The sequence below is a fragment of the Endozoicomonas montiporae CL-33 genome (assembly GCF_001583435.1).
Taxonomy (GTDB): Bacteria; Pseudomonadota; Gammaproteobacteria; order Pseudomonadales; family Endozoicomonadaceae; genus Endozoicomonas_A; species Endozoicomonas_A montiporae.
Map to the genome: position 1 here is coordinate 5,221,380 of NZ_CP013251.1, position 57,671 is coordinate 5,279,050.

A 57,671-nucleotide genomic window follows, 5' to 3' on the forward strand; every position below is an offset into this window, starting at 1 on the left:
ACTCTGTTGTGCAGATTTTCTGTAGCTCCTGCTGGGTCTCCAGAGTCATCTCGGACAACTTCTTATTCTGCACGCTCTGGTCGTGCCACTTCCCCTGTTCCATATCATCGGGATAACTGTTCAACAGCTTCTGGTGCAGACCATCCTGCTTATTACAAAGAACATTCAACATCACTATCAGCACAGGAGGCACGTCCCCTGACAGGGTTCTCAGGTTAATATAAGTCCAGTACAGCCGGGCAATTCTTCGGGTGCTGTCACGCAGACAAAGTAGACACAGGTAAGCTTCTTCTTGATGGCTCATGCGGTTGTCCTTTTGTTTGGGAAGCTTGTTAAGTATTGAAATGACTAATACTCAAGTCGCTTCTATTCCATGGCCCGGAGAATGACCTGACCCGAAAAATCAGGCTGGTTATTCCACTCTAACACGGCCTTTCAAAAGATGAACAACATCGATCAGAAAAACTTATCCACTTATTCACAAAATAACCGGTTAACCCTCTGAATGACCTGTGGATAATGTTTCTGACAGTGCTTTCCAGAGCGCTCGCGTAACAACTGTTTAAAATTCATACAGAATTCAACACAGCCATTGGAGACTGCCGTACAACGCGCCGAACCCCCAGCCAACCAGCCAGGCCAATCAGCCCACCACCTGCCAGAGGCAAAACAATCCACAGCCACACAGCTGGCTGCCAGCTCATTCTGAACACATACCTCTGCAGCCACCAGTTACATAACTCCGTTCCTGCGACCGCAATCAGACCCGAAAGAAATCCCAATACAACAAACTCACCCACCTGCAGTCGCAATAGTTGCTGCCGGGTTCCGCCAAGAGAACGAATCAGGGCGCCTTCGTGCAGGCGTGCATCCAGACTGGACTCAATAGCCGATGCCGTCACTAGCAACCCTGCCAGCAACAAAGCAAACAGCATACCTTCAACAGCCAGTATTGATTGCCGAACCATTCCCTGCACCTGACTGATAATGGCGTCCAGATCCAGCAACGTTACTGTTGGAAAGCCACGCACAAACTCATTCAACAACAGTCGTTTTTGTGGTGGCAAATAAAAACTGCTCAACCAGCTGGCTGGTAATCCTGCCAACGTACTTTCCGGAAACATCATATAAAAATTCGGCTGAAAGGATTCCCAGTCAGCCCTGCGCAGGCTGGTGATGGTAGCGTTCACCTCCCGGCCAGAAATAGCGAAAGTCAGCCTGTCACCCAGCTTAACCCCAAGGTGCTCAACAATACTCATTTCCACTGACAGTTCAGACTCACCGTTTTTCTGCCACCACTGACCGTCAACCAACTGATTGCTTTCTGGAAATTCATTGGCCCAGGTCAGACTCAACTCACGGTTCAGCGAGTTGTGGCTACGCTGCTCTTCTGACACGGCTTCTTTTGCAGGTATTCCATTGATGTGTGTTAAGCGCCCACGAACAATAGGGTAAAGTCTGCTGCGCTCGACCTGATGCTCTTCCAAAAAGCGACGGAAACCATCAATCTCCGAAGGTTGAACATTCAGCGCAAAATAATTCGGCGTACCTTCCGGCAACTGCTGCTGCCAACGTTCCAGCAAATCAGTACGCAGCAGAAGCACAATGGCCATCGACATAAAAATCAGGGAAAACGCCAGCAGTTGTGCAGTGGTCTGCCCCTGCTCCTGTGACAAACGCTTCAGCCCCAAACGCCATTGCAACGGCAAAGAATGACTACGCAGCCGTTGGTGCACAAAGCTCAGGACAATCCTTACAGAAAAAGTAATCAGAGCCAGAACCATTGTTCCTGCCAATGTGATGCCGATTGTCATCATCAGCTGCCCCGTGTGATACCAGAGCAACGCAATCATAGCTGCCAGAGACAGTCCGTAAACCAGCCAGGCTCTCACTGGTGCTGGCATCAAGTCACGGCGAAGCACGCGCAAAGGAGTTACCTCCTGCAAACGAAGCAGAGGCGCAAATCCAAAGCCAATAAGCGTGATTACCCCCGTAGCACCACCCACCAGCATGGGCATGAAACTCGCTTCAGGTAACCAGGCTGGCAGAACGCCTTTCAACAACAATAAAACACCAGCCTGCATCAGCCAGCCCAGAGCAACACCGGGAATCGCCACCAGCAACGCCACCAGCACCAGCTCTCCAGTGAGAATCTGCATCGACAGCTTTTGTGTTGCTCCCAGACAACGCATGACAGCAATGGCATCAAAGCGTCGTTCAGCAAAACGTCTGCTGGACATGGCCACCGCAACCCCTGCCAACAAAAGAGCTGCCAGACTGCCCAATCCTAAAAACTGCCTTAGTCGTACGACAGAATTTCTTAAATCCTGCCGGTTGTCTTCTGCCAGCGTTAACCGCTCGCTGTTGTTTAGTAAAGGCTTAACCTGCTTTTGAAAGGCTTTCAGATCACGGCTTTTACCGGCAATCAGGGTTTTCCAGCTGACACGGCTACCGGGTTGAATCACATTAGTGGCTGGCACATCCGCAAGGTTAAACATCAATCGGGGAGCAAGGCTGTAAAAATTCCCTCCGCGATCCATTTCCAGCGTAATCGTCCGGGTAATCTTCAGGGTGGTTTCACCGACATCCACCGAATCGCCAATCTCAACACCTAACAGAGAAAACAGCCTTGGCTCCAGCCAGGCTTCGCCGGGCGCAGGAATTCCCGACGCTCTTCGATCTTCAGCAAATGGCTGATCAGCAATGCGCATATGCCCACGCAGCGGATAACCATCCGGGACAGCCTTGGCTGCCACCATTTGCATTTGTTCTCCAGCCAGCACAACCGTTGGAAACTCCAGTATCCGAAGCTGTTGCACAGGCTGGACATCCAACACTGCCTGCGCTTTTTCAGACAACGGGCTGGAGCTGCGAATCATCATATCCGCGCCCATGACTTCCGCCACTTGTCGTCCAAGAGCCAACTGCAGTCGTTCACTGAAAATGGCGATGGCTGTGCTGACACTGACCGCCATTAATAGCGATAAGACCAGCAACCACAATTCACCCGAACGCCAGTCACGCAATAAAAACCGGAGAGACAGCCAAGTCGCTTTCATGCCGTCACCCCAACTTTACGCTGCTCCTCAACAATCACCCCTTGGGTTAAACGAAGCACCCGATCGCAACGGGAAGCCAGCCCCATATCATGAGTCACCAGCACCAGAGTCGCCCCCCGTTCCCGGTTCACTTCAAATAACAGCTGAATAATGCTCTCACCGGTTTTTTCATCGAGATTCCCCGTGGGTTCATCGGCAAACAAAATATCCGGATAACCTGCAAAAGCTCTGGCAATGGCGACTCGTTGCTGTTCGCCTCCTGACAGCTGTCTTGGGTAATGGTCCAGCCGCTCACTCAAACCAACCCGCTGCAAAATTGCACGACTGCTCTCAACCACCTTTTCGCTCCCCGACAACTCCAGTGGCAGCATGACATTTTCCAAGGCTGTCAGGTTGGGTAATAGCTGAAATGATTGAAAAACAAAGCCCGTATGTCTGGCCCGTACTTTTGCCCGCTGATCTTCATCCAGCGTATCAAGACGATTTCCGGCCAGATGAACCTCTCCGCCTGTTGGCAAATCCAGACCGGCCAGAATACCCAACAAGGTTGATTTTCCTGAACCGGAAGCACCGACAATAGCAACGGACTCACCAGACTTGATCTGAAGGTCAAGTCCGGACAGTATGGTGAGAGAACCACTCTGGGCAACAACCTGTTTTTCCAGAGCCTTGGCCATAACAGCTGTCGTATGAGGATTCGTCAGGGAGGATGCGTTTTTGTTTTTAGTCATTCGTCGTTTAGCAACCAGTGTTATCGTTTTGTTCGCCCTTGTCGCACAAGCGGCTTTTGCTTCTCCCGTCAGCCAGAAAACCATTCTGGTGTACGGAGACAGCCTGAGTGCCGCTTATGGTCTTGAAATACAACAGGGCTGGGTATCTTTATTACAGGAAAAGCTTGATCAAACCAAGTCTGACTGGAAGGTGGTCAATCTCAGCATTAGTGGCGAAACCACTGCCGGAGGACTCAGCCGCTTACCCGCCGCTCTAAAAGAACATCGACCGGAATTAATGTTGCTGCAGCTGGGTGCAAACGACGGCATGCGGGGAACACCACTGACATCCGTGTCCAACAATCTGGAGCAGATGATTCAGCAAGCTCAGACAGAAGATGTCGATGTTTTATTGTTTGAAATGATGATTCCTCCTAATTATGGCCCCGTCTACACTCGAAAATTTACCCGAATTTTTCATGACCTCGGCAAAGAATATACAGTTTCTGTAGTCCCTTTCTTTCTCGACGGTGTTGCAGGACACCCGAAGCTGAATCAGCCGGATGGAATACACCCGGTGGCGAAGGCCCAGCCCATGATTTTTAACAATGTCTGGCCTCATATAAAAACAGCTATGGAATAACAGTCTTTTTTAAACGCGCGTGAACAGGCTCGATTCGCACGCGTTAATCAATAGCACAAATAGTCGCTATCAAATAACCACCCATTCGTTACCCTTTTTTCATTTTAACGTTTTATTGCTTGATCATAATCAATTAGCCCACCGTTCAAATCGATCACAATTATTAAACACCTAAAGCGACAATCTCCTCCTGAATCTCTTTAAAAGATATTTGAATGCGTTATTTGAAAACAATTTTAAGTCTTGCCGTCAGTGTTTCTGTCAGCAGCGCAGTAATAGCAGAAGACGTTATACGCCCTGATATTCCGTTTTATGATCATACGCTTCCCATAGAGGAACGGCTTGATGACATTACTGCCCGTCTGACTCCCGAAGAAAAAGGCCACATGATTACCCTGTGGAACCCCGGTGTACCACGCTATGGCATGAAGGCTTATATGCCAGGTGAAGCTCTGCACGGACTGGCGTCACCAAGAAACAATGCTGCCACTGTTTTTCCACAATCCATCGGTCTTGCTGCCACCTGGGATCCGGAAGCGATGAAACGTATGGGTGATGCGGTATCCGACGAAGCCCGCGCCCAGTACCACAATGGCCCGGTAATCAGCCGGGGGCAGCGTGGCCCTCTGACCTTCTGGTCACCTGTTATTAACATTGCCCGTGATCCGCGCTGGGGGCGTACGCAGGAAGCTTATGGTGAAGACCCTTTGATCAACGGCATGATGGCAACCGCCTATGTTCAGGGCTTGCAGGGTGATCACCCGACTTACCTGAAAACCGCAGCCGGCGCCAAACACTTTGTTGCCAATAACGAAGAACACAATCGTTTTCACGGCAACGCCGATATTTCTGAAAAACAGCTGCGCGAGTACTACTTCCCTGCTTATAAACAAGTGGTTGAAGAAGGCAATGCCCAGATCATTATGACCGCTTACAATGCACTTAATGGCAAACCTGCGGTCACAAATACCTGGCTGGTACGCGATGTTCTGCGTGGTGAATGGGGCTTTGACGGTTTTGTACTCGGCGATTACGGCTCTATTTTGATGGTCACCAAAGGCTGGGGAGAACGGGGCTTCAAAGGCCATGAAATCTACGACAATTACGTTGAATCCAGTGCCGCAGTGATGAATGCCGAAACTCTGGACTTTGACAATACACGAGTATTTCGCAAAGAGCTGATCACTGCCATTGAACGGGGGATGGTGGATATTGCACAGCTGGATCGTGCTTTCCGCAACACGATTCGTGTTGGTCTGAAGCTGGGCTTCTTTGATCCCGAAGAACTGTCTCCCTGGAAAGATCTGCCGTTTGAAACTCTGACATCATTTAAAGACCTTGCCCGGGAGCTGGCTGAAAAGTCCATGGTTCTGCTACAAAACGAACCTGTTGACGGACAACCTCTACTGCCTCTCGACAAGAGCAAACTGAAAAGCGTCGCTGTGGTTGGCCCCAACGCGGATGTTCTGAACTACGGCACTTACAGTGGCACTGCGACTGACCCGGTGACGCCTTTACAGGGTATCCGGGATTATCTGGGCGATGATGTCGAAGTGCTCTACGTGCCGTGGACATCGGATAATGATGCGTTCAGCGATATCCCCATGGATAATATAACCACTCTGGACAGTCAGGGTCTGGGGGTATGGAATGTGGTGTACCACAACAACCCTCATGCCAGCGGCAAACCTGTCGCCAGAGAAAATGTTGCCAGCATTGACTTCGCATGGTCAGGGAAAGACAAGCCAAGCAGAAAGCTCTCCAATACCCGGTACTCGGCTACCTATACGACAACGGTTGTACCTCCACAAAGCGGCCTCTATACCTTTGCTGTTGATACCAAGGGAGCCGATGTTATGGTGCAGGTCAATGGCGCTCCATTGATGAGAGACCACGGCAACAATCATAAAGTTAGCCGTACAACAACAAACCTTGAACTGGATGCCACCAAAACCTATGAAATCAGCATCATTTCGATGCGCTCGAATAATGCCGACGAACATGTTGTCAGCTTTGGCTGGAAGCTGCCCCAGGAAGACAGTGAATTTGAAGGCGGAGAGCTGGAAGTTGCTAAGCAGGCCGATGCTGTCATTGCCGTGATGGGACTGTCTGTTGAGTATGAGCGCGAAAGTATTGACCGAGCTTTTGAAGGTCTGCCACCGGAGCAAACGGATATGTTGCGAGGCGTGGTTGCAGCCAATCCAAACACTGTCGTGGTACTGCAAAGCGGTTCATCCATTGAAAGCCCCGAGCTAAAAGCGATGGCACCCGCCATTTTGCAAAGCTGGTATCCGGGCGAGCAAGGCGGTAATGCCATTGCCAACACTCTGTTTGGTGACAATAATCCGGGTGGCAAACTGCCACTGACGTTTGTAAAAAGCTGGGACGATCTGCCTCCGTTCAATGATTATGACATCACCAAAGGGCGTACCTACCTGTATTTTGACAAAGAGCCGCTGTGGGCGTTTGGTCATGGCCTGAGCTACACAACCTTCGAAATGACCGACCTCAGCCTTAAAGAAAAGTCTGTGGCTAAAGACGACACCATCAAACTGGATGTCACCGTTAAAAATACTGGCAAACGTGCAGGTGACGAGGTGATTCAGGTGTACATCAAAGACCTCTTTGACCGTTCAGAAAAGCCCCTGCAGCGGCTGAAAGCCTTCGAGCGGGTTTCTGTAGAAGCCGGTAAATCTGAAGTGGTCAGTCTGGATATTGATGTAAATGATCTGGCTTACTGGAATGAACAAACCAGTGACTGGGCTCTGGGTGACCGCTATGAAATTCGTGTCGGTAATGCTTCTGACAACATTCTGCTGACAGAAACAGTGACCGTTCAGTGATCCATATAAATACTTAAATTAATTTACAGTGGTCGAACTGTTTCCCGGATTCGACCACTGTTCACCTGCTCCAAAAACTCGTCCCCCAGACGCTGGCTTTCCTGAATCACAACCTTCCAGTATCGAACCCGTTCCTCGTAAGACAAATTCACAAAATCATTGCGATCCGGAATTTTGCCGTAAGGAAGCTTTGCCACAAATTCATCAGACGGTGACACCATAACAAGGTTTTCGCTATTCACTGCTGAAGGTTTACGCCATTTGATGCCTTTATCGAACCAGCCGGGTATTCGGTGACCATAGAAGTGCGGATAGAGCACCAGTTTGTCATTACCAGCAAAGCGGGTATCAAAGTGGTAATCCGTTACACCACCATCCCGATAAACACCACTGGGTGCCCCAGAAATACCCTCAACACCTTCCATCACCATGGGAATGGAGCCTGAAGCCAGAATCGCCTCTGCCAGATTCGCTTCCGATAACTCGACCCGATCCGTTGGCAGGTCACTCATGGTATGAAAAGGTGATGTTACGCCCGGGGTATAAAACAGTGTTCGGGTAAAAAATAATCCCAACGTTTTGCGACTGGCGGCATTTGCCAGTGCTGCCATGGCCAGACCAGTCATCAATGACCCTTTTCGGCTGCTTTTGCCTAACCCGCGACTGCGTACAGCAATCAGGTTATAACGCATGACACTGTTATCGAGAATGCCTTTTGCATGACTGCCAATAATTTCTTTTATCAACAGACGACATTTAGAGGTGATTTCTTCCGGCGTCGGGTTATCCGAATACTGTGTCAGCAGATAACCCTGCTCAAACCGTTCATGAGCACTCAGTGCATCTGGGTGGGCATAGCAGGCAAAGCGCCAACTCCCTGCCGACGTACCCAGCAGGTGCAACGGTTCTTTACGATCTTTGAAGTACTCTCCGATTAACGCCTTATCCAGCCCTGTGAGCACAAACCATTTTGGCCCGCCTGAAGCCCCCGGCATCACTTCTATACTGCTCTGGGGCAGACCTTCATCCCTGACACGGGCAAGCGCTGCAGGCCCCGCTTTGATATCCAGTATCGACGACATTTACTCTTCCAGATGTTCCAGCAGTTTTACACGAACTTCGTCAGGTATAGGGGCTGCTTTTTCAGCGGCATAATCATAGTGAATCAGAATCGCCTTACCCCTTGCGCATAACGCTTCGGACTGCCATGCCTCATGGTGAATATACATTGAAGAATTACCCACCTTTTCCAGCCAGGTTCTCAGTTCTACGTCCTTGCCAAACCGCAGCTGTTTCAGAAACTCTACTTCAATGCGGGCAATGATAAGCTGCCATTTTTGCAAATCCATTTCAGGGTTAAACAAATAGAAGATCGGCTCTCTGGCTTTTTCAAACCAGACCGGTAAGACCGTGTTGTTGATATGACCAAGGGCATCGGTCTCGCAAAAGCGGGGAGTGAGAGTCTGGGCAAACATCGTTGTACTTATTCTGTGTTGAAAACCAGAGACATTATTGTCGCATTAACTGAAGTTCTCAATGCAGCATCCCAATTTCATCTTCTAAGAAGCTGTTCATGATCTTTTGAGGAAAGCGAAAATGGTGAGAAATTGTTGCTGTTTTTTGATCTCATGAGGCGCGTAGTGGTGCTACGCAACGAATGAGATCAAAAAGCAGGGGCAATTTATCAACATTTGCAGCCCTCAATAAGATCGTGAACAGCTTCTAAATAACTCATGTTACGCACCCCTTCATCGACTGAAGTTTCTGGAACGATGATTTCAATGCAGTAAGATAGAGCTTTGCCCGCAACTCAAAATGGTTTAAATCAAGCTTATTAGCCAGAACCTCGAGACGAAATGCCGAATATATCGACATAAACAGATGATTACTCTGCGTCAAAACTGTATAAGTCGGTGACTTGGCCATTGATGCATTAGATTTGAGTGTTTTATGGAAGACTTCAACTTTCCACCGTTTTTTGTAGATCGCCTTCAAAGCCTCTGCGTCACACTCAAGATCACTGCATATCAGATAGAGAATGCCCTTACTGCCATCTTTGTTTGTAAAGACCTGCCGGAACAGCAGAACGGGGAAGTCCACGCCTGCAATCCAGCCTTTGATGGGCTTTTCTTCTGAGAAATCAATGGAATCTATGCGCTGTGAGCGCCCCTGACTTTTATCTTCCTCACTCAGCGAAACCTTCCGGTTTGACTTGCTGGCCATGACAAAATGCTTATCGCATTTGTGTCGTATATACAGCATGTTGTCGTTAGAACAGAACCAGCTATCTGCCAGCACGTAACGAAATTTGAGCTGATTATCACAACAAACTTTCAGCATCTCCCGAAAGTCTTCGTTCTTGGTGGGTTCAGCCTTGCGTTTAACTTTTTTAGTTTTTACGTCGGAGTATTGAATAGGCTTCTCGATAAGCTTGTAGGCGACGGGAATAGAGATATCACCGACATGGTAAACAAAGTTGAGAAGGTTGATACCTTTTACCGAACGACCAAAGGTGTGATCGAAGTGCCATGCAATCAGGTCGTTCTCATCAGTGTAGAGTTTCTCCTGAATAGTGTCGTCGGCAATAAGTACTCCATCATCGCGCTCTTCCTGACGCACAACGGCTTTAACATGGTGCCAAAGAGTCTTACTGTCGAAGTGATTACGGGACAGAAGGCGTGTTACCTGATCATGGCTGTATGCGCCGTCCAGCAAAGATGACAGCTGTGTAGCTGTCGTTTTGCCGAATGAGGACAGCAGGTAATCGCTATACAGCTCAAACAGCTCTGTGTTCATGCTCTAAAGCATGGCAGATTTTTCTGGGTGCGTAACATGAGTAAATAAGAATTTGCATCATTCGTCACCCAGTGAAATAGCAGGTGCCCAATTTAACCACTGAGAGTCTGCTTCTTTTGCCATCTTAAATTGATGGTTTGCCGACACAGGCTCTCCGACTTCCGGAGTGGCAAACGCTATACCGCCAGCCAGCAGTGCTTCCAGTGATTCTGTACGTATTTTGGCACCACTGAACAGGCCAAATTTCACATCCACACCACTGGCATTCCAGAAACGACTTTTTTCAGTGACCAGCGACGTATAACGGTCTTCAATATTAATAAAAATCAGGACGTGGCTCGCAGGGTCTGCCAGACGATAGCCTGTTACTTTGCCCACCGGGATTTCCCGGTAATACACCGGATTACCGCGGCGAATGGAGCCCAGCTGATCACTCACCAGTTGCAGCCGCAGACCGGTGTTAAGAGGCTTGTCATCCGGTACGGTCATTTCAACGGTAAAAACCATTTTCGCCACAGCGTCTTTTCTGTTTGCAGGCTGTACCTCGATGTATTGTCCGGTTACCAGTGTTTCCAGATTAGCTGAATTAGCCAGCCCCAGTCTCGGCCTGACCAGCCAGAAACGGCTGCCTTTCTGAGCCACCCATTCGGCGCTGTCCTTCAAAAGGGTGGTTGCCTCAATATGTCCTTTCTCTTTATTGAGCTTTAGCCCGGTCAGTTGCCCTACAACCAACCCCTTATATTTCACTTTGGTGCCCACCTGTAACCCTTCAGCGGTTTCAAAGATCAACGTAATTTTCTGACCGGTCTGGTGCGCCTGATCAACACTGTTGAACAAAACAAAACCGGTACCGTTTTTCACTGTGTTTGATGTTTTGTCCGGCGTATCAAAAGCGATGCCTCCTGCCAGCATGGAATTAAGTGTTCCGACTTTGATGCTGAACCCCTGTAACCCACCCTGCAATGTAATGCCACTGACATTCCAGAACCGGCTACTGCTGTTAATAAGGTGCTGATAAGCAGGGTCGATGAGTACTTTTACAAGAACACCGTCGTCAGACAGTTCATGGCTCTGAACAGAGCCCACCTGCATTTTCCGGAAAAGCACCGGACTGCCATGACTGATACCAGCCAGTGAGTCAGCACGGAGATTCAGGTGCAAGCCGGGGGCAGAAGGCGATGCCGGGGGCTCATTGGCTAATCCTTTAAAATGACGTTCCGGAGCCGCAGCCTTTATATCTTTGCTACTGACATCCATGTTGATATAGCGCCCGCTCAGCAATGTTTCCAGCCCGGAAACCCCATGCAGACCAATACTCGGTTTTACCAGCCAGAACCGCGCTCCCTTGACCATCAGGTTGACGGCATCGGGTCTTACAACAGCATTGGCAACAATACCTGAGTAGTCATCTTTTAATTCAGTGTCCTTAATTAACCCGACTTCCATACCATGAAACAGAATGCGCGTTTTTCCCTGCCCCAGGGCAACATCCAGCGGGAAATCAATTTCTACAGCAATGCCCGCTTCTGCTTCATCGTAATCCCGATACAATGGAAACACATCACCCTGATACGCTTCGGGAAACTCCTGCTCCCACTCGGGGGTGTAGAGCGATACACCGCCCTGAATCATGGACGCGATGGACTGTGCCCGGACTTTCAGATTGGTCAAGCTGCCAGACAGTTCAATCCCTCCTGCATTCCAGAACCGGGTATTGCGCCGAACAAGGTGGGCAAACTGCGGCTTGATGAAGATCTCTACATCAACATACTGATCATCTGCAGACAGGTCATAAGACGACACTTCACCAATTTTCAGACGACGATAATACACCGGGCTACCATTCTGAATGGAAGATAACTCCTTTGCCCTGAGTGTCAGGCTTAAACCGTTTTCCTGCTCTCCCAATGGAGGAGGCGATGACAGGGCAATAAACTTCTTGCGTTTAATGCCTGTATCCGCAGGCTGAAACGCAATGTAATTACCAGACACCAGCGTATCCAGCCCCGATATACCCGCTACACTCACCTGCGGCTGAACCAGCCAGAAGCGACTGTTTTCAGTGAGGCTGTTTGACATACGACGATCCATTTCCAGAGTCACATTAACGGATTTCAGATCCTCAGACATCGCCATGGCGGTAACCTTTCCCACCGCTATACCGTTTAACCGGACTTCTGTTTTGCCCTGTTTAATGCCCCTGCCATTCTGAAATTGCACATCAACCGTGACACCCGCCTCGCTGATAGCCTTCCACACCAGCCAGACCACAATGAACAAGGCCACCACCGGCAATAACCAAACAGACGAAATATTTCCGCGCTTTTTAACCCTGGCCTCGGCAGGTTCCGGTGCAGAAGTGTTCTGATTCATCGTTTCCCGCTCATTGTTTTTTTCATGACCCACTCGTTGTTTTTTTCATGACTCTCTCATTATTTTTTCATGGATAGTCTTCCAGCGGTTTGCCGGTGTCTGATTCCGCTCTCAATGCATCCCACAACAAGCGAGGATCAAACTGGATGGCTGCCAGCATGGTGGTCACCACCACACTGGCGAAAGCATAGGCCCCGGCACCGGCGGTCACCGTGCCCAGTTGTCCGAATTTCACCAGCCCCACCAGCAGGGAAATAATAAAGATATCCAGCATTGACCAACGCCCTATCCAGACGATCATCCGGTATAGCATTAATTGTCTGTGCAGAGCAGCACGGGGAAAGTGAACCGACAATAACAGCCACACCATGACCAGTAACTTCAGTATGGGCACCATTACACTGGCGATAAACACCAGCAGCGCTATGGGAATCATGCCCTGTTGAACCAGCTCAATAACCCCGGAAATAATGGTTTGCGGCTGCCCTTCTTCAAACTTGCTGACGGTCATCATGGGCAGTAGGTTGGCAGGAATGTACAACAGGGCGGCTGTCAGGGTAAGAGCCCAGCACCGTACAAGACTGTTCGGCTGTCGTTGATGCACAACGGCACTGCAACGTGGACAGTTCGAGACCTGAACAGGGCACACTTTGTGACAGCTCAGACAAAGCTTTAGTCCGGCATCAGAGCCGCTACACCAATGTCTGCCATTATCTGGTTCAGCGTTCATAACCACCTTCCAGCTGTTCCCATACTTCCTGCTCATCCATACAAATACTGATGCCCAGTTCCGCTGCCATGAGCCCGACAAAACATAGCAGCCCGGCACCGGGATGAACGATGGCCATATCAGCCAGCTTTATCACCGCCACCAGAACCCCCAGCAGATAGATTTCAACCATTCCCCACTCGCCCAGCTGCAGGTAACGACGAAACAGGAGCCCGGCCAGCGGTCGCTGTTTTTTCAGAAGCTGTTTTTTCAAAAAGAGGGCACCCATAACAAAAAGCAAAATCAGTAAGCGAATACCCGGCACCAGAATGGCCAGCGAAAACACCAGCAATGCCACCCCCTGCAGGTCTTCCTGATAAAGGGTAACCACTCCATCCCAGATGGTGCTGGCTTCCTGATGGTCCAGAATTTCCATCTGCAAAACCGGAAAAATATTGGCGGGAAGGAAAAGGAGTAAGCCAGTTATGACCCATGACAATGTTTTTATCAGTCCATCTGGGTGATACTCACGTAAATTTCGGTTACATCTTGGACAACAGATGATCAGTTTGCGTGTAGGGTTCGGGTAAGCCACCTCCCTGATCACAAGGTCACAATCGGGACAAAGCGTTATGTTGCTATCCACCGGATGAGCATGATGATGGTCCTGACTGGCTGTGTCAGCGGGTTGGTGTAAAGAATCTGCCTTCATTGTTTCATCATTTGTGCCGTATAATCGCAATTCGCTGAAGTTCTGCTTCTGTCACCCTAATGTATCGGCAGAAACAGCAAGCGCCCGATCTATAGCTGCAGCTACACTTCCTGTGAAATTTCTCTCGCAGACAATGAGCAAAGCCTCATGTTCTGCATTGCTATGGCTCTGGCGCTGAAGTACTCCGCCCCAGGCTATGATAGTCGCTTTTTTACCAGTGACTGCCATCATGGCCAGGAGCTTGACTGACACTGACAATCGGTCACTTTCCGCGGTACGGAGCGATTTATCCAAAGAAAGAGGTTTTTATATGCTTCCCGTCGAGCGTCGCGAACACATCCTGGCTTATGTTGAAGAAAAGGGCTGCGCCAACATAGAAGAAATGGCCTCGAAGTTTGACGTCTCACAAATGACCATCCGCCGAGACATCCGAACTCTTGAGCAGGAAGACAAACTGCGTGTGACCTACGGTGGTGCGGTGTCCAAAAGCTTTTTGATGGAAGATATTCCATACGAAAAGAAAAATGCCGTGAACATCGAAGAGAAGAAGTCCATTGCATCTGAAGCCTTCAAACACATCCGTGAAGGTCAGATCGTGCTGCTGGACGCAGGCACTTCCACCATGGCTCTGGCAAAAATGCTGATGCGCATGCGTGTGACTGTGATCACTCCGGATCTGAAGATTGCCCTGCAACTGTCCGACTCCACCACTGCCAAGGTATACACCACCGGTGGTCTGGTCAGCTCTATCACCAAGGCACACACCGATGTGGCAGCCCTGAGCTTCCTGGACAGCATCAACGCCGACGTTGTATTCCTGGCCACCAACAGCTGGAGTCTGGAACACGGTGTGACCACCGCTTCTACCGACCACTACTACATCCGTCGCAAGATGCTGGAACGTGCTAACCGCAAGATTCTGCTGGCTGACTCCAGCAAGTACGGTGCTTCCAGCATGAAGACTATTTGCCAGCTGGATGAACTGGACACGATTATCACCGATGCTCGTTTCCACGATGAAAACATTGCAGCCATCGAAGAAGCTGGCGGCCAGCTGATTCGTGCCTGATTGTTGAAGAGAAAACCACTCGTCTGTATTGGTCGGGTGGTTTTCTGCCTTTTCGGCGCTATCTGTTTAGGCGCTATCTGTTTAGGCGCTATCTGATTCAGCGCTATCTGAGCTGGCTGTCCTTACTGCCACGACGATTAAACAAGTCGTTTAACTGCTGTTCCTGATCCCGTTCTTCCTGACACCGAACACATAACCGCACGCCCGGAAAAATACGGCGACGCTCCTCAGATATCGGCTCTCCACATTCATCACACTCTGTTGCGCTTTCACTGTTTGAGTCCGGCAAACGGGAACGAATCTGATCAACCGCATCGCTCACCGTATCGTCAATCTGATCCTGAACGGCTCCGTCTTTTGCAAATCCTCCGGCCATGACCACTACCTTTAAAAATGACTTTATTTGTAATTGGTAGCATAGGTCAGAGCAGCCAAGACTAAACTGTAGACCGACTCCTCTGCCCTGATGACTCAAAATGATGAAACCTGTGGTTTGCGTGCCAATGGGAGACCCTGCCGGCATTGGTCCTGAAATTACTGTTCAGTCAGTGACTGAATCCGATGTGCTCGATGGTTGCCGTATTATTGTTACCGGAACCGAAGCCTGCCTGAAGCGAGCGGCTGAGATCTGTCAGACCCAACTGTCTTTCAACCTTTGCAGACAGGTAACGGATATGACCGATGAGGCGCTCACGTTAAATCTGCTGCCAGTACACTGCCCGTCACTGCATGACACCACCTTTGGAACCGTTAGCCGTTCTGCAGGAGAAACGGCTTATCAATGCATAAAAGTAGCCACCGAACTGGCACTGCAAGGCCATGTTGATGCTCTGGCCACCACGCCCATCAATAAAGAGTCGCTGAAAGCGGCTGGCATTTCACACATAGGCCACACCGAAATACTGGCCGATCTGACCGACTGCCCCAACCCTCTGACCCTGTTTCAGGTAAATACGTTAAAGGTCTTTTTTCTTTCACGCCATATGTCGTTAAAAGCAGCATGCGACTACATTACCGACCGTCGTCTTATTGATTGTTCGCAACAAGCCATTAAGGCGCTTCAGCAACTCGGCGTACAGAACCCACGATTAGCCATTGCCGCATTAAACCCTCACGGTGGAGAACAGGGATTATTTGGCAGTGAGGAAATAATGGCGATCAAGCCCGCCGTTCAGCAACTTCAGAAGGACGGCTTTAATGTATTTGGCCCATTGCCTGCCGATTCGGTTTTTCATCAAGCCTTGCAGGGGCGTTACGACGCCGTTCTGTCCCTTTATCACGATCAGGGTCATATCGCGACCAAAATGGTGGATTTTGAGAAAACCATTTCAATCACCTGCGGACTGCCTTTTTTACGCACCTCGGTCGATCACGGAACCGCGTTTGATATTGCAGGACAAGGCATAGCAAGCCCTGTCAGCATGATTGAAGCCATCAAACTGGCGGCAAAATATGCCCGGGAAATGAAAACATTATGTTGACGGTTATCAATAATCAGGTATTGATTGTGTGAGAGTATGAAAACAAATGAAGACATTAGTTCCGACAGATAAAAAGCCGGACAAAGAATGACGAAAGGATACAGGACGAGACTTATGGCCATGAATAACAATGACACCACGCTGCTGGAGAAAACAATGAGCGAAGGTATGAAAGCCAGTGTTGCCCGTCAGATTGAAGCCTTGCAACAACTTCAGGGACGCATTAACGGCGAATTTACTGAAGCCATACAACTCCTGACTGGCTGCCGTGGTCGTGTCATTATGCTGGGCATGAGCCAGTCTGGTCATATTGGTCGTAAAATTGCGGCCACTCTCTATAACACGGGTCTGTCCTGTCACCTCATTAACCCTGCCGATGCCTGGCACGACAACCTGAGCATGGTCGGCAGTGGCGATATTATTATTATGCTGTCGTACAGTGGCATGACCGAAGAACTGGTCAGACTGTATCCGGCGATTAAACATCTGGGCAACAAAGTCATTGCCATCACCGGTGACCCGAAAGGCCCTGTTGCAGAACAGGCCGATATTGTTCTGGATGCCAGTGTGACGGAAGATCTGGCGGATCAGGAACATGCGCCTACCACCTATACCACCGTTCTGCTGGCCATTGGCGACCTGCTGGCCGAAGCGTTGCACCGTTTTCAGGCAAGTGATCTGGAAGGCTTGAGAAAAGACCAGAAAATCACCTGGGTACGCAACATCATGAGTGCCGACAACTATGGTCGCATTAAGCCTGACAGCAAGATCAGTGATGTCATGCAGGCCATGACGGCAACCGGCTCCAAAATCTGTCTGGTGATGGACGGTGAAGATCTGGCGGGTGTTATTACTGACGGAGATTTACGACGCGGGTTGTCTGGAGTAGACAGTTTAAGCGGCATGAGAGCCCGCAATATTATGAACGGCGCGCCTATCAGCATTAAGGAAGAAGCCAGCGCCAACGATGCCAAGGCATTGATGGACAAGAACAAGATCCGCGCACTGGTGGTACAGGACGCTCACAACCATGTGATTGGTGTAGTGACTATAGATGCCTGCCGGAAAGCTCTGGAGTCCTGATCAGGATAATCAAAAGGAGGAGAGAGAACGGGGCAGAAGCAGGAAGCTACCCCGTTTTTTCTGAATCAGAAATCGTACTTCATTTTGAAACTGTAGTTATTGCTTCTGTAACCGGATTTCTGGTGACGATCATAGCCCAACACCAGAGACAGGTTGTCAAACCTGCGGTAAGTCAGGCTAAACGATGCAGAATAGCTGTCTCTGACTGGCTTGGCTCCTTCAAAGTTTAACGCCCCGCCACCGTCGATCAGAACCGAATCGGTTTTAACCTTGTCGCCCTTGATGTCATACCAACCCATGAGACGAACCGAAGGCTCCAGAGTCCCCTTTTCCAGTTCATAAAGGCGCCCCATTTCCAGACCCGCTCCCAGCTCTATTTTCTGGTATGTCTGGCTACTGACAGCCTGCGCCAAAGCGCTGGTACTTTTCTCCCTGTAGCTATCGCTGACGATCCGGGAGTAATTAAAACCAAGCACAGGCTGAAGCATGGTATTCCAGTATGGGAAGATAACACCTGCCAGAAGCTTCAGACCGTAATGATTACTGTGGAAATCAGACTCAATCGGAGAAGGGTCAATGCCCGGAAGTTCAACATAACGGACACGATCATGCTTGCTGCGTCCAAAGTTGAGTACACCATCCACGTACCACTCATCGCGAGTGTAAGAACCATACATACTCAACTGATAGTTTTTCAGGCGATTGTCATCGATTGAGTTTTCTTTATCGGCTTTAACGTCAGCGACCGTCACAGCAGCACCATAGGTGATATCGTAAAGCCCTTTATCAAGAGAATTCTCTAGTCCCAGACTAAAACCATCGACATCGGCATCAAAGCCTGACACCAGGTCTCCGTCCCCGGTCTTCCGGCTGTCCTGTGAAGCAGCCGCTGCCAAAATCTGCATCCAGATACCTTTGCTGGCCTGCTGATCACCAAAAGACAAACCTCTGGAGAAGCTGCGTGCCGTACTCATACGCTGGAGTGGAATGGATACCGCTTCTTCCTGAACAATCAGGTTCATCTGCTGTGTGGCAGCACTATTATTAACCCAGTTTTCCTGAACCAGCTTTTTCAGATCAGCTTCAGTCAGCGTACCTGCCACCAAGTCAAAAAGAGACTTGGAGCGGGTAGCAGCCTCTACCACAGCTCTGGTAGCGTCTGACCCCGGCGATACCTCTTCAGGCGTTTTGCGATCAATGGTCACGGTCAATATGTTACCGGTATTGCTAACGACATTAACACTTGTCAACACCGAACCCTCAACACCAGCACCATTGTCTGTCAAAGTGCCTGCGCTCAGCAGCTGATAGGATTCTCCGTTCATCAGGGAGTCATTGTTATAGAGTTCAAAACCCGGTGTTACCCATACAGCACTGCCAGAGGCCAGTGTTGTGGTGCCGCTCACATCCATGACTGGTGTTGTCGCTGCTGCTGCATCCACAGTGAGCTCGAGAACGCCGGAGTGATTAAAGTTGCCTGTCAGTATGGTGCCTCTTTCGGTCTGAAACAAACCAGCATTGGTCAAGTTAATTTTCCCGGCCAGCCTGCCAGTCATCAATCCAGAAGAGCCATTCGAAAGCTCCAGCGTATGGTTCGGGTTATCGTTTTTAACCACATAGTAACCTGACATAAACCCGTCATTGGAAACACCGCCGGCAATATTTCCTTCATTTGGAGACTCATTGCTATCCGATGCTGCGCCAATGTAAATGAGGGCTTTTCCATCACCTTTAGCGATCATTCTGGCGGATGTTTCGTTGGTAATCGAGCCACTAAACGCCACATCCTTGAATTCAAAACCATTGCCATTTTCAGCGGTCATCACACCAAAGGACCGATTGATAATACTTCCGTCAAAATTGGCAAAGGCATCATCGGTGGCTGGTTTGTCCCCGGTAATTCGTACTAGTCCATCCGAGGCTGTGATAGTGCCATGGTTTTCAAAATTACCACTAAAAGTACTGGCATCATTTATATGCAGGGCATAACCTTTACTGGTCCAGGTGCCTTTGTTAATAATGTTGCCGTAATAAGATGCCAGCTGTAGTGAAATACCATAAGACCCCGTCGTGGTAATAGTGCCTTCATTGATAAAATCACCGTTGAATTCACCTTCGTAGAGCCTCATAAGTCCGGCACCTTCCATGATGCCCAGAGATTCATTGATGAACTTGCCCGTCACCGAGGTTGCCTGACTGGGACTGTCCGGGGAAATCCCGATTATTTCTGAATCCCTGTTATACAGATAGCCTTTGTTACTAAGGTTAGAAAAGGCTGAGCGACCAAACTTAATATTACTGCCACCCCCCTGATTAATCAGAATCTTCCCTGTCGGTAGAATGTTGATATCAACATCTGGATTCTCCGTGTCATCAAACAGGACACCGTTCGCCGTAAACCCGTTATCCATAATCAGGCTACCGCGAACAATAATGGTTCCATTAATGGGCACCCTGAAACGATGACCGTCAGGATAACTGGAACGCACAACAATCAGAGCCGAGTCAGAGCCTGAAGTCAACCGGTATTCACCTTCAGGTACTTCAATAGTTTGCGCAGCATTCGCTTTTCCAATGGCTATGCTCAATACCGCCATTGGAAATAATTGAGCCAGTTTTTTGCAGGGCATCCTTGCCTCCTATAGGTTTAACCGTCTTTTATTACTATCCTATTCATCGTATTTCGGCACCATCAAAAAGTCTTTAGGGTTAGAGACGCTGGAAACAGAACCTGCCGATAACTGCTACCTTAATGAAATAAAATCAAAACAACGGGCTTGATATGCGCTTCCTTACCTTACTTCTGGCAACTCTGCTTTTTGTCTCCTTTTCCCTGAGTGCCAGTAATGAAGGCTATTACCATTTCCCCAGTATTCATAAAGACACGATTGTCTTCTCGGCAGAGGGGGATCTGTGGAAAACAACACTGGCAGGGGGCACGGCCACACGTTTGACTACCAGCCATGGTCGTGAAGCCTTTCCTTTTATATCTCCGGACGGGCAGCAGGTCGCTTTCCTTGCCGAATACGATGGTTCATACAACCTCTACACCATGCCGCTTTCTGGTGGACTGCCGAAGCGGCTGACTTTTTCAGAGGGCATTGTCTTTCCACGAGGCTGGGTTAATAACACAGAAATACTCTACGCCACCAACAAGCGAAACATTTACAAAGAAAACTTCCAGCTTGTTACACAGGACACAAAAAGCCTGACAAAGCACTGGCTACCTCTGGCTCAGGCTTTTGAGGGCAGTTTTGATGACAGCGCCGGAAACAGCAGGGCACTTTTTTTTACCCGATTTTCCGGCCCTAGCCACAAAATCAGGCACTATCAGGGTGGAACGGCACAGAACATCTGGAAATACCCTGAAGGCAAAGAAGCCATACCTTTAACCAAAGACTTTCCGGGAACCAGTAAACAGCCTCTGTTCTGGAATCAGCGCATTTATTTCATCAGTGACCGGGACGAAAGCAGTAACCTCTGGTCAATGAATACAGACGGGCAAAATCTTATTCAGCATACTTTTCACAAAGGTATGGATATTGTCTATATCGCTCAGGACAATGGCCAGTTTGTTTATCAGCTGGGACCAGACCTCTACGCACTGGATTTAAAACAGACCAACGCCAAAGCAGAGAAAATCCAGATAACACTGGCTTCCGACTTTGAGCAGCGACGACCACACTGGCTGCACTGGCCTGCAGGTTATTTGTCTAATTACGACCTTTCCCCAGACGCCTCCCAACTGGCTCTGGTGGCACGAGGACAGGTGAACTTACTACCTGTAAAAGATGGAAGAACAATATCCATTCCAAACCCTGAAAAGAATGTATTCTTCCAGTCGGCACAATATTTACCCCTTTCCAACCATCTTCTGGGAGTCGCCTGGGAAGGCATTCATCAGTCATTCTGGCTATTACCTGCGGATGGCAGCAATCAACCGGTGAAAATCCATCAGACGGATAAAACGGTAGAAGTTGAGCCTGTGCTCTCACCGGATAACGAGTTTTTTGTCTGGACAGATTCCACCGCCACCGTCCGGTTAACACATATTCAATCGGGCGTGACAGAAACCATTAAACAATTTGAACCGGATGTCATGGATCCCGGACATTTCAGCTGGTCTCCCGACAGCCAGTGGCTCGCCTTTTCTCACCGGGCCAAAAACCTCAAACAACAGATTTATCTTTATAGTCTTTCAGACAATACCCTGACCGCCATCACCAGCGACCGTACAGACAGCCATACTCCTGTCTGGAGCCCGAGCGGTAAATGGCTGATGTTTATTTCACAACGTTTCTTTAACTCCAGAGTTTCAAATCCGTTCGATACCAATCAGCCAGAGCCTTACTCAGAACAAACCAAAGGGATTTTCATGTACGCCATGAACCCGGAAGCCATCTGGCCTTTTGAACCTGACAACGAAGTCCTGCAACAAAAGATTGCCCGGATGATGGAAAAAGAACAGCAAAAAGAAGAAGCTGCTGAAAACCATCAACCTGAACGTATTACCGTTGAGCTAAACGAATTGCAGGATCGTCTGTATCAGGTGCCGGTTCCTGCCGGGGACTACTATGGTCTGGATTTTGCGGGTGGCTACCTGTTCTGGGGAGAGCCCGACTCTGAAAACACCTTTACACTGCGCAGTCTGGAAGTCAGTAATACGCCGGATAATCAGCCTTTTACAGTCGCAACCGGTTTAACGGGCTATCAGCCAGCAAAATCCGGAGAACAGATTCTGATTCATGGTGACAGAGATGAATTTGCTCTGATTCCTACCGGAGTTCCGGAAAACAGCATTGATTTTAAGCCTGTCTCTCTGGAGCAGTGGCGTGTTTTTGTTTCGCCCAGGGATGAATGGCAACAACTGTTATCCACCGTCTGGTCTTTACTGAACAATCTGTTTGCAGACCCCACTATGAATGGCACCGACTGGCCTGAACAACTGGACAACCATCTGCAAATGCTCGACCGCGTGACTGACCGGCAGGATTTGAACCAAATCATTAGCAGTATGATTGGCCGACTGGGCGTGCTGCACCTGAATAACGGAAGAGGCGATCTGCGCTTCAATGACAGGTGGAGTATAGAAAGTTCTCTGGGTGCAGTGTTATCCAAAAAAGACGAAGGGCTGCAGATTGATCAGATTTATAAAACCGATCCTGATTATCCTCTGAAACGATCTCCATTAGCTCGTCCGGGTACTCAGATTGAAGAAGGGGACATTATTACTGCGATCAATCACCTGCCTCTGGATAACGACCAACCCATAGAAGAACGTCTTACCTTCAAAGAAAACCAGCAGGTGCTACTGACCATTAATAAAGCCGAAACCAAGGATTCCATTGAGCAAATTGTCTGGCCTGTAGACCCTGAACAATCAGCCAACCTTCTGTACGATTCATGGGTATTCAGCCGACAACAACACACCGAGCTTAAGGGACAGGGAAAGCTGGGCTATGTGCACATGAAGGGTATGGAGTCCGAAGACTTTGAGCAGTGGGTGCAACAATACTATCCTGTCTTCAACCGTGGCGGCTTAATACTTGATCTTCGCAACAACACGGGAGGAAACATTGACAGCTGGATTATCAGCCGACTGCAAAGAAAGGCTCTTACCTTCAATACTTTTCTGGGCAACGCGGTTAACTGGAACATGCCCTATGCCTTCAGAGGGCACATTGTTGTTCTGATCAACGAACATACGGCTTCTGACGCAGAAGAGCTGGCTGAAGACCTTCGGGAACTGGAACTGGCCACGTTAATTGGCACCCGAACCTGGGGCGGTCGTATCTGGATGTTCTTCTCCGAACTGATGGACAATGGCTTTATTACCGTTCCCCATCGGGCAGGCTATAAATCCAATGGTCGCTGGGTAGGAGAAAACTGGGGGCTGGAACCCGATATCCAGATCGACAACCTGCCTCATGCCACATTCAATGGCAACGATGCTCAGCTCGACAAAGCCATACAGTTTCTTCTTGAAAAGCTGGAGAAAGAACCCGTTGAAGTACCTGCACGGCCTGATTTTCCGATTGCAAAGCCCTGAGAATCTGTCGGTCTTAGCTATACTCAGCTCCCAGGAATAAAGGGAGGCGTAGAGTGATCAACAAAGCATTGTACGATTCACTGGTGGAGCTGGGCATCAATGTAACTCAGGCCGAAGAGGCTGCAAGACAGGATGTAGCACTGGCTGAATTAAGACAGATGATTTATGAGTTAACCCGCCAGACCACTCATGTATCTGAGCAGCTGGTTGACTTTAAGGCTGCGACTAATGCCCGCTTCGACAGGATAGATGACAGACTCGATAAAATGGACGACAGATTCAACAAGATGAATGACCGGTTCGATAAGCTCGAAGATAAGATTGATCAGCTACTCAATCGATGATCCACTGAGCCACAGGTAAGTGGCTCTATGCTCTGGTCATTGAAATACTGATACCGCCTCATTCTATCTGCGACACGTTGTCTCCCATGACATTTCATTTTGTAAATTAAGAGGCTGTTTTAAAACTAAACAAGCCTCTTAACCATTATTCGAATCATGCATATATAGATAAACGATTCTGAATTTTCTGGTAGTTGCTCATAATCCTTCGCCAAGCGACGAGAGCCTTCAAACCACCCAAAGGTTCTCTCTACGACCCATCGCTTGGCTTGCACAACAAATTTACCCCGTGGGCGCTTTGTGATTTCCAGCTCTCGTCTTGGCTTTCTCCGATAAAACCACTCTTCCAGATACCCTCTGTAACCGCAGTCTGCCCAAACCTTACGGATTTTCTTAAAGTGCTTGATCACACAGGCAAGCAATATCTCTCCAGAAAGGCTGTCACTGATAGAAGCTGAATGAACCCAAAGAACCAGAATCAGACCTAGGGGGCGTTCTCAATTACGCCAACCAGACCAAAGAAGCTGTCAACTGAAGCATTCCCAAGTAATTTCGACCCAACCGTTCGTATCGGGTTGCGATTCTCCGGAAGTGCTTCAGCTTTTGAAATAACCTTTCTACAAGATTGCGCTCCTTGTAAAGCTCTCTGTCATAGAGCCTTGGTTGCAGTCTTCCTTTTCTCGGCGGGATAACCGGTTCAGCCCCTATACAGCCGATAGCCAGAATGAATGCATCTGAGTCATAGCCTTTATCTGCAAGAACATAATCTGCAGAAAAAGCCTCTATTAATGCATTTGCCTGACCATATTCTGATGCTTGACCTGCTGTCAGTATTAAGCGAACCGGATTTCCCAGAGCATCTACAGCAGCATGGATTTTAGTCGTCAGACCACCTCTTGATTTGCCAACGGCCTCATCATCCAGCTAATCCCGCACAACATACGCCTTAAGTCGTATTAAAACTGATTGGTCGTACAGATAATTGATGAGCGCATAAAAACTGCCTCACGCTTTTCGTGCTCCTTTTCCAGTTTGTTTACCCTGAAACCCCGGCTACGATGATCGCTATGATGTGTCGAACTGGATCTTTCTTGCAGCAGTACCGTGAATGATCGCTTGGAACATCTCCTCCCAACTCTCAATCAGCCAGGAAAGAAAGTAACGCAGAATCAATTTCCAGAGATAGGTGCGTGTTCCACGCGCCCTTAGTTTCAGGGCTTTCTGGAAGACCGGGCAACATAGTTGCTGTATTTGATCCACCAGGAAAGCCAGGAAGGTCAGGTAAGCCAGATTGGTTGCCAGGTGCTGCTCACCGTGACCATAGTTGTGTTCAAGTTCGTAGCCTTGGTTCTTCAGGGTATTGAAGGTTTCATTTTCTATGTGCCAACGACATCTTCCTCCTTCGGCTGTGGGGAGTACAGTTTCTTCGGTTAACGGGATGTCGGTTATCCAGCCCCAGGTGTGCCGTTTGCCTTTCTTGTCTGTTTCGACGTAATCAAGCACATTGACGATTTCAACCGGTTCAGTCTTGTTCAGGGGAACCCCATTGGCATAACGGCACCAGTGTTTGGCACCGTTGCCGTCAGTCATCTCAAATCGTTTGACATCGCCCTTCTGATCCAGCGCATCCATAGCCTCAATCATCGAAGTGTGATTGCCATCTTTGGCAACAATGATGTAGTGCCACCCATAACTTCTTATCAGTCGAACTGTCGGGCCATCAGCGTAGAGACCGTCCAGCACAATAACCAGCTTCAATTGTGGGTGATCTCGCTTGATGTCTGAAAGGAGACGTTTGAGGGCATTTTTTTCACAGTCATTCTTGGTTGTGCCATCTTGGTGAACAATGGGCTCGGGGGCCAGAGGCAATACGGTTTCTCTGTCAGGATGGACAATGCAGGCGGCCAGCATCTGGTGATAGTAAGCTTCATTGGCCTTACCTTCATTTTTTATACAGCACTCCTGACAGCGGCACTTGCCGGAGTAGTAAAGCCCTGTCCCATCAATGGCTAACAGGTAATGATCCTTCAGGCCGGCGCAAGAAAAGCGGAAGCCCTTGAGCCCTCCACCCCGCTGTACTTCATTGAACAGCAGCTTGAAAGGTTCTCTCATTGCCCCTGGATCTACAGGATCAAGGGTGGAGCGCATGTAAGTGTCACAGGGTATCCTGCCTTGAACCCGGTATAGATGCTTCAAGTTGAACTTGAGTTCTTCGGTTTCCCGCTCACGGTCAAACTCCAGCAAGGATGGGTACTTGAGGTGCATCATAGCGAAAGCCGACATCAAGGTGTCCAGCAATGAAATCTTGTCTTTACGGCGGTTTGGGCGGTGGTCTGGAATGCTGTCGAAGCTGTCGTAGATCATCTGGATCATGCTGTCGAGGCACAGATGCTTTCGTGGTTTATGATCAGGCATGGCTCTGAATAACTGATTACGGTCGTCTATCCCCCAAAATTAGACGCAAAAGTCTGCGAATGCTTCAATTTTCTACGCTGCTGAATCCCTTGTGATTACTGGTTGTAATTGAAAGTGCGGGATTAGCTGCCCCTCGGTTTGATCTCATTCCGGCAAGGCTCACTGACTTCCCCCGACAGTCGTCTCACTGATTGGCTCTATGATCAGGATTATATAGAGTACCGCTAATCTTGATCCATGATCTGTGTAACAGGGCGGCAGATAAAAGTCAGAAAGAAGCGATCAACTGCTTCGGCTTTAAGCATATTCAGCTGATGGAGTAAAGCACTGATGTTGCAATGTTTGAACTCTATTGATCCTTCAAAGCGATTATTCAGCAGCAATTCCCGACGAATTAATTCAGCCCAACAGTACCAAGGTCTGAGAAGGACCCATAAAAAAGCAAATTCCTGAACTTTGAGCTAAATTTCATGCAGTACTCATTCACTGTCGTATTTCTATGCCTGCTAAGCAAGACAAAATTTTGGTCGATCGGTTAATCAATACTGTTCGCCAGCAAGCATCCCTAATACCTGATCATCGTCCCAATAATTGCAAGGAAAAAATTCTTCTCTCTGATGCAATAATGTCCGGTCTGGCTGTGATGCACATGAAATGCCCTTCACTTCTGAGCTTTGAGCATGAATGTAAAAATCCAAGGGTTGTTCACAACCTGCGCCAGATGTACGGCGTTCAGCGTATTCCCAGTGACACCCATCTGCGGGAGATACTTGACCCTATTGAAACTGATCATTTCAGGCCATTTTTCAAGTCACTCTTCTCTTACGTCCAGAGTTCGAAGTGGCTAAAAAAGTTTCAGTATTTTGAAGAAGGCTATCTGGCTCCAGTGGATGGTACAGGGCATTTCGCTTCAGGCAAGATCAGCTGCCCTGAATGTTGTATCAAAAAAGCCGATACTGATACCCCCCAGTATTACCACCAACTGTTGGCTATATGTCTGGTCAAGCCCGGACAAAAAGAGGTCTTGCCTCTGATGCCAGAGCCTATTACCAAGCAGGTCAATGCTTCTAAAAACGATTGCGAAAAAACCGCACTAAAGCGGTTGCTGGAAAACGTCTACAGAGAACATCCCAAACTAAAACTGGTACTGACATTTGATGACCTGTATTCAGATGGGCCGACGATAAAAATGGTCAAGTCTTATGGGTACAGCTTCATTATGGTGGCCAAGGACAGCGACCATGCGTCATTGGTTGAGGCGGTTGATAATCTGGATGCCAGGGGTGAGGTTAACCGTTATGAATACGTTGATGAGGACGGCTACCGGCACTGGTTCAGATACGTCAACAACGTTCCCATCAACAAGAGTCACAAGGATGTTCTGGTCAACTATCTGGAATATGTTGAGATTAGCCCCAAGGGCGAGAAATACACCAATGTCTGGGTAACAGATATCCAACTGACTGACGACAGCGTCACCAGAGTGATGCGCGGAGGCCGTGCGAAATGGAAGATTGAAAATGAAACCTTCAACACGCTCAAGACACAGGGTTACCACCTCGAACACAACTACGGACACGGCAAGGAGCATTTGGCTACAAACTTTGCCTGCCTGACGTTTACCGCCTTCCTTATTGATCAGATAGAACAGTTAGGGTGTTGCTTGTTTCAGAAAGCCTGGACGGCAAGCCACTCTAAAAAAGCGCTTTGGGAGCATATGAGAAGCCTGTTTCAGTGGTTTTTCATTGACTCTTGGCGAGACTTTTTTATGGCAATAATCTCAAGAACCTCTGAAGGAGTTGGTCATAATATCCGTTCTGTTATTCCAGATACTTCATAGCTGCCGGGGTGAGCCTGTGTCTGAGCGAAAAATTCATCCAGAATGTCAGCTTTGGGCTGAAGGTTGTTTGCTGCAAATCCGAAAAATGGTTCACCCTGCAGCAGGGTATACGTCTTAAGGCGTATATTTGTCGGGAATTGCTGATTATTCAGTTGCTTCAATGTCAAACGACGATGTTCATCTTTGTTGTAGACTTTTGAGCTGTCTCATCCATCAACATAGAAAAATAATCAGCAACAATGAGAGATAATTCTTCTGACGTCCAATCTTTTCGCATATTAGCTCCAGACTTCCTTGAAGCTACCAGACTACCTTAAACAGCAGTACGTCGAAATGGTGCTATCGCCTATTTAAGGTTTTGATAGACATCGGCTCGGTTTTGAGTTCTTTAGCTAAGAGAAACTCCATTTCATGGTCCCTGAGAGCATACTGAAAAGTGCGGCATTTGATTGTTCAATATTTTGACAACTGCAAAGAGGTTTAAAAAGGATAGGGGAAAGCCTTCGTACGACATAAGCAGCTTAATCACAATTTTTTCTTCATCAAAAATGATTTTCGCAAATATGCTAGCTGGACATAGGTTTTTTGTGGTCAGTTTCGATAGATACAAAAAAGCCCCAGACAATACTGAGGCTTTTAAGTGCCTGAATTAACAGGGCTTTTGTTTGGTGCCGGCACCAAGAGTCGAACTCGGGACCCACTGATTACAAGTCAGTTGCTCTACCAACTGAGCTATACCGGCAAGGAACGATGCGTATATTATGTTCGAAGCTTGTTTTTGTCAACACGCTTTATGGATTTATAAACAAAAACAGACCCTTAGGGTCTGTTTTCGTCACGTTCCATGTTCGGTGGCTTCCTGCCAGACCGCTTCCTGATTCAGTTTAAGCCTTCCTGGCTCTTTGGCATCCTGCCTGACTGATGGTTTTATTATGCAGCAACAGAAAAATCCGGATATAAGGAAAATGCGATTGTCTTTGTGAGAAATCGACGATTCGTTAGTGAATCAAATGCAGATTAAGAAGAATGCAAAACGATTGAAGAAGGGATTGCTTAAAAAACAAATAAAAAAAGCCGAATCATTGCTGATTCGGCTTTTTTGGGGAATTTGGTGCCCAGGAGAAGACTCGAACTTCCACGCCCTTTCGGACACTAGCACCTGAAGCTAGCGCGTCTACCAATTCCGCCACCTGGGCAAATCAAGTTTTTTAAGAACTCTTGAATGTTCTTTGTGGGATCAGGATTAAACCCGATTTAAACTCATTGATCAAGTAATGAGTTGGTGCCCAGGAGAAGACTCGAACTTCCACGCCCTTTCGGACACTAGCACCTGAAGCTAGCGCGTCTACCAATTCCGCCACCTGGGCCTCGTGAGCTGCGTTGTCGTGCTCAGCAAGTGGTGCGAATAGTAGGGATGATCGCCAAAAGAGTCAACACTTTGCAGCTGAAAAAATGATTGCGGATTTTACGCATACATGGCAAAAGTACTTTGATAAGTATTTGATGCTCAAGTCATTACCGGGGGGTCAGAATGCAGGTAAACAGAAAAGGCATAAGGCTTCTGGACCAACTGCTGGTTTTCTGGGTAGAAAAGGAGCTGCTGACCAGCGAACAGTCGGAACGGCTTCGACAATCGGTCACACCAAAAAAAGCCGGCTGGCAAATCCTGGCACGCTATGCCTTTTATTGCACAGTGATTTGTGGCGTTTTAGCCATTGTCGCGGTACTTATGGATGAGCAACTCATTGAACTTCTGCTCAGGCTGTTTGACGCTTCAGCCGTTATAAAATCTGCCGGGTTTGCAGTCGCTGCAACCCTGGTTCTGTGCTTTGGCTACAGGGTTGCGAAAAAGTCACCTGAACGATTTTACACTCGCGAGTCGATCTACTTTCTTGCCGTCTTATTCATTGCTGCATCGGACTGGTTTCTGGGAAAAGCACTCAATACTGAAAGTAGCCACTATTCTTTGCTGTTACTTCCGGCTTTCTTTATTTATGCCATTACAGGTCTGGTTCTTGCTTCCCGAACATTGTGGTTCTTCGCCCTGATGACTTTATTCTGGTGGTTTGTTGCTGAAACCGATTATCAGGCAGGGCACTCTCTTTACTTCTATGGCATGAACATGCCTCTCAGATTCAGCCTGTTTGCTGCAGCGATTTTATTACTGAGCTATCTGATGCCTTGCAGTGCCCGCACCCGGTTACTGTTTCCAATGACAAAAACGATAAGTCTGCTTGGCCTGTTTATTGGGCTGTGGGGCGTCGCCCTATTTGGTAACTACGACAGTATTGCAAGTTGGAGTGATGTGTCACAGTTTGAACTGTGGCAATGGAATTTGCCTTTAGCCATTGCCTGCGGACTGGCTGTCTGGGCTGGCAGTCAATGGGATGATGACCTTTACCGACACGTGGGCATCAGCTTTTTCATTCTTCTTATTTATACATTGTTTTTTGAATACCTGTGGGAGGTGATGCATCAGGCACTGTTTTTTGTACTGCTGGGGTTGAGCTTCTGGTTACTCAGTCATTTTGCAGAAAAAATCTGGCTCAGGCAGGCTAATTAGGGCAGCTTCAAAACAACAAGAGCCCGAATGCTGATACAGACGGGCTCTATTATTGTATGTAGTACTGAAATACGATTTTAATCGTTTACCGCATCTTTCAATGCTTTTCCGGGCTTGAAAGCAACGGTATTGCTGGCTGCAATCTGAATAGCTTCACCGGTTTGCGGGTTTTTGCCTGTCCTGGCTGCACGACTGCGTTGCAGAAAAGTACCAAAGCCCACAAGGCTCACAGTATCTTCTTCTTTGAGTGCTTTGGTAATAACGTCAATGAGAGCGTTCAGGGCCTTACCGGCTTCGTCTTTAGTAAGGTCTGCCTGATCGGCAATAGCATTAACGAGATCTGGTTTGCGCATGGTGTCATGGACTCCCTTGTTGTTTTTTTGTGTTCCATTGGTGAGGCAACAATCAACAGACTAATCCACTGTTGCCGTGAGGGCAATAGCTGAATGAGCCTGTGAGCCATGATATTCAGGCTTTTCGCTGAAATCAGGAAATTTCGATCATTTCAAAATCGGTTTTATCGGTACCACAATCAGGGCAGTACCAGTCTTCAGGTACATCTTCCCAACGCGTACCGGGCTCTATGCCATCTTCTGGCCAGCCTTCTGCTTCGTCGTAAATAAGTCCGCAGATCACACACTGCCACTTTTTCATACTAACCCCTCCGGCGACGACGTTATCTTTATCGATGTGAATCCGGTCGCGCAGAGAGTTTACCAATCCTGAACAGGAAATGTCAGATAAAAGCGTCACATTCAACTAAATTGAATGCGCTTTGTTCTGATATGAATATTGGAACCATGACTGGATAATAAACACTTGAACTATTGAGGAGTCAGGTGTGAACAACACGACACAGGGGGTTCTCAGGTCCTCCGCAGGGCTGAAACCATCGTTTCTCGAACGTATTTTCAAACTGAGTGAACACAACACGACCGTCAAAACGGAACTGATGGCAGGCGCAACTACCTTCATCACCATGTGTTATGTGATCTTTGTGATTCCGGCTATTTTGTCGGATGCCGGTATGGATTCCGGAGCATTGTTTGCCGCCACCTGCCTTGTTGCCGGTTTGAGCACTATCTTTATCGGGGTTTACGCCAACTGGCCGGTGGGTCTCGCACCAGGCATGGGTCTGAATGCTTTTTTCGCCTACGCGGTAGTGCAAGGCATGGGTTATAGCTGGGAACAGGCAATGGGAGCCGTGTTCTGGGGTGGTATTGGCTTCATGCTGCTAAGCCTGTTTAAAGTACGGGAATGGATCATCGACAGCATTCCTTCCGGGCTTCGTGTCGGTATCACCAGTGGTATTGGTCTGTTTCTGGCTCTGATTGGCCTGAAGAGTGCTGGTGTTGTGGTTGCCAGCCCCGGAACGATTGTGACTCTGGGCGATATCACCCAGTTTGGCCCATTGATGGCGAGCCTGAGCCTGTTCCTGATTCTCGGTCTTTCGTTCCGTGGCATTAAGGCTTCGGTGTTGATTGCCATTGGTATTGTTTCACTGATCGCCCTGATCGCTGGTGATGTTTCCTTTACCGGTATTGTGGCTGCACCACCCAGTATCACGCCTATCGTGGGTAAGCTGGACATCATGGGGGCTCTGTCGCCAGAAATGATTGGTGTGATTGTTGCCTTCATGTTCGTAAACCTGTTTGACACCACTGGCACACTGATTGCTGTGGGTGATAAAGCAGGTCTGGCTGATGAAAACGGCAAGATGACCAACATGAACCGTGCCTTGATGACGGACGGCGGTGCGTCATGGATTGGTGCGATTATGGGTACTCCGACCGTGACCACTTATGTTGAAAGTGCTTCCGGTGTTGCAGTGGGTGGCCGTACCGGTCTGACGGCTGTTACCGTAGGCGCTCTGTTCCTTCTGTGTATGTTCTTGTCGCCACTGGCAGGTATTGTACCTGCTTATGCGACTGCAGGTGCTCTGGTTTATGTAGCCGTTCTGATGGTAGGCAGCCTGACCCGTATCGACTGGGATGACCTGACAGAAGCGGGCCCGGTTTTGATCACCACTATTATGATGCCCCTGAGCTTCTCCATTGCTAATGGTATTGCACTGGGCTTCATTGCCTATCCGGTCATCAAAGTTCTGGCGGGCAGAACATCTGACGTTAGTATCAGTGTCTGGATTCTTGCTGCACTATTTGCACTGAAATTTGTGTTTTTTGGAATCTAAATCATTCTTCATCTTACAGAGGTGTGCTCCCGGCATACCTCTGCCTTTTTCTGAAAGGACATCACTCAGAATTGTCCTACAGTCCCCTCTTTTTAAGTGCTATTGTGTTCGGGAAGCCAGTAGACCAGACGAATACAACAAATGCCACTTACAGATTTTGCTGACCAGACTTGGCAACCCAAACCAGTACATGGTCATGAGTGCATCAATGACATTCCGGAACCTTACAGAACTTGGTTGCTTGATTCGGGATCACTGACGCAACGGCTGAAATCGATGTGCACCAAGGAATTCAGAGTCAGGGTGCTTAAACACGAATGGGGCATTCCTCCCCGTTCAGAGCAAGATTTTCTGGGCTGCAATCATGAGATGGCCAGCATTCGGCAAGTGCTACTAATGGTTGATGACCAGCCCAGAGTGTTTGCTCGAAGCGTACTGCCTGCAACCAGCCTGACCGGCGCAAACCGGGAATTATTGGAGCTGGGCGACCGCCCTCTCGGAGAGTTTCTTTTTAAGCAGCCTTCGCTGGAGCGTGGTCCTATTGAAATCGACAGACTTTCAGCCAGCCAATTCAATGACTATCTAGATAAACCGTACCAAAAAGAACAAAGCTGGGGCAGACGTTCTCTGTTTCTCCTGAACGGCAAAGCGATTTCGGTCTGTGAGTTTTTCCTACCGGAATACGATCTCACCCCTATGTAGGAGTACTTATAAAAAGCCTAACCTGTTAGACTGATGCCCAAGCCAGTTGCAACAATGATAATCATTATGACGTATCTCAAAAAGCTGGCGGGGGACTCTTTCAATCTTCACTCTTTATCGGTTCGTTACCCCCGCGTAAAGGATTTTGTCCAGCTATGTCGGCTGGATCGCCCTATTGGCATTTATCTTTTGCTATGGCCCACGCTTTGGGCTTTGTGGATGGCTGCAGAAGGTCTGCCAAGCCTGAAAAACCTGTTAATTTTTATTGCCGGTGTGGTTCTGATGCGCAGTGCAGGTTGCGTCATCAACGACTATGCGGATCGTGACTTTGACGGCAGTGTGAAGAGAACCAATAACCGCCCGCTGGTAACAGGAAAAATCCACAAAAAGGAAGCTTTACTGCTTTTCTCCGGGCTGGTCATCCTGTCGTTTTTTCTTGTGCTACTGACCAACCCTCTGACCATAATGCTCTCTCTGGGTGGCCTGGCTCTTGCTGCTATTTACCCCTTTGCCAAGCGTTTCACGCACTTGCCCCAGGTGGTGCTAGGGGCCGCCTTTGGCTGGGCTATTCCAATGGCCTATGCAGCAGAGAGTGGAACGATAAGTCAGGTTGGCTGGTTATTATTTCTTGGTAACGTGTTCTGGACGGTCGGCTATGACACACAGTATGCCATGGTGGATCGTGATGATGATGTGAAGATTGGCATTAAATCGACTGCGATATTATTTGGAGATCTGGACAATATCATCATCGGAATTCTTCAATGCCTCGCCATTGCAACATTAGTGATGGTCGGTATTCAGGCAGGACTTGGCTGGAGTTTTTATGTTTCGTTGCTGATTGCGACCGGTTTATTTACCCATCAGCAGTTACGTACGCAACACCGTGAAAGAATGAACTGTTTTAAAGCATTTCTCAGCAATCATTGGGTAGGAGCCGTGATTTTCTTGGGCATTGCTTTCAGTTATGTTTAAGCCTTTTTAAGCTTCCACAAAAAAGGAGTGTCATCTGTTTGTAACATTTGGGCGTTGTAATGGCGCAAATAGGAGGAATCTGTCTGGTGAAACAGATTGTCTGATTCCACTACCAATAAGACGCAACGGATGAGACACGAAAGGTGAACAGGCATGTCAGGAAGAACAATTCTCATCGTCGATGATGAAGAACCCATCAGGGAAATGGTCTCTGTCGCTTTGGAAATGGCGGGTTATAACTGTCTGGAAGCGGCAGACGCCAAGCAAGCCCATGCCCAGGTGGTTGATAATAAACCCGACCTTATTTTGCTGGACTGGATGTTACCCGACATTTCCGGTATTGAATTTGCACGACGCTTAAAGCGTAATGAACTGACTTCTGAAATTCCTATTGTCATGCTGACCGCGAAAGGCGAGGAAGATCATAAAATTCAGGGCTTGGAAACCGGTGCAGACGACTACATTGTTAAACCCTTCTCACCACGGGAATTGGCAGCTCGCTTAAAAGCCGTACTTCGTCGTGCAGGAGGGTTAGATGCCCAGAGTCCGATTGTCATAAAAGGCCTTGAGCTTGATCCGGTCAGCCATCGCGTCAGCATCGACGGAAACCCGGCAGAAATGGGGCCTACCGAATACCGCCTGCTGCAGTTTTTCCTGACTCATCAGGAACGTGCTTATACCAGGGGGCAGCTGTTGGATCAGGTGTGGGGCGGCAATGTCTATGTGGAAGAACGAACCGTTGACGTTCATATCCGTCGTCTGCGAAAAGCACTGGGGTCTGACTATGAAGGCTTTGTGCAGACAGTGCGCGGGACGGGCTACCGATTCTCGTTAAAAGTTTAAGACTGTCAGGAAGTATTTATACCGAATACTTCCTTAACCAAAACTCGAAAAAAGATCCGGAATGACCAGTATTACCAAATCTTACGTCCTGAGCCGAATGCTGTTGTTTTCAAGTGTCGGTTTTTGTCTCGGCTGGCTTCTGGGCAATGCTTTTTTGGGACTTTCCGTTGTATTGGCAGGCTATTGCCTGTGGAGTGTGAAAGAGTTATTCCGGTTAATGGACTGGTTAAATGCTGCGAGAGATCGTAACGAAGAGCCTCCTGAAAGCAAGGGGTTGTGGGGTGAGATATTTGATGGAATATACCGCCTGCAAAAACACCATGGTCGTGCACGTCGTCGCCTTTCCACTGTGATTGACCGGATTCAGTCATCAACATCGGCACTGAAAGATGCCGTGGTCATGGTAGATCGCCATAACAACCTTGAGTGGTGGAATAATGCTGCAGAAGATCTTTTGGGTTTCAAAATGCCTGACGATCAGGGGCAGCCTGTAACAAACCTTCTGCGAGATCCCCGTTTTGTGGATTATTTTGAGCAGGGGCGTTATCAAAAACCCTTGCAAATTCCCTCACCTCTGAATGATGAGTATCAGGTTGAAATCAACATCACGGTTTACGGTCGTGGTAATCGAATGTTGATTGTCCGCGATGTCACCCGGCTGTTGCAGTTGGAAACCATGCGTAAGGATTTTGTAGCTAACGTATCCCATGAACTCAGAACACCATTGACGGTTATTTCAGGCTATCTGGAAACCCTGATCGACGGTGTACACGACCAAAACCTTCCGCCCATCTGGGGCAATGCAATGAACCGTATGCAGGAGCAATCGCTGCGTATGCAGGGGCTGGTGCAGGATCTTTTAACACTGTCCAAACTGGAAGCGGCTGAAATTGATGACGACAGTGCAGTCCAGCTCAAACCAATGCTTCATGCAATTGTTGAAGATGGTAAGGCATTAAGTGGCGAGAGCCAGCATAAGATTCGACTGGAATGTCCTGAACAGGCCGAGATTGCAGGAAGTGCTCATGAGTTGAGAAGTGCCTTTTCAAATCTGGTATTCAATGCTGTTCGCTATACCCCGGCCGGAGGCAAAATTTATGTACGTTGGTGGCAGGATGAAGACCGTGGTCATTTAATGGTAGAAGACAACGGTGTTGGTATTGACCCGGTCCATATTCCCCGTCTGACCGAACGTTTTTACCGGGTGGATAAAAGTCGCAGTCATGCTACCGGTGGAACGGGTCTCGGGCTGGCGATCGTGAAACACATTATGCTTCGTCATGGTGGTCGAATCAGTATCAGCAGCCACCCGGGTAAAGGCAGTAAATTTGTCTGTCATTTCCCCAAGAAACGTCTGATGGCTCTGGTGGATTGACCATCCGTCATCAAACGGATTAAAAGCAAAAAGGGAGCGAATGGCTCCCTTTTTGCTTTTAACTGGCTGACTTGAGATCAGAAGCTTAACCTTCAATAGCTAAGCTCTACAGCTCTCTTTACTCAGCGCTTTTTACTCAGCAACGCAGTCCAGACGTTTTTTGCCTGTGCGATCCAGGTAAGCCTGGAAGTCACGAGGCAGACGACCTGTAGTAGCACCTTCCCACTGAACAGTATCACCGGCTTCGGTCTGGTATTCAAAAGTGTACTTCTGGATGTTGCGACGTTTTTTAGGCGCTTCAATTTCCAAAGCACCCAGATCATCCAGAGAAACACCACGGTCACTCATGATCTGTTTGATCGCTTCAATGCTTTCGATTTTAGCCTGACGCTTTTCTTCTTCTTTATCGCGAGCTTCCAGCTTTTCAGCAAGAACGTCGTTCATGCGAGAAATGATGCGCTCCAGATCTTCTGCATGGACATCTTTGAACAGGGAACGAATGCGGGTTTTGCTGCTCAGGCGATGTTGAATTTCTTCAAAAACGTTCATTTAAAATGACTCCCTCATCTGACTTACTATCCGAATTATGCTTTGTACGGACTTGGGTGTTAATCTAAGTGACCTTATTTATACAGCAAGGTTTTAATTGATGGAAGCATTCAACTCTAATTTACGAAATAAAAATGTAAAATAATCCAATTGAATGAATACAATATAACCTTGCTGACTTAAAATAGGGTCAATCAATATTTTATTGATTCTCTGAATGACTCACCACTGAATTGTGATCAAATCATCACTGCCTTAACAAAGGTTCAGGAAGTGTATACGTTTTCAAACTTCTTGAAAAATCCTGAAGCACTTTGATTCCACTGTTTTCCGCTTCCTGACACCAGAGAATTAAGGCTTCAATGCGCTCATTTTGATCTTTAATTTGATGCCAGATGGCCTGTAAATCTTTCTTTTTCCTGTAAATTGTATTTAAAACTTGACTGGTATCAATAATGGAATGAATTTTCTCTCTGTGTGCAGGAGCCAACAGTTGCTCTTCCCGCGCAAGAAGTTTTTGAGCTGATTTTAAAATGCGTTTTGTCTTTTCTGTAGCAACTTTTCGCTCATGATTCACTAAAGGTACTATGACCTGATTGCGATACTGAGCCATTATCTGAAATCGATTATTGATCACGGCCATTACCGTATCACGATCTATATGACTTTTATGTTTGTTGCATACTGCCAGTGGAAGAGTCTTTTTTGCACGAGCCAGACCTAAGAAGCAGAACAATCGAATCCATAACCAGCCAATATCAAATTCCCATGGTCGAACAGATAACTTGGCAGAATTTGGGTAGGTGTGATGATTATTGTGCAATTCTTCACCACCTATCAGAAGCCCCCATGGAAATATATTTCGGGCAGCATCACGACACTCAAAATTTCTATAGCCGGAATGATGTCCGACACCATTAATCACCCCCGCTGCAAAAAAAGGAATCCAGATCATTTGAATGGCCCAAACGGTTAGGCCAATAACGCCAAACAGAATGATATCGATCAAGAGCATAATGACTACACCCAGTATTGGATGCGGGGTATAAAGGTGATTTTCAATCCAGTCATCTGGTGTTCTCTGACCATAACTCTGGATTGTCTCAGGGTTTCCGGCTTCAGTTCGATACAATTCAGCGCCTCGCCAAAGTACCGTTGCTAAACCTTTTTGTACCGGACTATGCGGATCATCTTTGGTTTCACACTGAGCATGGTGCTTTCTATGAATAGCAGTCCACTCTTTCGTGCGCATTCCGGTAGTCAGCCACAACCAGAGTCGGAAAAAATGCTGTATGGCCGGATGAAGGTCAACAGAATTATGGGCGCTGTGTCGATGCAGATAAATAGTGACAGATAAAATCGTAATATGGGTCAGCAACAGAGTTGCCAGAATAGTTCCCCAGAGTGAGAGGGCAAGCATGCCTTCATACCACATTTGAATACCTCAATGGATGTTAGTTTTTATTAAAATCATCACGTAACGCCCTGTCATTATAGGCGTATTCAAATGCCTGTAGAATATTTTTGGTGCCGATCAGTTTACCTGACCAATAGCGTAGATTTTGGCTTGTAACTTATCGGTCTTTGGATGAAGTGTTTTTTTCCGGACAATGATAGGACTGAACAATTTTATCACCCTGACAGGTTTCGATGGTGACATCAAATTGCCAGAGCCGGTGTATGTGCTTTAAGAGTTCAGGTGTGGTTTTATCCAGTGGTCGCCCCTGATGTTCATAGTGTCTAAGCGTTAATGTCCGGTCGCCACGAGTATCAACATTGTAAACCTGAATGTTCGGCTCTCGGTTTCCCAGATTATATTGTGCAGCCAGTGCTTCCCTGACTTCCTTATAACCGGAGCCGTTATGGATAGCGTCAACTTCAAGGTAAGACTTGCTTTCATCATCCAGCACCGAAAACAGCCGCAGATCCCGCATAACCTTGGGCGACAAAAATTGCTGAATAAAACTTTCGTCCTTGAAGTTTTTCATTGCAAAATGCACGGTTTCAAGCCAGTCACTACCAGCGATATCCGGAAACCACTGCCGGTCTTCATCCGTAGGATCTTCACAAATGCGGCGGATATCCTGAAACATGTTAAAGCCCAGAGTATAAGGGTTGATGCCGCTGTAAAATGGACTGTCAAAAGAAGGTTGATAAATGACGTTGGAGTGCGAGTGCAGAAACTCAAGAATAAAACCGTCGTCTACTTTGCCTTCTTTATGCAGCTCATTCATCAGGTTGTAATGCCAGAACGTTGCCCAGCCTTCATTCATCACCTGAGTCTGTCGCTGCGGATAATAATATTGAGCTATTTTCCGGACAATTCGCACCAGTTCGCGCTGCCAAGTCTCCAGCAAGGGTGCGTGTTTTTCCAGAAAATACAAAACATTTTCTTCAGGGTCTTTTGGAAAGCGAACCGTTTTCTTTTCTGCCTTTTCTTCTGTCTTCGGAATCGTGCTCCAGATGTCATTCAAAGTACGCTGAATGTATTCAGCTCGTTCTTCCTGACGGGCTTTTTCCTGCTCGGCAGACAGGGGACGAGGCCGCTTGTAACGATTCACCCCCTGATTCATCAGGGCATGGCAGGCGTCCAGAACCTCTTCAACCTTTTCCACCCCGTACTTTTCTTCACACTGGGCAATATACGATTTGGCAAACATCAGATAGTCGATGATCGACTCTGCATCGGTCCAGGTCTGAAACAGATAATTACCTTTAAAGAAAGAGTTATGCCCATAACAGGCATGCGCCAGCACCAGTGCCTGCATTGTGATGGTGTTTTCTTCCATCAGATAGGCAATACAAGGGTTGGAGTTGATCACAATTTCGTAAGCCAGCCCCATTCGACCACGCTGGTAATTTTGCTGTGTATGCAGAAACTGTTTGCCAAAACTCCAGTGGTTATACATCAATGGCATGCCAGTGGATGAGTAGGCATCCATCATTTGTTCAGAGCTGATGATCTCGATCTGGTTCGGATAGGTATCCAGCCGGAACTTGTCGGCAATTCTTGCCAGCTCTCTGTCGTATTTTTCAATCAGTTCAAAGGTCCAGTCGGGCCCCTTCGAAATGTACTGCCTGTCTTTTTCATCGCTAGTGGCTTCATCAACATTCAAGGTTGTGTCATCACTCATGCGGTTTCCTTTTTCTCGAACAGTCTCCGGAAGACCGGGAATATATCTTCAGGCGTTTTGATTTGCTGCATGGCAAAATGATCGGGAAACTGCTCGGCAACCGATTCGTATTCGCGCCAGAGGTTCTGATGGGCACGGTCAGTAATCTCTACATAGGAGAAGTACTGCACCTTACTCATAATGGATTCAGTGAGAATTTTGGAACAGACGCTGGAGTCACCTTCCCAGTTATCGCCATCAGAAGCCTGAGCGATGTAAATGTTCCAGTCAGACGGGCTGTAACGTTTGTTGATGATGTCCCGACTCATCTCCAGCGCACTGGAAACAATGGTGCCGCCGGTTTCCCTTGAATAGAAAAAGTCATCTTCATCCACTTCTTTTGCCGCCGTATGGTGACGAATAAAGACCACTTCGATCTGTTTGTAATTACGCTGCAGGAACAGGTACAACAGGATAAAAAAGCGTTTTGCCATATCCTTGATCTCCTGCGTCATGGAACCCGATACATCCATGACACAGAACATGACCGCTTTGTTACTCGGACGTGGAACTCTTATACGATTGTTGTATTTGAGATCAAAATCATCAATGAAGGGCAGTTTCTTGAGCTTACCGTTGAGTCGTTTAATTTCTTCCCTTAACTCATTCGCCCGTTTCTGATCGATTTCATCGGGACCGACTTCCATCTCCCGGAGTTCTTTTTTAAGTGCTCGTATTTCTTTTCGGCTGGAACCACCCAATGCAATTCGACGCGCATGAGCCGAACGCAGTGATCGAACAATGTTTAAGCGGTCTGGCGAGCCCTCATTGGTAAAGCCTGCATTTTTAGTTTCATACTCTGTCGCTTCGTGCAGTTGTTTGCGAACCAGATTAGGCAGTTCCAGATCATCAAACATATGAGAGAGAAATTCTTCATGATTGATCTGGAAGGTAAACTCATCCATCCCATCACCAGAATTTCCCGCTTTGCCAGAACCACTGCCACGCCCTCCTCCGCCCGGAGGTCGCTTGATGCGGTCACCCTGAACAAACTCTTTATTGCCCGGATGCACCTGCTTGTAACGACCGCCCTGGCCATGGGAAAAGTGAGGTTCGGATAAATCTTTGGTGGGAATCGTGACTTCACTGCCAGACTCGACATCGGTAATAGAGCGCTTATTGACCGCTTCAGAGACCGCTTTCTTGATGTGTTTACGATAACGATCAAGAAAACGCTGACGGTTGACTGTACTTTTATTTTTTCCGTTCAGACGACGATCAATAATTATACTCATCCACACGCTCCCTGTTGGTTAGTCCTCCACCGGGGCAATCTCTGCCCCGCCTGCTGACCTCACACTGACTACCGGGACTTCTGACGACTGACAGAAGCTACTGTGACTTTCTTACGCGTATGTACCATTCAGCCAGAAGCCTTACCTGTTTCTCGGTATAGCCTCTCTCCACCATCCGTTTCACAAACTCGTTGTGCTTACGCTGGTCATCATTGCTGCTCTTGGCATTAAAAGAAATCACGGGTAGGAGGTCTTCAGTGTTGGAGAACATTTTTTTCTCAATCACAGCACGCATCTTCTCATAGCTCGACCATGCCGGATTTTTACCATTGTTATTTGCCCGGGCCCTTAATACGAAATTAACGACTTCGTTACGGAAGTCTTTAGGGTTGGCAATGCTGGCCGCTTTTTCGATTTTTTCCAGTTCTTCGTTGATCGTAGCGCGATCAAGAATGTCACCGGTTTCCGGGTCTCTGTATTCCTGATCCTGAATCCAGAAGTCTGCATAAGTGATGTAACGGTCAAATATATTCTGACCATACTCAGAATATGACTCCAGATATGCAGTCTGAATCTCTTTGCCCAAAAACTCGATGTATTTCGGTGCCAGAAACTCTTTCACATAGCGCAGATAGCGCTCATGAATCTCTTTCGGGAACTGCTGCTGCTCAATCTGCTGCTCCAGAACATACAACATGTGTACCGGATTTGCGGCAACCTCACCGGGGTCAAAGTTAAAGACCTTGGAGAGAATCTTGAAGGCAAAACGGGTTGAAAGCCCTTCCATACCCTCATCAACCCCGGCGGCGTCTTTGTATTCCTGCAAAGGCTTGGCGTTGGGATCAGTATCTTTCAGACTTTCACCGTCGTACACCCGCATCTTGGAATACACGTTGGAGTTCTCAGGTTCTTTTACCCGAGACAACACCGAGAACTGTGCCAGCATTTTCAGAGTATCCGGTGCACAGGGTGACTCTTTCAACGAGCTGTTTTCCAGCAGTTTCTCGTAGATCTGAATCTCTTCTTTTACTCTGGTGCAATACGGCACCTTGACGATATTGACCCGGTCAATAAACGCTTCGTTGGTTTTATTATTGCGGAAGCTCTGCCATTCCGATTCATTGGAGTGGGCAAGAATAATACCGTTGTAGGGAATGGCTCCCATGCCTTCGGTGCTGTTGTAATTGCCTTCCTGAGTAGCGGTCAATAAAGGATGCAAGACTTTGATGGGCGCCTTGAACATCTCCACAAATTCCATGATGCCCTGATTGGCATTACACAGCGCACCGGAGAAACTGTAAGCGTCCGGATCATCTTGAGAATACTCCTCCAGCTGGCGGATATCGACCTTACCCACAAGGCTGGAAATATCCTGATTGTTTTCATCGCCCGGCTCGGTTTTGGCAATGGCGACCTGATTCAGGATACTGGGATAAAGCTTCACGACTTTGAACTTGGTGATGTCACCACCAAACTCATTGAGTCGTTTAACGGCCCATGGCGACATAATGCCTCCCAGGTAACGGCCGGGAATGCCGTATTCGCTGGTCAGAATATCTCCGTCCTCAGCCGCATTAAACAGGTTCAATGGTGACTCAAACACAGGTGAGCCTTTGATGGCATAAAACGGTACTTTTTCCATCAGGGCTTTAAGCTTCTCGGCCAGAGAGGATTTACCACCGCCTACAGGCCCCAGCAAATAAAGAATTTGTTTCTTCTCTTCCAGCCCCTGGGCAGCGTGTTTAAAAAACGACACCATTTGTTCAATGGCCTCTTCCATGCCATAGAACTCTCTGAAGGCGGGATAACGTTTGATCAGTTTGTTGGAAAAAATCCGGCTTTGTCGCGGATCTCTGGACGTGTCGATCATTTCGGGTTCGCCAATAGCATGCAGCATCCGCTCTGCAGCATTGGCATAAGTGGAAGGTTCATCCCTGCATAACTGCAGGTATTCCTGAATCGTCAGTTCTTCCTGTTGATGGGATTTAAACCTCTGTTGATAGCTGTCAAAGATATCCATATCGCGTCACCTGCCCTGTCTGATGTGTTTGGTCGATTCCCATACTGTGGCTGCACAAACGGTGTACTCACAATTGGGTTATCGACAGAATCAGTACAAAGACCACTCTTTATTATAGAACTGTCAAAAAACAGCTCAGAGTCTGTTATTAAAAAGTGGCCGAGGCTGACAGCCATTTCCATTGGCTGACATCATGGAACGCTTAACCTACTTATAAGAAAAACTTATTGGAGGTTAACTCAAACAGAGCGGAAAAAAACAAGCCCCTTTGAATTTATAATGTGGAGTTTTTAAGCAATCTGCAATAGCTAAACGCTTAAAATACCGTATTTCGTGTTTCTAAAAGGCAGGTGATGAATGTATGACATCAGTCATATGACGTATGTATCGAACGACACTCTTACCGGATAGCACTCTTACTGAACGAAAATGCTCTATGCTGGTGCGCGACAGTCACTCTGCAAGTTCCTTCGCCACCAGCAAGCGATTATTTTTCCAATTCGGCAATCAGCGTATGAAGGAAGCGTGTTGCTTCCCCACCAGTTGCAGCCCTGTGGTCAAAGGTTAAAGAAACCGGCAGCACTTTATGGCTGGCAGGCTGACCATTAATGCTGACAATCTCTGCCCTCAACTTTCCAATACCCACAATGCACACCATTGGCGGGACAACGACCGGCGTTGCATATTTCCCGGCAAACACACCAAAGTTGCTCAGTGTAATGGTTGCACCAGCCATTTCCGAAGGTGGCAGGCTGCGTTCTTTGACAGCGGTTCTGAAGGTATTCACCTGATGCCTCAGTTGTTTGCCATCCAATGTTTCAGCGGCTCTAATCACCGGAACAAACAACCCTTCATCACTGTCTACTGCCAACCCAAGGTGGACTGAATCAAACACTTCCCGACTCATCGAGCTTCCGTCAAACCAGGCATTCAGTGCCGATTCTGACTGACAAGCTTTAACAACGGCCTGAATCAGTCGGACAGTAATATCTTCACCGTCTTTCCAATGATCAATATCGGCATCATCAAACAGGGTAACCGGCACAACCTCGGCATGAGACTGTGTCATGGTGTTCGCCATATGCTTGCGAACACCTTTTAAAGGTTCCGGATTTTCCAGAGCATAACCTGTCTGGCTCGATTGTTTTGTTGGTGCTGCTTGTGTCATACCAAGGCTAGAAGCCAGATCATGGACAGAGCCGTTTGCAGGCTGGCTCATAGTTGCACCTGACGGTGGCGAGCCAATAAAAAAAGATTCATCTTCAGTTGTATTTGCAGCCGCGACTTCCAGCTCTCCCACTACTGTACCCAAGTCTTCTTCCTCCGAAACAAACTCCACCAGTGGCGCACCGGTCAGAATCGTATCGCCGGGCTGCCCACATAATCGCGCCACTTCAGCCGTAACAGGAGAAGGAACTTCGACAATCGCCTTGGCCGTTTCAACTGAAACAATAATCTGGTCTTCTTTTACGTGCTCGCCTTCCTGAATATGCCACTCAACAATATCCGCTTCAGGAATGCCTTCGCCCAGATCGGGGAGGTTAAAGAATTTCATGTGGCAGCCTCTTATTTTTATTGTTCTGGATGAATCAACTCTCAATGAAATGACAAGGTTTTTAATGCCGCTTTCATAATGTCGTCTGGCTTTGGCAAATAATGATCTTCCATTCGATAGTAAGGCATGATCGTATCGAAACCTGTCACCCGCTCTACCGGTGCCTTGAGAACACTCAGAGCCTGTTCGGCAAGGTTGGCGGCAATTTCCGCTCCGGCACCAAAGCTTTTGCAGGCTTCATGGACAATGACACAACGACCGGTTTTGCGAACCGATGTCAGAATGGTCTCCATATCCAGTGGCTTAATGGTGGCTACATCAATCACCTCTGCCGAAACACCATGCTGTTCCATTGTGCGTGCTGCTTCCATGGTCTCTTTGACAGAAGCACCCCAGCTCACCAGCGTTACATCTTGTCCCTGCTTCAGAGTGAAACACTTGTCGAGCGGCAACAGCGGTGTGTTCTGGTCCACCTCCTGCTTTGATGCCCTGTAAATGCGTTTAGGCTCCAAAAAGATCACAGGGTCAGGTTCATTAATGGCTGATCGCAACAAACCATATGCACGCACAGGCGAAGAAGGAATCACCACCCGTAAACCGGGAATATGCGCCAGCAAAGCTTCGGTACTTTCAGAGTGATGCTCCGGCGCGTGAATGCCACCACCAAAAGGCGCTCGCAGAACCATCGGGCAGGATAAACGACCACGGGTTCGGTTTCGCATACGGGCCGCATGGCAAATCAGCTGCTCCATGGTGGGAAAGATAAAGCCCATGAACTGAATTTCTGCCACGGGTTTTAAACCCTGTGCCGCCATACCAATGCTGATACCGGCAATCAATGTTTCAGCCAACGGTGTATCCATCACCCGCTTCAGGCCATACTTGTCCCGCAACCCCTGTGTCGCACGAAACACGCCACCGTTCACGCCAATGTCTTCACCCAGCATGACAACGTCCGGGTTATTCTCCATCGCATGATCAAGCGCCAGGTTCACCGCCTCTACCATGGTGATTTTACTCATGATGTTTACCTCCCGTGGCTCTCAACTCGGCTTCCTGTTTTTGTTGCTTCAGGGTGGAAGGCATGTTGGCGTAGTGGTAATCAAACAAGTCTTTTACCGGGGGAAGCGGCGTGTTCAGATAGGTTTGAACGTTTTGTTCAATCTGTTGACCAACGTCTTTAATCAAAGCCTGCTCCTGCTGCTCATCCCAGTAGCCACGATGATGCAAAAAGGTTCTGAGCCGTTTAATCGGTTCTTTATTCCAGGCCTGTTGCAACTCATCACCGCTGCGATAACGGCTGGCGTCGTCTGCCGTTGTATGATCGCCTAAACGATAACTGATGGCTTCAATCACCGTTGCACCTTTGCCCTGTCTGGCTCTGTCCATGGCTTCACTGAGCACTTCATGGAGGGCAATCACATCATTGCCGTCTACCTGATAAGAAGGCAAACCGGCTGAAATACCTTTCTGGGCTAGCGTAGGAGCGCCGGACTGAATGGTTCTGGGTACAGAAATCGCCCATTGATTATTATTGATGACAAACACCACTGGCAGTTGCCAGGCACCGGCAAGGTTTAACGCTTCTGAAAAGTCACCTTTTGATGTAGCACCATCTCCCAGCGCACAAACAGCAATGTTCGGTTCATGTCGAATCTTCAGGGCGGCCGCCACCCCGGCTGCATGACCAGCCTGTGTAGCAATGGGGACGCAATTGGGAAAGTCTTTGCCCCAGTGTTCACTGGCGCTGCCTCGTTCATCCCCTCCCCAATAAAGAAGAATATCTGACAGCGGAATACCCCTCGCCAGCAGTCCGGGATGATCCCGATAATAAGGAATTAATACATCGTCTTTTTCCATCAGCGAACAGAATACGGTACTGATCGCTTCCTGCCCCAGACAGGAGGGATAAGTGCCCAGCTTGCCGGTTCTCTGAAGTGCAATGGCCTTGGCATCAGCCTGACGCCCAAGGACCATATTGCAGTAGTAATTAAGCAGAATATCTTTGTTCCGGGTCCACCCAGGAAGACGTTCAATCACTTCACCTTCTGCATCCAGATACTGATAAACAGGAATAGGGTTAAGTTCTTTCTTTTCCATGGTAAGCCTCGGTTGTTCGTTGAATTATTGCTCAGGTCAGCTTGCTCTAAGCGGAAAGCTGCCTTAGCTCATCACCAAACAACATGGCTTCAGCCATCTGGTCTGCAATGCGGTTAACAGGCTCCTGTTGTTGCTGTTGTCTGCGGAATATCTGCAACAGTGTCTCACCAATGCTCTTTATTCTCAGGTTCAGTTCATGATGACTTTTCCGAGAGTAAGCCATGGCAACAAAAATCAGCCCTCCTGCATTAATCAGGTAATCCGGCGCGTAAAGAATATCTCTTTTAAACAGTTGCTCACCACACTCGGGCGTCAGTAGCTGATTATTAGCCGAACCGGCCACCGCACCACACTGCAGCTGGTCAATGGTTTCTTCGTTCAGAATACCGCCCAGACCACAGGGACTGAAAATATCACAGGGAGTCGAATGAATGGCTTCAGGGCTAACAGCCTTGGCACCAAACTCCCGAATACACTGTTCAATCCTGGCTTCATCAATGTCTGACACAATCAGCTTTGCGCCACCTCTGTGCAGTAGCTGGCACAAGGCATACCCCACATTCCCCAATCCCTGAACAGCAATGGTCATTCCTTTCAGACTGGAGCCAAACTCTTTATGAGCTTTGAGTGTGGAGAGAATACCGTAGTAAACGCCTTTTGCAGTTGAGGGCGCAGGGTTGCCACTGGAAGACGTGCAGGTGACATGGCGCGTCTGTGAGGCAATAACGTCCATATCAGATACTCTCGTACCGCTGTCCATAGCAGTGATATAGCGTCCGCCCAACTCTTCAACAAACCGCCCAAATGCGCTGAACAGCTCGGTGCGGTCATAATCGCCTTCCGGCATCATAATCACTGATTTACCACCACCCAGGTCGAGCCCTGCCAGGGCTGCTTTATAACTCATGCCCTGAGCCAGCCGGATGGCATCGGTAACGGCATCATCAAAGGAAGGGTAAGGAATAAATCGACAACCGCCCAGCGACGGGCCTCTGCGGGTATTATGAATAGCAATAATGGATTTCAGGCCTGAATGTTCATCGTGCTTGATATGAATATCATTCATTCTGGCCTCGGCTATCTGTCTGAACATACGGGATCCCTCCGAATGGTTCAGAGCGGATAAGGCTCTGATTTTGCTTTGTTTCTTTTTATTATTTGAGGCATCCTGCAAGCGGGGTGGCTTGAGGACTATCGCAGCAGGGATTGTAGTCCCCTATTGCGATTAAGAATGAGATCGGAAGCTGTTGTCAACTTTTAACAGCAAATCTCTGCAAACTGCAAAAAAATAACGTGCATCTTATTATCAACACATACGACCGACGGTTGATTTAACGATCTGTCAGACCCATTTTTTCCACCAGTTAGCGTTTTTAGCAACAGGATTAAAGCGCAATTTGTCATCAGGGACTGTTTATGGGTATCTTGATAGATCGCAAAGGAGGACGATCCATGACAGAGACTGTACTTGAAAAGCGTCGCTTCCCCCGAAAGCTGCTGAAGGAAACGGCACAGGTTCTGGATAATGACACCGGGCAGCTGCTGGGGGTTCTGGAGGATGTTTCAAAAGGTGGCTTCAGTCTGTTAACCTACCATAATATTCGTCAGGACGAAGTACGAAATATTACATTGGTACTGCCAGGTCCCCAGAAAAGCTACCATCGCGTATCACTGATCGCAGAATGTGTCTGGTGTCAGTCGGGGAAAACACAGGGTGACAAAAGCCGGCCTGACTCCCCCGAAACTATCTTTGCTGATAGCCCTGAAAACCAGGCTCCCGAGAACTACTCAGCCGGATTTCAGCTGCGGGAAATCGATGAACAGAACCTTGTGGCGCTGAATTACTTCATACGTGACTATTAATATCAACCGAAGCTATAGCGTCTAATATCAGCCGAAGCTATAGCATCCAGCATCAATCCGGAATGGGCAGATTCAGGGTTTCCTTCAGCTCTTCCATCACAATGTAGCTCTTGGATTCCCTTACACCGGGCAGCTTTAAAAGGATGTCGCCCAGCAGTTCCCGGTAAGAGGCCATTTCCGAAATACGGGCTTTCACCAGATAATCAAAGTGACCGGATACCAGATGACATTCCAGAACATTAGGCAGGTTAATCACTGCCTTGCGGAAATCATCAAAGATGTCGGCAGATTTGCTATACAGGCTGATCTCGACAAACACCAGCAGACCCGCTTGCAGGAACTGTGGACTTAACCGGGCACTGTAACCCTGGATAATCCCTTCACGCTCCAGTCTTTTAACCCGCTCCATGCAGGGCGTGGTGCTCAGGCCTACACGATCAGCGAGGTCTACATAGGATATACGACCGTTTTCCTGCAGGGTACGCAGAATATTACGATCAATCCTGTCTAGTTGGCGAACGACTTCTTTGCGGCTTCTCATGGTTTCAGCTGTTGTTTGACGAACTGTCATTAATAGCTGTGGGAAAAATCCCTTCAGCTACGCCGTTTAGGAATATGCCCTGACTTCGCATAAACATGCACAAGTGAACATTCCGAGGGTGCGTGAGAGTATGGCACAGACAGAAAATCTTCAAGTACTTAAATAGACCAAGTATGTAAATTTTCCGTTTGCTGAAAAAAACAAGCAAGATAGCCCAATGAAAGTAAGTACTCACAGCATGATGTTCGTTGCCGGATAATCAGGCTTTTACCATCACTGGCGACTGAACATATTCCACCGGAACGCGATTAAGATTGCAGAACAGCTGATAAGGAATTGTTCTGGCATGACGGGCAATTTCGGCGGCAGGCAGACCCTTTCCCCAAAGCACAACACTGTCTCCCGGTCGGGCTTCAGGTACATCGGTCAGGTCAATGGTTAGCATATCCATAGACACTCGCCCGATGACAGGCACACGCCGGCCGTTCACCATCACAGGCGTACCATTGGCAGCATGACGCGGATAACCATCTGCATAACCAATGGCAACCACTCCCTGACGAGTCGGACGCTGACTAACCCATGTGCTGCCATAGCCTACAGGGCTACCGGCCGGAATGTCTTTAATACTGATAATGGCAGACTGCAGCGCCATCACCGGCTGCAGTTTCTGCTCAATAGGATGAAGGGTTTCAAAGGGAGAAGCACCGTACAGCAACAACCCCGGACGATTCCAGTCAGCTCGTGCCTGAGAGTAATCCACCAGCCCGGCAGAATTGGCAATACTGCGTTCACCCGGCAGACCAAGGGTATGCTGTTCAAACACTTCCAGCTGATGTCGTGTATAGCCATTCTCTGGTTCATCGGCACAGGCAAGATGCGTCATCATGACAATATCGCTCACCCAGGGCAGCGTTTCCATGCGTAGCCAAGCTGAACGGAACTCTTCTGGCAACAGCCCGACACGGTACATGCCCGAATCCATTTTCAGCCAGATTCTGACCGGAGCAGGCAAAGGGTTCTGTTCCAGCATTAAAAGCTGTTCCGGACTTTGCACGACAATGTCCAGCTTATGGCGGCTGATTTCAACGAGTTCACTGGCTTCAAAAAAACCTTCCAGCAAAAGAATGGACTGTCTTATGCCAATGCTGCGCAGTTCCAAAGCTTCTTCAATACAGGCAACCGCAAACCCGTCGGCCTGATCAGCCAACGCCTGCGCGCAGGCAACGGCTCCGTGCCCGTAAGCGTCGGCTTTGACCACCGCCAGTACCTTGCCATTGCGTCGTTCCTGATTCGCCAGGGATTTGGCAAGCTGATAATTGTGCTGCAGGGCATCAAGATTAATGACCGCCTTGGCTGGACGACTCATGACTGCGATGTTTTTCCCAAAGTGTTGTCCCCGAAAAAATCAGAACTGAAGAGCTCAGAAGAGGCCGCAATGCTAACAATTTATAGTTTTTAGCTCTTTATGTGATTGTCGAAATTCACTAAGTGAATAAATAATACCGTTAACGGCAACGAGCCAACAGCCCTTCATTCACTGCATTTCAGTTAAACGTCAGTGGAATTATGATTACTTTTGTATTTTAGTAATCTTGGTGCCTTCCAGAGTCAGGTTATACATCAGACCTTTGTTGTCGTTGATAAAGCCAATGATCGGTGACTGTGCGGTATTGGTCGCAATGGTTTCTCCCACTCCAAACTCGGCAATGGCAATGCTGCCATCGACACCGGCTTCCCAGCCTTTACTGTTACGAAATTTATTCAGGGACTCGTCGGTCATAAACATAATCACCTGCGAGCGCAGTTGGGCACCCAGCTGAAAACCAATGGAGGCAGAAGCCGTGTTGTAATAGTCCACCACTTCCTGATTGATCAGTAACGCGCCTTCGCCGTACTCACCACCCAGAAACACACCGCCTTTAATGATTTTGGGAAACACCAGAATGCCTTTGGCATCTTTGCCCAGAGATTTAGCTGCAGGGCTTTTGTCGTAGAGATTCGACAAGCTCTCCTGAACGGTGGCATCCAGCTCCTCTTTTGATGAAGCAAACGTCGGCAACGCGAAGACAAAAGCCACCATAAACAACAATAAAAACCTTAACTGCCGCAGCATAACGTGCTCCCCAATATTAAAACTGGGTTAATAGTACCAGTAATGAATCCAATTTCGATGTGGGTTTTGCGCAACTTTTTCAGGCTCTGGTTGCTTCAAAGTGGCAACGACGTGGTGTATTTCATCTGCTCCATGGCAAAACTCGACGTTACATCGCACAGTCCGTCAACACTGTTCACCAGTTTTTTGTAGAAAAGATCAAACGACTGTATGTCTTTAGTGACCACCCTTAACAGGTAGTCGTATTCGCCGCTCATTCGATAGCACTCGGCCACTTCCGGAAAACGATTCACAGTGTCTGAAAAAAGTTTCAACCAGGCTGACGAATGGTGCTGTGTTTTGATGTGAACAAACACCGAAACACCCAGCCCAACCTTTTCGGCATTAATAAGGGCTACCCGTTTGTTAATATACCCCTGCCCTTCAAGGCGTTTAATCCGGTTCCAGCAGGGCGTAGGCGACAGGCAGACTCTTTGCGCGATGTCGGCCAGAGAAAGTGTGCTGTCTTCCTGCAATTCAAGCAGGATTTTTCGGTCGATAGAATCCATTGAGAAGGGAAATTACTGCTGTACAGAGAGAGGAGGGAATGGTGTCACAGTCTCGGAAGCTTGGCAAAACCGGACGCCTCAGAGACTGTATTCAACGTCACCACCGATAGGCAAACGACACCGAATGAAAATCAATAGACTCGTTCAGTCGGGCCAGCCCCCCATTGGAATAATGCAGCCAGCCATAACTCACTGAATATCGCTGCCCTTCCCCAAAGGTAAAACCTGCCCCCAGTCGCACTTCAAACAACCAGTGACTGCCCATATTGATGGGAGACTTCTTTTCTTTTTCCAGATCTTTTTCTGAAAACCAGGCGCCACCAACACCAGCATCCAGAAAAGGAAACGCATTGCCAAACAGGGGGTGGGCAGAAGAGAAGCGAAAGACCGGCGAAAAGCTGACGACTGTGGCTTTGTCTTTACCCTCAGGGCTGGGGCTATCAGAAGCATTCAGGCGACTTTTTAAGGCACTGCCACCGAGCTCAAAATAACCAGACATCACCAAACTGTCTGAACGGTACAGCTCATCTCCCCAATCCCACTGAATGCCAATGCGATAGTGATCATAATTCGCCTTACGACCACTGACAACAGGGAGGTACTGCCCATAACTGGCAGAAAGACCATCTGGACGGATATCCAGAGCAGAGGCAGGGAAAGGCAGCAATGACATCATGCCAGCGTAGAAAAATCCTTTTTTCACTCATTTCTCCTGCTGTAAGAAAGGTTGGATTACAGCCTGATCATTATTGTCTTATCGGAAGAAATCGAGAGATGATGAATTGATCAATAAATAACCAATTCATCCTAAAGGAAGATATAGAGAAAGGAAATGCCACACTTCATGCAGCATTCAAAGGAAGGTCATCCACTTCAATGTTGTTACAACTGTGAGGTGTCATTTTATAAATAGCAGAAACCGCTGCAGGCTGGCCTGCCAGCTGCTCGTAAAAAGCCACAGCATTGTTACAGGTAAGATCCGGAAGCTTAAAAAAGCTGCCGTTAATCTGCGTCTTCTGAAACAGCCGGGAGTGAAACTGTTTAAATAACTGCCGGTCAACGGGTTGGGGCGCTTGCCAAAAAGAGGCCAGACTACCCTGATGGGTTAGCCCTTCAATGTCGTACATAGCTCTGCCCATCACTTTAACAGGCACGCTGTGCAGCATGGCAGAAACTCCAACAGTGCTGTTTACTGTGACAACACCGGCAGCGTGATCGTACAAATCAGGCAGTGACACATCGTGACAATACAGGACTCTGCCCTGCAAGCCGGTACGTCTGGCTTTTTCACGAATAAAATCGCCATAGTGCGTGTAGCCACGATCCATGGGGTGATGCTTAAAACACAACACCTGATCCGGTGCCGCATAGCTTCTGAACGATTCAATCACCTCGGAGATAAACGACTCAACCGAGTTAAAGTTAGAATGGTAGATCTTCTGGGAGTCATCGTGCACTTGCAGAGGCACCAGAAAAAAACGCTGGCTGAATGTCTTTGTCAGCTTTCTTTTGATCCTGTAGTCCGCAGGTTTTACCAGCCATTTGCGGGCAAATCCCCGTATCCAGCAATAACCTTCCCTGACAGGATTCGACGCCCGGTGATGCCGATAGTGAGCAAACTGCCCGTGACCAAAGTAGCCTGCCCAATAATATAATGATGCATAAACTGCACGTGCGAAAATTGTGCTGCCAATCGTCACAGGGGCTTCTTCAGTAGGCTGCACGATCGTTTCCCGAAGCGTTTTAATGGACAAATCCAAACGGCTTAAGGCATTCACACCGTGAGTTTCCAGAGTGATGGTGTTGGGTCTCAGGTAGCCTTCCTCAAAGACCATAAATGCAACACCCAGACTGTCGCAAAGAGGCTTTGCTATGCGATGGTAATAACGACAGTCGCCTAACAGAAATACCGCATCAATGGAGTGCTCCATCAGATATTCCTGCAGAAAAGCCAGCCAGTTATCTGGTTCCCCCTGGTAATCGACCACTTTGTCTGCTCCGGCATAAAAGCGGTCACCACCATTAAAATTAATCTTGTGCGTACAATAGCCTGCACGCGAAAAAGCCCCGGCCAGTTCCCGAAAGAAAGGCCCTAGTGGACCTTGTAAAAATAATACAGACGACTTATGCACGCTGAACCGACCCAAAGTACCTGCCTTAAGACAGATAAAAAATTATATTGTTGTCTAAATAAACGACCATTTTCTCAGAATAATAATGCAATCCGGATGGTGGACTTACGCATCGCTACTTCGTAAATACCTCTACAAGGTAACCCGCCTTACGCCTGTTTCTTGCCAGCCAGTTAACCAGTTTGTTCGACCGGGTCTGGTGAACGGTGGCTTCCTGTTTCAAAGCCTGAATCATACGCTCTACCGTTGTGAAGCGACGTGTTACCCAATGTATGTAGTTTGGATAATAACAGTGAGCAAAGTAGGTCAGTTCTGCCAACGACCGTTTAGCGGTTCTGCGAGGTATGTTCAGTTGGTCAATGGTTAACCCCCAGCCTGAATAGAAGGGAGCTCCCCAACAATGAACCGTTTTACCTCTGGTCAGAGCTTCGAACCCGGCCAGAGACGTCATGACATGCAGCTCATCACACTGATCAATGCAATCCAGGATATCGTTGTCTGATACCATGCTGTCTGCCCACTGCAAAGCCTGTGGCTCGGGTATATGCCCTTCCCTGCCCGCCAATAGCACATCCGGGTGAGGCTTATACACAATAAAAGCATCCGGAGCAGAGGCTCTTACCGCTTTTAGCAACTCAAGGTTGCTTTGTACAACAGGGCTGCCCCACTTCAGCGATGCATCATTATTCACCTGCCCGGTCACAAGAATTTTTTTCTGTTGATGTGCAGCACTGGCAAACACCTGCTGCTCTTTTCCTAACAGGTTATATTTGCTGACACGCTGACGAACCAGTGTGCGCACCAGCTGCTCGCCTCGCTCTTTCTCCCGATCTGACAGCTGTAGGGTATTGATGGCCGTTTCCAGATCAGAAGGTCGGGTGCAGTCAAAATACATACCCTGCTTATCGATGATCAGTGAACCCGGCCGACGCAACTCTGCACCCAAGCCATTGCTACGAATAAAGGCGTCTTCTGCCCGCCATAAAGCAATGCCTTGCGGGGCCTGAAAGTCATACTGTTTTGCGCCCCATAAAAGAATACCGTCGCCTTCAGAGGCTTTTTCAACGGCCTTGTCAGTTGAACTGACAAACTTGACCTGTTGCGCACGACCACCAATAAAACAGCCAAGAAAAGCGCGCTTCCAAAGACTGAAGCCAACAGCATACAGCGTGTTCACTTCCTGTTTCTGGTAACGTCTTTGCAGTGCGATTAAGTCAACAATGTCTTCCAGCTCACACCGCTCACCCATTTCCGGATCGATATAACGGGTGTATTTAAGACAGGCTGCTGCAAACAGACTCTCAATACTGTGTTGCACCGTACGACGAGTGCAGCCAATCCGGTCGTCCGTTAGCCCCCAGCCACTGTAAAACGGCACACCAAAACAAACCACCTGCTTGCCATACCACAGAGCTTCAAAACCCAGCTGCGATGTCACCACATAGACTTTGTTGAAATGAGGAAACAAAGACTGAGCATTCACCTTTTCAGCCATAACCTTCAGGCGATCATTGGCAAATCCTTTAATCTTCTGTCCACAGGGCTCCAGCTCGAAATAGCCTTTCTTTTTTCCTAACACCACATCCGGATGCACCTTCACCCAGACTTCAGAATCAGGGTTTTCAGAAAGAGCAGCGGTCAGCATAGCGTCAAAACTGGATTCATCAGCCATGCCATATTTTATAGAACAGTCGCCGTATGTCTGGTCAACCACCAATACTCGATTCTGCACTTTATTTTCCGGCTCCCAACGGGATACCGGTTCATGGTTGTACTTGGTGATTTGATGCTGACGAATAACCCTGAGCAGATTGACTGAGCGAGCCTGTAGCTCCGCTGTTAACCACTCTTCAGGATGGTTTAAAAGGTATTCAATATCGGAAGGTTGGGTCGCATCGTAATAGATGCCAGTTTTGTCCACGATCAGGGAAAAACGACGATCGCCTAGTGCGGGGTGACCAAGGTAGGCAATGAAACCATCTTCGAGACTCCAGATGGGGATGTCGTTCTTACGACTGAATGCTCTGGCTTTTGACGTATTGTTTTTTCTTCCCCAGCCAAGGGTAGTAACAGCTGAACCGCTGAATTTTTTAGTTAGCTGCTGGAAAGCATTTACATGGGAGACAGGCTCACCAATGAGGCATTCAAGCTCGTTGGCTCCCGAAATGCCTTTGGAAAAAGTGATGAACTGGGACAATGAATAAATTCTTTACGGTGAGGAACAAAGAACAGCGTATCGTGCTACTTGCTGCACTGGTTGATGCAAATTTCGGACGCCTGACATAAATGCTATAGTCTTGACTTGAAAATAATTTGGTGCATTCCGTAGCTTCCCCACTTTTCATAACAACTTCAGGGAGAAAACAACCAATGGCCTTGGCACAACCTCTTGAATTTATAGATCCTGATACTTACATGACAATGGAGAAGCAGTCGGACATCAAGCACGAATACGTAAATGGACTGATAACCGCTATGGCTGGTGCCAGCCGCAGGCACAATTTACTCACTCTCACTATTGCTTCCTTGCTGCGCAACCATTTGCGCGGCACTGGTTGTCAGACGTTTGCCAGTGATATGAAGGTCAACGCCAGCCACAAAGGTAATACGGTTTTTTATTATCCGGATGTCATGGTCAGCTGCAATCGGGCAAACCAGGATGCTTTTGTAGAAAACCACCCGCAAATCATTATTGAAGTATTGTCTCCTTCTACTGAAGCCAGAGACAGAATGGAGAAGTTGGCTGCCTACACCTCAATTCCCGGTTTAAAGGAGTATGTTTTGGTGCATCAGGACAAAATAGCCATCGACTTGTACCAGAACACAGGGCACGGCTGGGAGGTCATCCGGTTCACTCATGAACAGGAACACATACATTTTCTTTCCATAGACTTTACCGCGACCTTGCAGGAAATCTATGAGGATGTTGCCGGCGTTCTATAAGGGTCAAAGTCCATTACAGTTCATCCGGATAAAGGTCGTCCATCGCCAGATCCAGCTTCAGACTGTCCAGTCGAATGACATCGCCGGAATGGTAGGTTGCAACGACTTCGAAACGCCCGCC

Annotated in this window: 50 protein-coding genes and 3 tRNA genes (2 of these 53 cut by a window edge); 16 read left to right on the forward strand and 37 right to left on the reverse strand. The window is 48.1% G+C overall.

The window, feature by feature from the left end; genetic code table 11:
* From EZMO1_RS24150 to EZMO1_RS24160, 3 genes are all read right to left on the reverse strand, one after another.
* A protein-coding gene (locus tag EZMO1_RS24150) for a hypothetical protein (RefSeq protein ID WP_034877746.1) crosses the window boundary here: on the reverse strand, positions 1-304 show its 5' portion. It extends 41 nt beyond the left edge of the window; the window shows 304 of its 345 coding nt (coding positions 1-304); its start codon is at positions 302-304; the stop codon falls past the left edge of the window.
* Positions 305-569: 265 nt separating this feature from the next.
* Complete coding sequence (locus EZMO1_RS24155) at positions 570-3,059, reverse strand: ABC transporter permease (protein ID WP_034877745.1); 2,490 nt, start codon at positions 3,057-3,059, stop codon at positions 570-572.
* Complete coding sequence (locus tag EZMO1_RS24160; RefSeq protein ID WP_051790316.1) at positions 3,056-3,790, reverse strand: ABC transporter ATP-binding protein; 735 nt, start codon at positions 3,788-3,790, stop codon at positions 3,056-3,058. Before EZMO1_RS24160 ends, EZMO1_RS24155 begins: the two co-directional genes overlap by 4 nt.
* Here EZMO1_RS24160 and EZMO1_RS24165 point away from each other — a divergent pair.
* Together EZMO1_RS24165 and EZMO1_RS24170 are read left to right on the forward strand one after the other, a co-directional pair.
* Positions 3,777-4,412 carry an arylesterase gene (locus EZMO1_RS24165; protein ID WP_086936442.1) on the forward strand — a complete coding sequence of 212 codons (636 nt, stop codon included), beginning with the start codon at positions 3,777-3,779 and terminating at the stop codon, positions 4,410-4,412. The two genes, EZMO1_RS24160 and EZMO1_RS24165, sit on opposite strands and share 14 nt — an antisense overlap.
* A gap of 215 nt (positions 4,413-4,627) precedes the next feature.
* Positions 4,628-7,255, forward strand: a complete 2,628-nt coding sequence (locus tag EZMO1_RS24170) for a glycoside hydrolase family 3 C-terminal domain-containing protein (protein WP_051790312.1) — start codon at positions 4,628-4,630, stop codon at positions 7,253-7,255.
* Positions 7,256-7,278: 23 nt separating this feature from the next.
* On the opposite strand, the gene EZMO1_RS24175 is transcribed toward EZMO1_RS24170, so the two are convergent.
* The 7 genes from EZMO1_RS24175 to EZMO1_RS27490 all read right to left on the reverse strand — a co-directional run bounded on the left by EZMO1_RS24175 (position 7,279) and on the right by EZMO1_RS27490 (position 14,097).
* Positions 7,279-8,337 carry a patatin-like phospholipase family protein gene (locus EZMO1_RS24175; protein ID WP_034877744.1) on the reverse strand — a complete coding sequence of 353 codons (1,059 nt, stop codon included), beginning with the start codon at positions 8,335-8,337 and terminating at the stop codon, positions 7,279-7,281.
* Positions 8,338-8,730, reverse strand: a complete 393-nt coding sequence (locus tag EZMO1_RS24180) for an acyl-CoA thioesterase (protein ID WP_034874754.1) — start codon at positions 8,728-8,730, stop codon at positions 8,338-8,340.
* 256 nt (positions 8,731-8,986) lie between these two features.
* On the reverse strand, positions 8,987-10,051 hold the full coding sequence (locus EZMO1_RS24185; protein WP_061509740.1) for an IS701 family transposase: 1,065 nt from the start codon (positions 10,049-10,051) through the stop codon (positions 8,987-8,989).
* 57 nt (positions 10,052-10,108) lie between these two features.
* Complete coding sequence (locus EZMO1_RS24190; RefSeq protein ID WP_051790308.1) at positions 10,109-12,457, reverse strand: PqiB family protein; 2,349 nt, start codon at positions 12,455-12,457, stop codon at positions 10,109-10,111.
* Between the two features lie 34 nt (positions 12,458-12,491).
* Positions 12,492-13,154 (reverse strand): paraquat-inducible protein A, encoded by a 663-nt coding sequence (locus tag EZMO1_RS24195; protein WP_051790304.1) that lies wholly within the window; start codon positions 13,152-13,154, stop codon positions 12,492-12,494.
* Positions 13,144-13,845 (reverse strand): paraquat-inducible protein A, encoded by a 702-nt coding sequence (locus EZMO1_RS26000; protein WP_082212265.1) that lies wholly within the window; start codon positions 13,843-13,845, stop codon positions 13,144-13,146. The genes EZMO1_RS24195 and EZMO1_RS26000 overlap by 11 nt, the downstream gene beginning before the upstream one ends.
* A gap of 51 nt (positions 13,846-13,896) precedes the next feature.
* Positions 13,897-14,097 carry a hypothetical protein gene (locus EZMO1_RS27490; protein ID WP_222842164.1) on the reverse strand — a complete coding sequence of 67 codons (201 nt, stop codon included), beginning with the start codon at positions 14,095-14,097 and terminating at the stop codon, positions 13,897-13,899.
* Between the two features lie 58 nt (positions 14,098-14,155).
* On the opposite strand from EZMO1_RS27490, the gene EZMO1_RS24210 reads away from it, so the two are divergent.
* A complete protein-coding gene (locus tag EZMO1_RS24210; RefSeq protein ID WP_051790298.1) occupies positions 14,156-14,914 on the forward strand; it encodes a DeoR/GlpR family DNA-binding transcription regulator in 759 nt (252 codons plus the stop codon).
* 103 nt (positions 14,915-15,017) lie between these two features.
* On the opposite strand, the gene EZMO1_RS24215 is transcribed toward EZMO1_RS24210, so the two are convergent.
* Positions 15,018-15,290, reverse strand: coding sequence for a DksA/TraR family C4-type zinc finger protein (locus tag EZMO1_RS24215; protein ID WP_034877742.1), 273 nt, complete (start codon positions 15,288-15,290; stop codon positions 15,018-15,020).
* Positions 15,291-15,417: 127 nt separating this feature from the next.
* On the opposite strand from EZMO1_RS24215, the gene pdxA reads away from it, so the two are divergent.
* The gene (pdxA, locus tag EZMO1_RS24220) at positions 15,418-16,395 is read left to right on the forward strand and encodes a 4-hydroxythreonine-4-phosphate dehydrogenase PdxA (RefSeq protein ID WP_222842165.1); all 978 of its coding nucleotides are present in this window, start codon (positions 15,418-15,420) and stop codon (positions 16,393-16,395) included.
* Positions 16,396-16,509: 114 nt separating this feature from the next.
* Positions 16,510-17,478 (forward strand): SIS domain-containing protein, encoded by a 969-nt coding sequence (locus tag EZMO1_RS24225; RefSeq protein WP_034877740.1) that lies wholly within the window; start codon positions 16,510-16,512, stop codon positions 17,476-17,478.
* A 65-nt stretch (positions 17,479-17,543) separates the two neighbouring features.
* On the opposite strand, the gene EZMO1_RS24230 is transcribed toward EZMO1_RS24225, so the two are convergent.
* The gene (locus EZMO1_RS24230; protein ID WP_082212261.1) at positions 17,544-20,108 is read right to left on the reverse strand and encodes an autotransporter domain-containing protein; all 2,565 of its coding nucleotides are present in this window, start codon (positions 20,106-20,108) and stop codon (positions 17,544-17,546) included.
* A gap of 152 nt (positions 20,109-20,260) precedes the next feature.
* On the opposite strand from EZMO1_RS24230, the gene EZMO1_RS24235 reads away from it, so the two are divergent.
* Both EZMO1_RS24235 and EZMO1_RS24240 read left to right on the forward strand, forming a co-directional pair.
* Positions 20,261-23,527 carry a S41 family peptidase gene (locus tag EZMO1_RS24235; protein ID WP_034877738.1) on the forward strand — a complete coding sequence of 1,089 codons (3,267 nt, stop codon included), beginning with the start codon at positions 20,261-20,263 and terminating at the stop codon, positions 23,525-23,527.
* Positions 23,528-23,580: 53 nt separating this feature from the next.
* Complete coding sequence (locus EZMO1_RS24240) at positions 23,581-23,871, forward strand: hypothetical protein (protein ID WP_034877737.1); 291 nt, start codon at positions 23,581-23,583, stop codon at positions 23,869-23,871.
* 125 nt (positions 23,872-23,996) lie between these two features.
* Here EZMO1_RS24240 and EZMO1_RS28385 read toward each other — a convergent pair whose 3' ends face one another.
* The 3 genes from EZMO1_RS28385 to EZMO1_RS24250 form a co-directional block, all read right to left on the reverse strand.
* A complete protein-coding gene (locus tag EZMO1_RS28385) occupies positions 23,997-24,353 on the reverse strand; it encodes a transposase (protein ID WP_082212259.1) in 357 nt (118 codons plus the stop codon).
* A 19-nt stretch (positions 24,354-24,372) separates the two neighbouring features.
* Positions 24,373-24,795, reverse strand: a complete 423-nt coding sequence (locus EZMO1_RS28390; RefSeq protein WP_086936499.1) for an IS5 family transposase — start codon at positions 24,793-24,795, stop codon at positions 24,373-24,375.
* A 141-nt stretch (positions 24,796-24,936) separates the two neighbouring features.
* On the reverse strand, positions 24,937-26,286 hold the full coding sequence (locus EZMO1_RS24250; RefSeq protein ID WP_051789206.1) for a transposase: 1,350 nt from the start codon (positions 26,284-26,286) through the stop codon (positions 24,937-24,939).
* 499 nt (positions 26,287-26,785) lie between these two features.
* On the opposite strand from EZMO1_RS24250, the gene EZMO1_RS24255 reads away from it, so the two are divergent.
* A complete protein-coding gene (locus tag EZMO1_RS24255) occupies positions 26,786-28,126 on the forward strand; it encodes a transposase (protein ID WP_082211863.1) in 1,341 nt (446 codons plus the stop codon).
* A gap of 666 nt (positions 28,127-28,792) precedes the next feature.
* Here EZMO1_RS24255 and EZMO1_RS24265 read toward each other — a convergent pair.
* The 3 genes from EZMO1_RS24265 to EZMO1_RS24275 all read right to left on the reverse strand — a co-directional run bounded on the left by EZMO1_RS24265 (position 28,793) and on the right by EZMO1_RS24275 (position 29,493).
* Positions 28,793-28,868 (reverse strand) — tRNA-Thr (locus tag EZMO1_RS24265).
* A 367-nt stretch (positions 28,869-29,235) separates the two neighbouring features.
* Positions 29,236-29,322 (reverse strand) — tRNA-Leu (locus EZMO1_RS24270).
* A gap of 84 nt (positions 29,323-29,406) precedes the next feature.
* Positions 29,407-29,493: transfer RNA gene (locus EZMO1_RS24275), tRNA-Leu, on the reverse strand.
* Positions 29,494-29,657: 164 nt separating this feature from the next.
* Between EZMO1_RS24275 and EZMO1_RS24280 the strand changes: the two genes are divergently transcribed.
* Positions 29,658-30,689 carry a DUF2157 domain-containing protein gene (locus EZMO1_RS24280; protein WP_051790291.1) on the forward strand — a complete coding sequence of 344 codons (1,032 nt, stop codon included), beginning with the start codon at positions 29,658-29,660 and terminating at the stop codon, positions 30,687-30,689.
* A gap of 77 nt (positions 30,690-30,766) precedes the next feature.
* On the opposite strand, the gene EZMO1_RS24285 is transcribed toward EZMO1_RS24280, so the two are convergent.
* Positions 30,767-31,042 carry an HU family DNA-binding protein gene (locus tag EZMO1_RS24285; RefSeq protein ID WP_034877734.1) on the reverse strand — a complete coding sequence of 92 codons (276 nt, stop codon included), beginning with the start codon at positions 31,040-31,042 and terminating at the stop codon, positions 30,767-30,769.
* Positions 31,043-31,175: 133 nt separating this feature from the next.
* The gene (locus EZMO1_RS24290; RefSeq protein ID WP_034878621.1) at positions 31,176-31,343 is read right to left on the reverse strand and encodes a rubredoxin; all 168 of its coding nucleotides are present in this window, start codon (positions 31,341-31,343) and stop codon (positions 31,176-31,178) included.
* A 298-nt stretch (positions 31,344-31,641) separates the two neighbouring features.
* Between EZMO1_RS24290 and EZMO1_RS24295 the strand changes: the two genes are divergently transcribed.
* The 5 genes from EZMO1_RS24295 to phoR all read left to right on the forward strand — a co-directional run bounded on the left by EZMO1_RS24295 (position 31,642) and on the right by phoR (position 36,775).
* Positions 31,642-32,880, forward strand: a complete 1,239-nt coding sequence (locus tag EZMO1_RS24295; RefSeq protein ID WP_051790534.1) for an NCS2 family permease — start codon at positions 31,642-31,644, stop codon at positions 32,878-32,880.
* Positions 32,881-33,021: 141 nt separating this feature from the next.
* On the forward strand, positions 33,022-33,582 hold the full coding sequence (locus EZMO1_RS24300; RefSeq protein WP_051790288.1) for a chorismate--pyruvate lyase family protein: 561 nt from the start codon (positions 33,022-33,024) through the stop codon (positions 33,580-33,582).
* Positions 33,583-33,648: 66 nt separating this feature from the next.
* Entirely contained in the window at positions 33,649-34,557 is a 909-nt protein-coding gene (gene ubiA / locus EZMO1_RS24305; protein WP_051790532.1) for a 4-hydroxybenzoate octaprenyltransferase, read from the forward strand.
* A gap of 153 nt (positions 34,558-34,710) precedes the next feature.
* A complete protein-coding gene (gene phoB / locus EZMO1_RS24310; protein ID WP_034877733.1) occupies positions 34,711-35,400 on the forward strand; it encodes a phosphate regulon transcriptional regulator PhoB in 690 nt (229 codons plus the stop codon).
* A gap of 61 nt (positions 35,401-35,461) precedes the next feature.
* Complete coding sequence (gene phoR / locus EZMO1_RS24315; protein ID WP_034877732.1) at positions 35,462-36,775, forward strand: phosphate regulon sensor histidine kinase PhoR; 1,314 nt, start codon at positions 35,462-35,464, stop codon at positions 36,773-36,775.
* Positions 36,776-36,907: 132 nt separating this feature from the next.
* On the opposite strand, the gene EZMO1_RS24320 is transcribed toward phoR, so the two are convergent.
* The 9 genes from EZMO1_RS24320 to EZMO1_RS24360 form a co-directional block, all read right to left on the reverse strand.
* A complete protein-coding gene (locus EZMO1_RS24320; protein WP_034877731.1) occupies positions 36,908-37,324 on the reverse strand; it encodes an H-NS family histone-like protein in 417 nt (138 codons plus the stop codon).
* 247 nt (positions 37,325-37,571) lie between these two features.
* Positions 37,572-38,759, reverse strand: a complete 1,188-nt coding sequence (locus EZMO1_RS24325; RefSeq protein WP_034877730.1) for a DesA family fatty acid desaturase — start codon at positions 38,757-38,759, stop codon at positions 37,572-37,574.
* Between the two features lie 139 nt (positions 38,760-38,898).
* Positions 38,899-40,458, reverse strand: coding sequence for a SpoVR family protein (locus EZMO1_RS24330; RefSeq protein WP_051790285.1), 1,560 nt, complete (start codon positions 40,456-40,458; stop codon positions 38,899-38,901).
* Positions 40,455-41,732, reverse strand: a complete 1,278-nt coding sequence (locus EZMO1_RS24335) for a YeaH/YhbH family protein (protein ID WP_034877729.1) — start codon at positions 41,730-41,732, stop codon at positions 40,455-40,457. Before EZMO1_RS24335 ends, EZMO1_RS24330 begins: the two co-directional genes overlap by 4 nt.
* A 97-nt stretch (positions 41,733-41,829) precedes the next feature.
* The gene (locus EZMO1_RS24340; RefSeq protein ID WP_034877728.1) at positions 41,830-43,752 is read right to left on the reverse strand and encodes a PrkA family serine protein kinase; all 1,923 of its coding nucleotides are present in this window, start codon (positions 43,750-43,752) and stop codon (positions 41,830-41,832) included.
* Between the two features lie 487 nt (positions 43,753-44,239).
* Positions 44,240-45,307, reverse strand: a complete 1,068-nt coding sequence (locus EZMO1_RS24345) for a dihydrolipoamide acetyltransferase family protein (RefSeq protein ID WP_034877727.1) — start codon at positions 45,305-45,307, stop codon at positions 44,240-44,242.
* Between the two features lie 41 nt (positions 45,308-45,348).
* Positions 45,349-46,329, reverse strand: coding sequence for an alpha-ketoacid dehydrogenase subunit beta (locus EZMO1_RS24350; RefSeq protein WP_034877726.1), 981 nt, complete (start codon positions 46,327-46,329; stop codon positions 45,349-45,351).
* A complete protein-coding gene (gene pdhA / locus EZMO1_RS24355) occupies positions 46,322-47,407 on the reverse strand; it encodes a pyruvate dehydrogenase (acetyl-transferring) E1 component subunit alpha (RefSeq protein ID WP_034877725.1) in 1,086 nt (361 codons plus the stop codon). The genes EZMO1_RS24350 and pdhA overlap by 8 nt, the downstream gene beginning before the upstream one ends.
* A gap of 46 nt (positions 47,408-47,453) precedes the next feature.
* Positions 47,454-48,500: a Leu/Phe/Val dehydrogenase gene (locus tag EZMO1_RS24360; RefSeq protein WP_034877724.1), complete on the reverse strand. Its 1,047-nt coding sequence runs from the start codon at positions 48,498-48,500 to the stop codon at positions 47,454-47,456.
* Positions 48,501-48,859: 359 nt separating this feature from the next.
* Between EZMO1_RS24360 and EZMO1_RS24365 the strand changes: the two genes are divergently transcribed.
* The gene (locus EZMO1_RS24365; RefSeq protein WP_160174092.1) at positions 48,860-49,270 is read left to right on the forward strand and encodes a PilZ domain-containing protein; all 411 of its coding nucleotides are present in this window, start codon (positions 48,860-48,862) and stop codon (positions 49,268-49,270) included.
* Positions 49,271-49,322: 52 nt separating this feature from the next.
* Here EZMO1_RS24365 and EZMO1_RS24370 read toward each other — a convergent pair whose 3' ends face one another.
* From EZMO1_RS24370 to EZMO1_RS24400, 7 genes are all read right to left on the reverse strand, one after another.
* A complete protein-coding gene (locus tag EZMO1_RS24370) occupies positions 49,323-49,811 on the reverse strand; it encodes a winged helix-turn-helix transcriptional regulator (protein WP_034878612.1) in 489 nt (162 codons plus the stop codon).
* Positions 49,812-50,070: 259 nt separating this feature from the next.
* Positions 50,071-51,180, reverse strand: coding sequence for an alanine racemase (gene alr / locus EZMO1_RS24375; protein WP_034877722.1), 1,110 nt, complete (start codon positions 51,178-51,180; stop codon positions 50,071-50,073).
* 204 nt (positions 51,181-51,384) lie between these two features.
* Positions 51,385-51,927, reverse strand: a complete 543-nt coding sequence (locus tag EZMO1_RS24380) for a BPSL1445 family SYLF domain-containing lipoprotein (RefSeq protein ID WP_034877721.1) — start codon at positions 51,925-51,927, stop codon at positions 51,385-51,387.
* 95 nt (positions 51,928-52,022) lie between these two features.
* Positions 52,023-52,475 carry an Lrp/AsnC family transcriptional regulator gene (locus tag EZMO1_RS24385; protein ID WP_034877720.1) on the reverse strand — a complete coding sequence of 151 codons (453 nt, stop codon included), beginning with the start codon at positions 52,473-52,475 and terminating at the stop codon, positions 52,023-52,025.
* A 97-nt stretch (positions 52,476-52,572) separates the two neighbouring features.
* Positions 52,573-53,178 carry an acyloxyacyl hydrolase gene (locus EZMO1_RS24390; protein WP_034877719.1) on the reverse strand — a complete coding sequence of 202 codons (606 nt, stop codon included), beginning with the start codon at positions 53,176-53,178 and terminating at the stop codon, positions 52,573-52,575.
* Positions 53,179-53,317: 139 nt separating this feature from the next.
* A complete protein-coding gene (locus EZMO1_RS24395) occupies positions 53,318-54,622 on the reverse strand; it encodes a capsule biosynthesis protein (protein WP_051790282.1) in 1,305 nt (434 codons plus the stop codon).
* A gap of 100 nt (positions 54,623-54,722) precedes the next feature.
* Positions 54,723-56,804, reverse strand: coding sequence for a capsular polysaccharide biosynthesis protein (locus tag EZMO1_RS24400; RefSeq protein ID WP_051790279.1), 2,082 nt, complete (start codon positions 56,802-56,804; stop codon positions 54,723-54,725).
* Between the two features lie 173 nt (positions 56,805-56,977).
* On the opposite strand from EZMO1_RS24400, the gene EZMO1_RS24405 reads away from it, so the two are divergent.
* Entirely contained in the window at positions 56,978-57,550 is a 573-nt protein-coding gene (locus EZMO1_RS24405) for a Uma2 family endonuclease (RefSeq protein WP_051790276.1), read from the forward strand.
* A 13-nt stretch (positions 57,551-57,563) separates the two neighbouring features.
* On the opposite strand, the gene EZMO1_RS24410 is transcribed toward EZMO1_RS24405, so the two are convergent.
* Positions 57,564-57,671, reverse strand: partial view of a Uma2 family endonuclease gene (locus tag EZMO1_RS24410; protein WP_051790273.1) — the 3' end only. It continues 465 nt past the right edge of the window; the window shows 108 of its 573 coding nt (coding positions 466-573); the start codon falls outside the window, past its right edge; it ends in the stop codon at positions 57,564-57,566.

Excerpts from the sequence above, each read along its gene's own strand:
- EZMO1_RS24155 (WP_034877745.1), bottom strand. The coding sequence starts at position 3,059 with ATGAAAGCGACTTGGCTGTCTCTCCGGTTTTTATTGCGTGACTGGCGT.
- EZMO1_RS24160 (WP_051790316.1), bottom strand. The coding sequence starts at position 3,790 with ATGACTAAAAACAAAAACGCATCCTCCCTGACGAATCCTCATACGACA.
- EZMO1_RS24170 (WP_051790312.1), top strand. The coding sequence starts at position 4,628 with ATGCGTTATTTGAAAACAATTTTAAGTCTTGCCGTCAGTGTTTCTGTC.
- EZMO1_RS24175 (WP_034877744.1), bottom strand. The coding sequence starts at position 8,337 with ATGTCGTCGATACTGGATATCAAAGCGGGGCCTGCAGCGCTTGCCCGT.
- EZMO1_RS24180 (WP_034874754.1), bottom strand. The coding sequence starts at position 8,730 with ATGTTTGCCCAGACTCTCACTCCCCGCTTTTGCGAGACCGATGCCCTT.
- EZMO1_RS24185 (WP_061509740.1), bottom strand. The coding sequence starts at position 10,051 with ATGAACACAGAGCTGTTTGAGCTGTATAGCGATTACCTGCTGTCCTCA.
- EZMO1_RS24195 (WP_051790304.1), bottom strand. The coding sequence starts at position 13,154 with ATGAACGCTGAACCAGATAATGGCAGACATTGGTGTAGCGGCTCTGAT.
- EZMO1_RS26000 (WP_082212265.1), bottom strand. The coding sequence starts at position 13,845 with ATGAAGGCAGATTCTTTACACCAACCCGCTGACACAGCCAGTCAGGAC.
- EZMO1_RS24210 (WP_051790298.1), top strand. The coding sequence starts at position 14,156 with ATGCTTCCCGTCGAGCGTCGCGAACACATCCTGGCTTATGTTGAAGAA.
- EZMO1_RS24215 (WP_034877742.1), bottom strand. The coding sequence starts at position 15,290 with ATGGCCGGAGGATTTGCAAAAGACGGAGCCGTTCAGGATCAGATTGAC.
- pdxA (WP_222842165.1), top strand. The coding sequence starts at position 15,418 with ATGGGAGACCCTGCCGGCATTGGTCCTGAAATTACTGTTCAGTCAGTG.
- EZMO1_RS24225 (WP_034877740.1), top strand. The coding sequence starts at position 16,510 with ATGGCCATGAATAACAATGACACCACGCTGCTGGAGAAAACAATGAGC.
- EZMO1_RS24230 (WP_082212261.1), bottom strand. The coding sequence starts at position 20,108 with ATGCCCTGCAAAAAACTGGCTCAATTATTTCCAATGGCGGTATTGAGC.
- EZMO1_RS24235 (WP_034877738.1), top strand. The coding sequence starts at position 20,261 with ATGCGCTTCCTTACCTTACTTCTGGCAACTCTGCTTTTTGTCTCCTTT.
- EZMO1_RS24250 (WP_051789206.1), bottom strand. The coding sequence starts at position 26,286 with ATGCCTGATCATAAACCACGAAAGCATCTGTGCCTCGACAGCATGATC.
- EZMO1_RS24255 (WP_082211863.1), top strand. The coding sequence starts at position 26,786 with ATGCCTGCTAAGCAAGACAAAATTTTGGTCGATCGGTTAATCAATACT.
- EZMO1_RS24280 (WP_051790291.1), top strand. The coding sequence starts at position 29,658 with ATGCAGGTAAACAGAAAAGGCATAAGGCTTCTGGACCAACTGCTGGTT.
- EZMO1_RS24285 (WP_034877734.1), bottom strand. The coding sequence starts at position 31,042 with ATGCGCAAACCAGATCTCGTTAATGCTATTGCCGATCAGGCAGACCTT.
- EZMO1_RS24290 (WP_034878621.1), bottom strand. The coding sequence starts at position 31,343 with ATGAAAAAGTGGCAGTGTGTGATCTGCGGACTTATTTACGACGAAGCA.
- EZMO1_RS24295 (WP_051790534.1), top strand. The coding sequence starts at position 31,642 with ATGGCAGGCGCAACTACCTTCATCACCATGTGTTATGTGATCTTTGTG.
- EZMO1_RS24300 (WP_051790288.1), top strand. The coding sequence starts at position 33,022 with ATGCCACTTACAGATTTTGCTGACCAGACTTGGCAACCCAAACCAGTA.
- ubiA (WP_051790532.1), top strand. The coding sequence starts at position 33,649 with ATGACGTATCTCAAAAAGCTGGCGGGGGACTCTTTCAATCTTCACTCT.
- phoB (WP_034877733.1), top strand. The coding sequence starts at position 34,711 with ATGTCAGGAAGAACAATTCTCATCGTCGATGATGAAGAACCCATCAGG.
- phoR (WP_034877732.1), top strand. The coding sequence starts at position 35,462 with ATGACCAGTATTACCAAATCTTACGTCCTGAGCCGAATGCTGTTGTTT.
- EZMO1_RS24320 (WP_034877731.1), bottom strand. The coding sequence starts at position 37,324 with ATGAACGTTTTTGAAGAAATTCAACATCGCCTGAGCAGCAAAACCCGC.
- EZMO1_RS24325 (WP_034877730.1), bottom strand. The coding sequence starts at position 38,759 with ATGTGGTATGAAGGCATGCTTGCCCTCTCACTCTGGGGAACTATTCTG.
- EZMO1_RS24330 (WP_051790285.1), bottom strand. The coding sequence starts at position 40,458 with ATGAGTGATGACACAACCTTGAATGTTGATGAAGCCACTAGCGATGAA.
- EZMO1_RS24335 (WP_034877729.1), bottom strand. The coding sequence starts at position 41,732 with ATGAGTATAATTATTGATCGTCGTCTGAACGGAAAAAATAAAAGTACA.
- EZMO1_RS24340 (WP_034877728.1), bottom strand. The coding sequence starts at position 43,752 with ATGGATATCTTTGACAGCTATCAACAGAGGTTTAAATCCCATCAACAG.
- EZMO1_RS24345 (WP_034877727.1), bottom strand. The coding sequence starts at position 45,307 with ATGAAATTCTTTAACCTCCCCGATCTGGGCGAAGGCATTCCTGAAGCG.
- EZMO1_RS24350 (WP_034877726.1), bottom strand. The coding sequence starts at position 46,329 with ATGAGTAAAATCACCATGGTAGAGGCGGTGAACCTGGCGCTTGATCAT.
- pdhA (WP_034877725.1), bottom strand. The coding sequence starts at position 47,407 with ATGGAAAAGAAAGAACTTAACCCTATTCCTGTTTATCAGTATCTGGAT.
- EZMO1_RS24360 (WP_034877724.1), bottom strand. The coding sequence starts at position 48,500 with ATGTTCAGACAGATAGCCGAGGCCAGAATGAATGATATTCATATCAAG.
- EZMO1_RS24365 (WP_160174092.1), top strand. The coding sequence starts at position 48,860 with ATGACAGAGACTGTACTTGAAAAGCGTCGCTTCCCCCGAAAGCTGCTG.
- EZMO1_RS24370 (WP_034878612.1), bottom strand. The coding sequence starts at position 49,811 with ATGAGAAGCCGCAAAGAAGTCGTTCGCCAACTAGACAGGATTGATCGT.
- alr (WP_034877722.1), bottom strand. The coding sequence starts at position 51,180 with ATGAGTCGTCCAGCCAAGGCGGTCATTAATCTTGATGCCCTGCAGCAC.
- EZMO1_RS24380 (WP_034877721.1), bottom strand. The coding sequence starts at position 51,927 with ATGCTGCGGCAGTTAAGGTTTTTATTGTTGTTTATGGTGGCTTTTGTC.
- EZMO1_RS24385 (WP_034877720.1), bottom strand. The coding sequence starts at position 52,475 with ATGGATTCTATCGACCGAAAAATCCTGCTTGAATTGCAGGAAGACAGC.
- EZMO1_RS24405 (WP_051790276.1), top strand. The coding sequence starts at position 56,978 with ATGGCCTTGGCACAACCTCTTGAATTTATAGATCCTGATACTTACATG.